The sequence below is a fragment of the Shewanella electrodiphila genome (genome assembly GCF_023283985.1).
GTDB classification, from domain to species: domain Bacteria; phylum Pseudomonadota; class Gammaproteobacteria; order Enterobacterales; family Shewanellaceae; genus Shewanella; species Shewanella electrodiphila.
The window spans coordinates 173,015-230,685 of record NZ_JAKIKU010000008.1; the positions used below are offsets into that span (position 1 = coordinate 173,015).

At 40.9% G+C, this 57,671-nt stretch carries 52 protein-coding genes (2 of these 52 running past the window's edge); 24 read left to right on the forward strand and 28 right to left on the reverse strand.

Going from position 1 to position 57,671, the window contains the following annotated elements:
• A protein-coding gene (locus L2737_RS15315; RefSeq protein WP_248956279.1) for a putative nucleotidyltransferase substrate binding domain-containing protein crosses the window boundary here: on the forward strand, positions 1-1,609 show its 3' portion. It extends 257 nt beyond the left edge of the window; 1,609 of the gene's 1,866 nt are visible here — the last part of the coding sequence; the start codon falls outside the window, past its left edge; it ends in the stop codon at positions 1,607-1,609.
• Positions 1,609-2,328, forward strand: a complete 720-nt coding sequence (locus L2737_RS15320) for a 3'-5' exonuclease (protein ID WP_248956280.1) — start codon at positions 1,609-1,611, stop codon at positions 2,326-2,328. Before L2737_RS15315 ends, L2737_RS15320 begins: the two co-directional genes overlap by 1 nt.
• Positions 2,329-2,556: 228 nt before the next feature.
• On the opposite strand, the gene L2737_RS15325 is transcribed toward L2737_RS15320, so the two are convergent.
• The 3 genes from L2737_RS15325 to L2737_RS15335 form a co-directional block, all read right to left on the reverse strand.
• Complete coding sequence (locus L2737_RS15325; RefSeq protein ID WP_248956281.1) at positions 2,557-3,183, reverse strand: DUF2971 domain-containing protein; 627 nt, start codon at positions 3,181-3,183, stop codon at positions 2,557-2,559.
• Positions 3,184-3,294: 111 nt separating this feature from the next.
• Complete coding sequence (locus L2737_RS15330) at positions 3,295-3,681, reverse strand: hypothetical protein (RefSeq protein WP_248956282.1); 387 nt, start codon at positions 3,679-3,681, stop codon at positions 3,295-3,297.
• Between the two features lie 2,229 nt (positions 3,682-5,910).
• Complete coding sequence (locus tag L2737_RS15335) at positions 5,911-7,164, reverse strand: alginate lyase family protein (RefSeq protein WP_248956283.1); 1,254 nt, start codon at positions 7,162-7,164, stop codon at positions 5,911-5,913.
• Positions 7,165-7,875: 711 nt separating this feature from the next.
• Here L2737_RS15335 and L2737_RS15340 point away from each other — a divergent pair.
• Positions 7,876-9,594: a sodium:solute symporter family transporter gene (locus L2737_RS15340; RefSeq protein ID WP_371996724.1), complete on the forward strand. Its 1,719-nt coding sequence runs from the start codon at positions 7,876-7,878 to the stop codon at positions 9,592-9,594.
• Between the two features lie 104 nt (positions 9,595-9,698).
• Here the strand turns inward: L2737_RS15340 and L2737_RS15345 are convergent, their stop codons facing one another.
• Positions 9,699-10,514 (reverse strand): FadR/GntR family transcriptional regulator, encoded by an 816-nt coding sequence (locus tag L2737_RS15345; RefSeq protein WP_229368476.1) that lies wholly within the window; start codon positions 10,512-10,514, stop codon positions 9,699-9,701.
• A gap of 767 nt (positions 10,515-11,281) precedes the next feature.
• Here L2737_RS15345 and L2737_RS15350 point away from each other — a divergent pair.
• Entirely contained in the window at positions 11,282-11,992 is a 711-nt protein-coding gene (locus L2737_RS15350; RefSeq protein WP_102526620.1) for a FadR/GntR family transcriptional regulator, read from the forward strand.
• A gap of 126 nt (positions 11,993-12,118) precedes the next feature.
• A complete protein-coding gene (locus L2737_RS15355) occupies positions 12,119-13,492 on the forward strand; it encodes an MATE family efflux transporter (RefSeq protein ID WP_248956284.1) in 1,374 nt (457 codons plus the stop codon).
• A gap of 94 nt (positions 13,493-13,586) precedes the next feature.
• On the opposite strand, the gene L2737_RS15360 is transcribed toward L2737_RS15355, so the two are convergent.
• The 3 genes from L2737_RS15360 to L2737_RS15370 form a co-directional block, all read right to left on the reverse strand.
• On the reverse strand, positions 13,587-14,072 hold the full coding sequence (locus L2737_RS15360; protein WP_248956285.1) for a VOC family protein: 486 nt from the start codon (positions 14,070-14,072) through the stop codon (positions 13,587-13,589).
• A gap of 352 nt (positions 14,073-14,424) precedes the next feature.
• Entirely contained in the window at positions 14,425-16,599 is a 2,175-nt protein-coding gene (locus L2737_RS15365) for a heparinase II/III domain-containing protein (protein ID WP_248956286.1), read from the reverse strand.
• Between the two features lies 1 nt (position 16,600).
• Positions 16,601-18,754: a heparinase II/III domain-containing protein gene (locus L2737_RS15370; protein WP_248956287.1), complete on the reverse strand. Its 2,154-nt coding sequence runs from the start codon at positions 18,752-18,754 to the stop codon at positions 16,601-16,603.
• 296 nt (positions 18,755-19,050) lie between these two features.
• Between L2737_RS15370 and L2737_RS15375 the strand changes: the two genes are divergently transcribed.
• Genes L2737_RS15375 through L2737_RS15385 form a run of 3 tightly spaced genes read left to right on the forward strand, consistent with a single transcriptional unit; the run spans position 19,051 to position 21,018 of the window.
• Positions 19,051-19,386: a cupin domain-containing protein gene (locus L2737_RS15375; protein ID WP_102526625.1), complete on the forward strand. Its 336-nt coding sequence runs from the start codon at positions 19,051-19,053 to the stop codon at positions 19,384-19,386.
• A gap of 26 nt (positions 19,387-19,412) precedes the next feature.
• On the forward strand, positions 19,413-20,342 hold the full coding sequence (gene kdgK / locus L2737_RS15380) for a 2-dehydro-3-deoxygluconokinase (RefSeq protein ID WP_102526626.1): 930 nt from the start codon (positions 19,413-19,415) through the stop codon (positions 20,340-20,342).
• 40 nt (positions 20,343-20,382) lie between these two features.
• On the forward strand, positions 20,383-21,018 hold the full coding sequence (locus L2737_RS15385) for a bifunctional 4-hydroxy-2-oxoglutarate aldolase/2-dehydro-3-deoxy-phosphogluconate aldolase (RefSeq protein ID WP_229368469.1): 636 nt from the start codon (positions 20,383-20,385) through the stop codon (positions 21,016-21,018).
• Positions 21,019-21,330: 312 nt separating this feature from the next.
• On the opposite strand, the gene L2737_RS15390 is transcribed toward L2737_RS15385, so the two are convergent.
• Positions 21,331-22,725, reverse strand: coding sequence for a PhoH family protein (locus L2737_RS15390; RefSeq protein WP_248956288.1), 1,395 nt, complete (start codon positions 22,723-22,725; stop codon positions 21,331-21,333).
• 345 nt (positions 22,726-23,070) lie between these two features.
• Here L2737_RS15390 and rapA point away from each other — a divergent pair, with 345 nt between their 5' ends.
• Entirely contained in the window at positions 23,071-25,977 is a 2,907-nt protein-coding gene (gene rapA / locus L2737_RS15395; RefSeq protein ID WP_248956289.1) for an RNA polymerase-associated protein RapA, read from the forward strand.
• A gap of 93 nt (positions 25,978-26,070) precedes the next feature.
• Positions 26,071-27,003, forward strand: coding sequence for a DUF3530 family protein (locus tag L2737_RS15400; protein ID WP_248956290.1), 933 nt, complete (start codon positions 26,071-26,073; stop codon positions 27,001-27,003).
• Between the two features lie 37 nt (positions 27,004-27,040).
• On the opposite strand, the gene L2737_RS15405 is transcribed toward L2737_RS15400, so the two are convergent.
• Positions 27,041-27,847: a crotonase/enoyl-CoA hydratase family protein gene (locus tag L2737_RS15405; protein WP_102526630.1), complete on the reverse strand. Its 807-nt coding sequence runs from the start codon at positions 27,845-27,847 to the stop codon at positions 27,041-27,043.
• A gap of 371 nt (positions 27,848-28,218) precedes the next feature.
• On the opposite strand from L2737_RS15405, the gene L2737_RS15410 reads away from it, so the two are divergent.
• Entirely contained in the window at positions 28,219-29,214 is a 996-nt protein-coding gene (locus L2737_RS15410; RefSeq protein WP_102526631.1) for a response regulator, read from the forward strand.
• Positions 29,215-29,281: 67 nt separating this feature from the next.
• Complete coding sequence (locus L2737_RS15415) at positions 29,282-30,244, forward strand: sensor domain-containing diguanylate cyclase (protein ID WP_102526632.1); 963 nt, start codon at positions 29,282-29,284, stop codon at positions 30,242-30,244.
• 79 nt (positions 30,245-30,323) lie between these two features.
• Here L2737_RS15415 and rraB read toward each other — a convergent pair whose 3' ends face one another.
• From rraB to L2737_RS15445, 6 genes are all read right to left on the reverse strand, one after another.
• Positions 30,324-30,722, reverse strand: a complete 399-nt coding sequence (gene rraB, locus L2737_RS15420; protein WP_102526633.1) for a ribonuclease E inhibitor RraB — start codon at positions 30,720-30,722, stop codon at positions 30,324-30,326.
• Positions 30,723-30,777: 55 nt separating this feature from the next.
• Positions 30,778-31,509 (reverse strand): 1-acylglycerol-3-phosphate O-acyltransferase, encoded by a 732-nt coding sequence (locus L2737_RS15425; protein ID WP_248956291.1) that lies wholly within the window; start codon positions 31,507-31,509, stop codon positions 30,778-30,780.
• 202 nt (positions 31,510-31,711) lie between these two features.
• Entirely contained in the window at positions 31,712-32,497 is a 786-nt protein-coding gene (locus L2737_RS15430; RefSeq protein WP_102526635.1) for a metal ABC transporter permease, read from the reverse strand.
• Positions 32,498-32,501: 4 nt separating this feature from the next.
• Entirely contained in the window at positions 32,502-33,410 is a 909-nt protein-coding gene (locus tag L2737_RS15435) for a metal ABC transporter solute-binding protein, Zn/Mn family (protein WP_371996699.1), read from the reverse strand.
• Positions 33,394-34,656 carry a hypothetical protein gene (locus tag L2737_RS15440; RefSeq protein WP_248956292.1) on the reverse strand — a complete coding sequence of 421 codons (1,263 nt, stop codon included), beginning with the start codon at positions 34,654-34,656 and terminating at the stop codon, positions 33,394-33,396. The genes L2737_RS15435 and L2737_RS15440 overlap by 17 nt, the downstream gene beginning before the upstream one ends.
• A 77-nt stretch (positions 34,657-34,733) precedes the next feature.
• Positions 34,734-35,024 (reverse strand): ABC-type zinc uptake system zinc chaperone, encoded by a 291-nt coding sequence (locus L2737_RS15445; protein WP_229371293.1) that lies wholly within the window; start codon positions 35,022-35,024, stop codon positions 34,734-34,736.
• A gap of 219 nt (positions 35,025-35,243) precedes the next feature.
• Between L2737_RS15445 and L2737_RS22370 the strand changes: the two genes are divergently transcribed.
• Complete coding sequence (locus tag L2737_RS22370; protein WP_259651232.1) at positions 35,244-35,369, forward strand: hypothetical protein; 126 nt, start codon at positions 35,244-35,246, stop codon at positions 35,367-35,369.
• Here L2737_RS22370 and L2737_RS15450 read toward each other — a convergent pair whose 3' ends face one another.
• Complete coding sequence (locus L2737_RS15450; protein ID WP_248956293.1) at positions 35,370-35,702, reverse strand: hypothetical protein; 333 nt, start codon at positions 35,700-35,702, stop codon at positions 35,370-35,372.
• A 105-nt stretch (positions 35,703-35,807) separates the two neighbouring features.
• Between L2737_RS15450 and L2737_RS15455 the strand changes: the two genes are divergently transcribed.
• Complete coding sequence (locus L2737_RS15455; RefSeq protein ID WP_248956294.1) at positions 35,808-37,433, forward strand: mechanosensitive ion channel family protein; 1,626 nt, start codon at positions 35,808-35,810, stop codon at positions 37,431-37,433.
• Between the two features lie 103 nt (positions 37,434-37,536).
• Here L2737_RS15455 and L2737_RS15460 read toward each other — a convergent pair whose 3' ends face one another.
• Complete coding sequence (locus L2737_RS15460) at positions 37,537-38,409, reverse strand: MaoC family dehydratase (protein WP_248956295.1); 873 nt, start codon at positions 38,407-38,409, stop codon at positions 37,537-37,539.
• 163 nt (positions 38,410-38,572) lie between these two features.
• On the reverse strand, positions 38,573-39,502 hold the full coding sequence (locus tag L2737_RS15465) for a TraB/GumN family protein (protein ID WP_248956296.1): 930 nt from the start codon (positions 39,500-39,502) through the stop codon (positions 38,573-38,575).
• A 50-nt stretch (positions 39,503-39,552) separates the two neighbouring features.
• Here L2737_RS15465 and L2737_RS15470 point away from each other — a divergent pair, with 50 nt between their 5' ends.
• Complete coding sequence (locus tag L2737_RS15470) at positions 39,553-39,864, forward strand: prephenate dehydrogenase (RefSeq protein ID WP_229371285.1); 312 nt, start codon at positions 39,553-39,555, stop codon at positions 39,862-39,864.
• A gap of 210 nt (positions 39,865-40,074) precedes the next feature.
• Entirely contained in the window at positions 40,075-41,817 is a 1,743-nt protein-coding gene (locus tag L2737_RS15475; RefSeq protein WP_248956297.1) for a GGDEF domain-containing protein, read from the forward strand.
• Between the two features lie 57 nt (positions 41,818-41,874).
• Here the strand turns inward: L2737_RS15475 and L2737_RS15480 are convergent, their stop codons facing one another.
• Complete coding sequence (locus L2737_RS15480) at positions 41,875-42,405, reverse strand: DUF3016 domain-containing protein (protein ID WP_229371281.1); 531 nt, start codon at positions 42,403-42,405, stop codon at positions 41,875-41,877.
• Between the two features lie 324 nt (positions 42,406-42,729).
• Between L2737_RS15480 and L2737_RS15485 the strand changes: the two genes are divergently transcribed.
• Entirely contained in the window at positions 42,730-43,056 is a 327-nt protein-coding gene (locus tag L2737_RS15485) for a hypothetical protein (RefSeq protein WP_102526644.1), read from the forward strand.
• A gap of 106 nt (positions 43,057-43,162) precedes the next feature.
• Here L2737_RS15485 and L2737_RS15490 read toward each other — a convergent pair whose 3' ends face one another.
• Positions 43,163-43,672, reverse strand: a complete 510-nt coding sequence (locus tag L2737_RS15490) for a DUF4240 domain-containing protein (RefSeq protein ID WP_102526645.1) — start codon at positions 43,670-43,672, stop codon at positions 43,163-43,165.
• Between the two features lie 159 nt (positions 43,673-43,831).
• Here L2737_RS15490 and L2737_RS15495 point away from each other — a divergent pair, with 159 nt between their 5' ends.
• The 5 genes from L2737_RS15495 to L2737_RS15515 all read left to right on the forward strand — a co-directional run bounded on the left by L2737_RS15495 (position 43,832) and on the right by L2737_RS15515 (position 47,056).
• Positions 43,832-44,185 (forward strand): hypothetical protein, encoded by a 354-nt coding sequence (locus L2737_RS15495; protein WP_248956298.1) that lies wholly within the window; start codon positions 43,832-43,834, stop codon positions 44,183-44,185.
• Between the two features lie 88 nt (positions 44,186-44,273).
• Entirely contained in the window at positions 44,274-45,071 is a 798-nt protein-coding gene (locus L2737_RS15500) for a response regulator transcription factor (protein ID WP_102526647.1), read from the forward strand.
• A 208-nt stretch (positions 45,072-45,279) separates the two neighbouring features.
• Positions 45,280-45,552 (forward strand): HU family DNA-binding protein, encoded by a 273-nt coding sequence (locus tag L2737_RS15505; RefSeq protein ID WP_102526648.1) that lies wholly within the window; start codon positions 45,280-45,282, stop codon positions 45,550-45,552.
• Between the two features lie 304 nt (positions 45,553-45,856).
• The gene (locus L2737_RS15510) at positions 45,857-46,549 is read left to right on the forward strand and encodes a TorF family putative porin (protein WP_102526649.1); all 693 of its coding nucleotides are present in this window, start codon (positions 45,857-45,859) and stop codon (positions 46,547-46,549) included.
• A gap of 333 nt (positions 46,550-46,882) precedes the next feature.
• Positions 46,883-47,056, forward strand: a complete 174-nt coding sequence (locus L2737_RS15515) for a hypothetical protein (RefSeq protein ID WP_198589520.1) — start codon at positions 46,883-46,885, stop codon at positions 47,054-47,056.
• Positions 47,057-47,119: 63 nt separating this feature from the next.
• Here the strand turns inward: L2737_RS15515 and L2737_RS15520 are convergent, their stop codons facing one another.
• From L2737_RS15520 to metB, 7 genes are all read right to left on the reverse strand, one after another.
• Positions 47,120-47,512: a hypothetical protein gene (locus tag L2737_RS15520; RefSeq protein ID WP_248956299.1), complete on the reverse strand. Its 393-nt coding sequence runs from the start codon at positions 47,510-47,512 to the stop codon at positions 47,120-47,122.
• A 70-nt stretch (positions 47,513-47,582) separates the two neighbouring features.
• On the reverse strand, positions 47,583-48,947 hold the full coding sequence (locus L2737_RS15525; RefSeq protein ID WP_102526651.1) for an alanine/glycine:cation symporter family protein: 1,365 nt from the start codon (positions 48,945-48,947) through the stop codon (positions 47,583-47,585).
• Positions 48,948-49,379: 432 nt separating this feature from the next.
• Positions 49,380-49,643 carry a cysteine-rich CWC family protein gene (locus L2737_RS15530; protein ID WP_248956300.1) on the reverse strand — a complete coding sequence of 88 codons (264 nt, stop codon included), beginning with the start codon at positions 49,641-49,643 and terminating at the stop codon, positions 49,380-49,382.
• A gap of 251 nt (positions 49,644-49,894) precedes the next feature.
• Entirely contained in the window at positions 49,895-50,962 is a 1,068-nt protein-coding gene (locus L2737_RS15535) for a c-type cytochrome (protein WP_248956301.1), read from the reverse strand.
• 9 nt (positions 50,963-50,971) lie between these two features.
• Positions 50,972-51,565 (reverse strand): c-type cytochrome, encoded by a 594-nt coding sequence (locus L2737_RS15540; protein WP_248956313.1) that lies wholly within the window; start codon positions 51,563-51,565, stop codon positions 50,972-50,974.
• 283 nt (positions 51,566-51,848) lie between these two features.
• Positions 51,849-54,242 (reverse strand): bifunctional aspartate kinase/homoserine dehydrogenase II, encoded by a 2,394-nt coding sequence (locus L2737_RS15545; RefSeq protein WP_102526655.1) that lies wholly within the window; start codon positions 54,240-54,242, stop codon positions 51,849-51,851.
• A gap of 98 nt (positions 54,243-54,340) precedes the next feature.
• A complete protein-coding gene (metB, locus tag L2737_RS15550; protein ID WP_248956302.1) occupies positions 54,341-55,501 on the reverse strand; it encodes a cystathionine gamma-synthase in 1,161 nt (386 codons plus the stop codon).
• 223 nt (positions 55,502-55,724) lie between these two features.
• Here metB and metJ point away from each other — a divergent pair, with 223 nt between their 5' ends.
• Both metJ and L2737_RS15560 read left to right on the forward strand, forming a co-directional pair.
• Positions 55,725-56,042 (forward strand): met regulon transcriptional regulator MetJ, encoded by a 318-nt coding sequence (gene metJ / locus L2737_RS15555; RefSeq protein ID WP_102526657.1) that lies wholly within the window; start codon positions 55,725-55,727, stop codon positions 56,040-56,042.
• 152 nt (positions 56,043-56,194) lie between these two features.
• Positions 56,195-56,935: a sulfite exporter TauE/SafE family protein gene (locus tag L2737_RS15560; protein WP_102526658.1), complete on the forward strand. Its 741-nt coding sequence runs from the start codon at positions 56,195-56,197 to the stop codon at positions 56,933-56,935.
• A 123-nt stretch (positions 56,936-57,058) separates the two neighbouring features.
• On the opposite strand, the gene L2737_RS15565 is transcribed toward L2737_RS15560, so the two are convergent.
• Positions 57,059-57,671, reverse strand: the 3' portion of a protein-coding gene (locus L2737_RS15565; protein ID WP_248956303.1) for a conjugal transfer protein TraF. 614 nt of this gene lie beyond the right edge of the window; 613 of the gene's 1,227 nt are visible here — the last part of the coding sequence; its start codon lies off the right edge, out of view; it ends in the stop codon at positions 57,059-57,061.

The following is a 57,671-nucleotide window of genomic DNA, read 5'->3' on the forward strand; positions in this document are numbered from 1 at the left end:
CTTTTTAGATTCTGATGTTGATGACGATCAAGGTTATCAAGCTATCGCCATTGAGCCCTGCTTACTGTACCTGATCCCTCATTCAGCACTGCAAAGCTTGTTTACTAAGACACCTGAATACGCAGAACATTTTGCATCACAAGCACAAGTACGTTTGAACTCAGCATTAGATGTTGTCTGGTCAAATAAAGAAAAAGGCTTGTTCATTCGCAAGGTAAAAGATGTCGCCAGTGGTCGTATTGCTGTGGTCACCGCCGATATGAGCATTCAAGCTGTCGCCCATGAAATGCGCATGATTAAACGTACATCCTGCGCTGTCATTTACGAAGATAACAAAATTGTCGGCTTGATTACCGACCGTGATATGACCAAACGCGTCATTGTGGAAGGCTACCCAATTGATAACCCAATTAAAGATGTGATGACATCGAATCCGCTCACTGTCGCGCCCGATGATCTTGTTCTGCAAGCTGCCTCACTGATGATGCAATACAACGTGCGTAATCTTCCTGTCGTCGAAGACAACAAAGTCGTCGGGTTATTAACTACGACACACTTAGTGCAAAACCACCGTATGCAGGCCATTTTTCTAATTGAGAAAATTAAGTATGCTGTCAGTGTCAAAGAACTTGCTGAATTAAACCCAGAGCGCCAAGCCATTTTCGAAGCTTTAGTAGAAGGCAAAGTGGTACCTGAAACCATCGGCAAAGTAATGGCGATGATTTTCGATGCTTACACTCGACGATTAATCAATATCATGATTGATCAACTAGGTCAGCCGCCCTGCGAATTTGCCTGGATTGTCGCAGGCTCCCATGCCCGCAATGAAGTTCATTGCTTAACGGATCAAGATAGTGCAATCGTGTTAGCCGATAACGCTACTGCCAATGATCGGATTTACTTCAAACATTTAGCCGAATTTGTCACTCAAGGGCTTAATCGTTGTGATTACCCACTTTGCACGGGCTTTTATATGCCGACCACTGAAAAGTGGTGCCAACCATTATCAATGTGGAAGCAATATTATAAAAAGTGGGTCGCTAACCCTGAATACGAACGCCTGCTCAATATCAGTGTATTTTTAGAGATTAGAACTGCATTTGGTAATCAGCAGTTTGAACATGAATTACATGAGTCTATGCATAACCATATTCGTGCAAATGCAGAATTCTTGGGGATCTTAGTCAAAGACGCGACAAATACCAGTCCACCCCTCGGTATCTTTAATTCATTAGTGCTAGAAAAAAGTGGTGAGAATAATAAGACACTGAATATCAAAAAATATGCGATTAACTTAATTATCGATCTAGCAAGGATCTATGCCTTAGCTGTTGGCAGTGATGCACTGCAAACAGAGGCTCGTTTCCAAGCGGCTAATGATGCGGGAGTATTAAGTGATGATGCCTTTAAAAATATTATGGGCGCTTACCGCTTTATTTTGTCGTTCAGATACAGCCATCAACTAACGGCATTAAAGGAAGGCAAAGTTCCTAATAACCATATTAATCCAGATACTTTTGGTAGCTTCGAGCGTAAACATTTAAAAGACGCCTTTCGGATCATTGCCGATCAACAAGATGCCGCTAAACTGCGCTTTGGAAATATCTAATGGCTCTTTTAGACTATTTCCATCCTCTGTCGGTTTTAAAAAGGCAACGTGAAAGCTTTCTTATTAAAGACAGCTCAATGCAAAGTCTGCTTAAGCCGACCAAAGCAGAGCTGCCAGAACTTAAGGCGTTATGCAAAGACTTAACCTACGTGGTACTCGACATCGAAACCACTGGCTTCGATCCTGTTGATGATGACATTCTCAGTATGGGTTGGGTAGTGATTAACAACCAACAGATTGACTTAGCCAATTGCCAACACCTTTATATTAAGAACTGTGACAAAGTAAAACCTGAATCTGCAGTCATCAATCACATCACTCCACAAATGTTAGATAACGGCATTTCTCTGCATGAGGCAATGAACTATTTTTTCACTCAATTGGGCGACAGGGTATTAGTAGCTCACGGTTCAGTGATTGAATCGGGGTTTATAAACTACTACGCCAAAAAGTATTGGCAACTGCCTACGCTGCCTTTACTTTGGCTCGACACCTTATGCTTGGAGAAGCATTTTGCTACCGCGATAGATCATTACTCTGATGTCGATCTCACCTTAGCAGGCACCCGCAAACGTTATGGCTTGCCTGAATATAATAGTCATAACGCATTAGTCGATGCGCTCGGGGCAGCAGAATTATTGTTGGCGCAACAAAAAAGGTTATCTCGAGGCAGTCGCGACAGCTTTGCCCGACTCTATCGATTAAGTCAGAAGAAATAGCTAAAAATACACTAGAGAAGTGTACGACCATATTAAAGTTTGATCATTTTCAAACATACTTTTGGATAAAAAAGCGTCAGACTTTTAACTCTATTCTGTGAGTTTCAGATTATAATTTATATGAGTTAACGCCCGCTTAAGTGGACAAAAATTGTTGGTTATAATGTGGAGCGAAGCGGAACCTAACCAACTGTTTTTTGTTCCGTTTAAAGCGCTTGTTAGGCGAATTTATTGCTTAGACCTATCGGTCACGATTTTAAAGTCTTTAAAAGCAGCTCTTGCATGTATTATTTCAACACCATTATCTAACTCTGTTAAATGTTTACGCACTTCTTCTCTTGTGAGCTTCGATTCACTACCAATAATAACTTTTGTTAACTTTAAGCTTTCATTGAAACCTTGAAAATATAATGAGCCTTCTTTAACAAACTTCGATAATTCTAATACAGTACGATGCTCTTTTTCATAACGCCAATGACTAAATTTTGTAGTTAATAAAGTTGTTGGAAATTCAGGGTTTTTAATAATATTAGAATTTAATCTTTTGCTTACATACTCAACAGCTTTTAGGTCTTCTTTCTTAATTTCAAATCCTAGGCAAAGGCCACGATGATTATCAGCATAGTGCCCCCACTGAACTGGATTACTCCAAGTTTTACTAAAGCACAAAATACCAAATTTTTTAGTCATCTCAGACTTCATGACTTTAATAGATTTACGTATTGCCTTATTCGACAATTCAATACCGAGCATTTCAAATGGGTCATTTAAGTTATCAAGGGTAGAGGCTTTAATTCTTCTATTAACTAAATTATTTATGCCATATTCAGTATTAGTGAAATGATAATATTCCAATGAAACTCCTATTCGCCTAACGCCCAATTAACAGGCAAAAAATTGTTGGCTAAAATAAGTGAACGTAGTGAACAAAAAGCCAACTGTTTTTTGTCCTTGTTTAATTTCTTGTTAGGTGCCTTTTAGTATCACAGGTTCTTTTTGACTGATCACGCTGATACAAGTATCCAGTCCAATGATAAGATATTCCTTGTAATATTCTAAGCTGCCAATCATAAAGTCTGTCCGTGAACTTTCTTGAGAAAGCCAACCTCCTGATTCAACTTTAAAGCACCATCCATCTTTCATCGTTATGACTTGCCACCAATTATGTAAATCTCTCTCATCTAGTACACGAAAGCCTTCAGTCATATCAAATCGTAACGTTAGAACTTCTTGTGTTGCCAAAATTGAGACTTGGACATCGAGAAACTCAAGATCATAATGAATGTCTACAATTTCAACATCACCATCATTTATCTTATCTGGAAACACCACCTTGGCGTTGAACTCTTCCATAGGCACCTAACGATCATAGTTCATGAGCCGTAGGTCTCATGTAACGGGTTGTTCTTTACTTCGGAGAGAGGAGGTTGTCGCTACTCAATCCGTGAGTTCATATTCCATGCCCTTGGGGCTTAATTGAAGCCCCCCTGCGGCGTGAGGGAAGCATCGCTTCTTTACTTGAAGTCAATTGCAGGTCTCTTTAAAAGCTACGCTTTACGAGCCTTAGCAAGTGCCTTCAAGCTACCATAAAATAGGCGTTTCTTCCATCGCGTTTGGTTCTATCTACTCCCTCGGCTAGACTAAAATATCACTTCTTTTTACTAAAAAATCGTCTACCGCAGGTCAAGAACAGCTTATTCAATAGCAGCACAATAATGTTCCAGGCTGCTCAATTCAAACTTCAAAGGTATCATCGCTAAGTCATTGTTGTAAATAGAGTATCTCCCTTAAACTCTTAAACAATGCTCATAATACTGCCGGAGAAAGAATGCATCTTTGTTTACGAGGTCTATACAACACTTTAAAAAATTCCGCAGTAGATTGATATTTATGGGTTTTATTGAATGTTATAAAATTATCGATGCGTAAAAAGCTCATTTTACGCATCCTTTGGCCCCAGAATTATCTCAATTTGAAGAAAATCAGTTATAACTGTATAGGCAATCAGTCATTTGGACGACAAGTAAGGCGGTGATAATCGATTAGAAATAGTAAGCTTATGCTGATTATCCCATTGCTAGCACCAACTCGTTTTGGGGCATAAACGAGTTACCCGTTTATGTTTTGTACTTCATCTATATTGGCTAAATTACTTAAGGCCATCACTTCAATCTAATCCATTGCCTGCCGCAGGCTATCGTGCAAGCACGACTGTGACACGCTGCAAGTTCATCCCTGAAAGCTCGGCCATGACGAATAACATCCTTGTTAAACGGCCAGTTCGGCATCTATGCCTCTCGCTCAGAGCGTTTCACACAGTGAAACTTCGCCATGTCATGGACGGTCACAGCCGCGCTTACACCGGAATTTTCATTTCTTCGATTTGACTATATTTGTGACAGTTTAAAAAGCTAAATTACTCAAGTTGCGTGGGTGCTTTTGATCTTCTTTGAATGTTCAATTTGAATTGAGGACGCAGAGAAAATAGCGTGAGCCTGACAGGACGTCAGGCTAGCTTTCGCGGTGCAGGGATGCACCATCGGAAGCGTTAGCATTTTCGAATAAGGCCGAAGCAGTAATCAAACGAAGTCTAAAGCTGGATCAATCCCCGTTGAAAATATGCGCTTTTCAGCATTTTTCGTTAGGGGCGGCAAGGTGATCCAAGAGGGTATTGCTGTTGATACCCTTTTGGTCTGGTGTGGGCGAAGCGCCACGACCTTGATTTAGATTTAGATTTAGATTTAGATTTAGATTCTATTCAAACCTAGAAATCATTAGCTGACTAAAGCTGCTAACAAATTTTGGGACAAAAACGTTTTAAGGCCACCAATTCTATATTTCATTTATATTGGCTCAGTTACTGCAGACCATTACCTCTATCTAACCCATTGCCTGCCGCAGGCTATCGTGCAGATACAACTGCGAAACGCTGCATTCTTTATTAAAATCAAAAGGTCCCTGAAAGCTCGGCCATGACGTCCATGTCATGGACGGTCACAGCCGCGCTTACACCGGAATTTTCATTTCTTCGATTTAACTTTATTCGCGTCAATTTAAAGAGCTAAAAAGATCTAGTTCTAATTAACTAGAAGATTCAATTTGAATTGAGGACGCAGAGAAAATAGCGTGAGCCTGACAGGACGTCAGGCTAGCTTTCGCGGTGCAGGGATGCACCATCGGAAGCGTTAGCATTTTCGAATAAGACCGAAGCAGTAATCAAACGAAGTCTAAAGCTGGATCAATCCCCGTTGAAAACATGCGTTTTTCAGCATTTTTCGTTAGGGGCGGCAGGGTGATCCAAGAGGGTATTGCTGTTGATACCCTCTTGGTCGGGTGTGGGTGGAAAACCCACGACCTTTATCCAAACGGAGTTTGGAAATACAGAAAGGAAGTTTACGGTCTAAATCAGGTGTGAACTAAGCACCACGACTTTGTTTTATGAGCCCACAATAAGTCATTACTGGATGTTCAATTCTTTATAATCAATTCTGTGCGATCAATTCTTGTAATAAAAAGCCCCTGAAACTAAAAAGCGAATACCTATATCAGTATTCGCTTTTCATTTTAAGCAGTCAGAATCAGTTAGTTTGAACGATACAGCAGTTCAATCTCACGCTGTGCCCATACCTCAGCTAAGTTTTTACTCACGCTGTAATTACTAAAGTCAGTGTCTTTCGCCAAGTTAATCCATTGCTCGTTATTCAACGCTTGACCTGCTTTTAGGTAAATCGGTGACATACGGGCAATTCTGCGGCTGTCTTTTTCAGGAAAAGGCCAACTGGCTTTAGGATCATTGTAATTCACCATAAACTCGATGCCTTTCGATAAAGACACGCCTTGATCATTTTCATAGTGCCACAAGTCAACATTAACCTTATCACCAAGTTGAGCAATGCCTACTAACGGATCTAAGCTGAAGTAATGGTAATGATAAGAACGAGTTCTTTGCGCTTCATGTGGCTGCGAGCCATCTTCAGCAAACTGAGTATCAACACGAACTTTACCTTTTTGAACCATTTGCTTAGTTAAATGTGTATTACCTAAGAAGTATGCAATGCCTGCCATTTGATAATCATACCAAGTGCCGTGGTTATTAGGTGCATAAGCCTCGCCTTTAGGGCCACCACTTAAATCGTCTTCTATTAACCAATCAAGATAATCGCTGTACCATTGCTCTATTCCCTGCTCGTCTTTATCTGTCCACGAGGGTGACTGAGATAAAATAGCTATCGCATCTAAATTACGTTCAACCAAGGTACGAGTATCGATCAAACCACTGCGACGTCCGTCTGCCACACCTGGTACGCCTTGACCAAAATTCACATTGGGATTCATGCGTGTGTCTTCATCTATATACCAAGCACGAACTAATTCAATCGCTTTATTGGCGTAGGCTTCATCTTCACTAAAGTAATAACCTAATGCTAATGCCCGCACTGTACGAGTAAAAGTGCCAATTCTTACTGAGTCCGTTTCATCAGATTTAGACGCTGGATTAGTTTTCCCATCAAAGCGTATCCAAGGTAGGCCGTCAGCTTTAGATTCATCTGGCCACCAATAAGGACTAATGCTCATATAATCATTTTTATCGCCACTAGGAGGTGTGAAGCCTTTATGGGCTACACTGAAAATACCTGCCTTTTTGCCGATATCTGCTTCTTCAAGTAGTTGCTGGTAACTGCGCTGCATTGATTTAGGTGCATTTTCTGAATGTAACAAAGCACGATTAGCTGCCAATGTGGCTTCATCTAAAAAAACAAAATTTGCCGCCAATACAGGACTCGTTACAAATACACTCATTAAAGCGGCTGCGCACAAAGATTTTGGGACTTTCATTTACTTCCTCCAGCTATTAAGTAATACAAATATAGCATAAGACAAAAATTATTCAGTGATACAGGTCATGTAAAATTACTATCTTTATGTAACCAAATAAATATAAAACTGCAAAAACAACAACTTAAAAATACAATTAATTATTGGTAATAATTTCTATAACGAAATTTGATGTGCGTCTCACAATTGATATTGTATTATGTTAGTATCATTTTATTGATTTATTGGGAAATGGTTTCACTGTATCGACTTTGTCTAAGAGGCAAAGGTTAATACACTCCCATTTATCGTTTTCATACAGCGAGTTCGAAAAGCCAGCACCTAAGAATATTTGGGGCGTGCAGTCTTCGACCCGCAATGAAGTTACCACCCTAAGAAGAATAACTGCGGTCAAGGTAACAACGAGGTTAGCGACCCAATTTAATAAGTCAGTGTGACAAATAGATTTTAGGTTATTGCAGCTACGATATGTGCTTTAGCAAATGCATCCACTACTCAGGATGCTAAATCGTTGATGAAATAAGAATGTTTGAAGTTTTAAAGTTTGCACTTTTAATAAGGTCAGTCTGATTACTGAGTAATTAAGGCTTTTTTTCAGCATTATTGCTGATGTTGGTTCCCATAGATTTACTCTTAGAAAAGGTTATAAAAATGGAGCTAAATACACTCATTGTAGGCATCTATTTTCTATTCTTAATTGCAATAGGCTGGATGTTCCGAACATTTACAAGTAATACAAGTGACTACTTCCGTGGGGGCGGAAGTATGTTGTGGTGGATGGTTGGGGCGACTGCCTTTATGACCCAATTCAGCGCATGGACCTTTACTGGCGCAGCTGGTAAGGCATACACAGACGGCTTTAGTGTCGCCATTCTTTTCTTAGCCAACGCCTTTGGTTATTTAATGAATTACGTCTACTTCGCGCCTAAATTCCGTCAACTACGTGTTGTCACGGTAATTGAAGCAATCCGTATGCGCTTTGGTAACGCCAATGAGCAAGTATTTACCTGGACTGGTATGCCAAACAGCGTAATCACTGCGGGTATCTGGTTAAATGGTCTCGCCATTATTGCATCAGGTATCTTCGGCTTTGACATGACCACAACCATTATTTTGACTGGTCTTGTTGTATTGGTTATGTCAGTTACCGGTGGTTCATGGGCGGTTATTGCATCTGACTTTATGCAAATGGTTATTATCATGGCTGTAACGATTACCTGTGCGGTAATGGCTTACGTACACGGCGGTGGTATCACTAACATTATTGAAAACTTCCCAACGGATTCATTTATTGCAGGTGGCGATCTTAACTACTTAAGTATCTTCGCAGTATGGGCAGTATTCATTTTCTTAAAGCAGTTCAGTATTACCAACAACATGTTGAACTCTTACCGTTACTTAGCAGCTAAAGATTCAAAGAATGCACGTAAAGCCGCATTACTGGCCTGTGTATTAATGAGTATTGGCCCTGTTATTTGGTTCCTACCTAGCTGGTACTTAGCGGGTTCTGGTGTTGATTTAGCAGCGATTTACCCTGAGGCGGGTAGTAAAGCGGCTGACTTTGCATACCTATACTTCGTACAAGAATATATGCCTGTTGGCATGGTTGGACTATTGATTGCTGCAATGTTTGCCGCAACCATGTCTTCTATGGATTCAGGTCTGAACCGTAACTCTGGTATTTTCGTTAAGAACTTCTACGAGCCAGTCGTTCGTCCACATGCTAGCGAAAAAGAATTGATGTTAGTGTCTAAACTGACTTCAACCTTCTTCGGTATTGCCATTATCTTAGTATCGTTATTTATTAACTCACTTAAAGGGTTAAGCTTATTCGATACCATGATGTACGTTGGTGCCTTAATTGGCTTCCCAATGACTATTCCAGCATTCTGTGGATTCTTCATTAAGAAGACGCCTGACTGGGCAGCATGGGGAACCTTAGTGGTCGGTGGCTTTGTTTCTTATATTGTTGGCTTTGTGATTACTGCTGAAATGGTTGAGAACGCTTTAGGTCTAGAACAAGCGTTAACTGGACGTGAATGGTCTGAAATTACGGTTGCGATTGGTCTGATGGCACACGTGGTCTTCACCGCTGGTTTCTTTGTCGCTTCAACTTTATTCTACAAACCTTTGACAGAAGAACGTCAAAAGAATGTTGATAAGTTCTTTGAAAACCTTGCTACACCACTGGTTTCTGAAGGCAACGCTCAAAAGCAACTGGATAACAAGCAACGTCGCATGTTAGGGACATTAATCGCTGTAGCAGGTATCTTTGTCATGGCAATGTTCCTTCTACCGAATCCTTTCTGGTCTCGCATGATATTTGTATTATGTGGTGTGATTGTCCTCTCGGTTGGTTTACTGCTAGTCAATGCAGTTGATAGCAGCATTGAAGATGCGGCGGCTGCAGAAGAAGCAGAAGCTAAGTAAAACCAATAATGGCATTAAGACAATAGACTAATAACCTGTTGTCTATCCCAACAAAAAACGCAGACCTAGGTCTGCGTTTTTTTATGTCCGATTAACGAGCTAACTTACTCTTTAATTCGGTGGTTGATTGACTGTAAATGCTCTCGAGATGTTTCGCGAGCTTTGGTTGAATCACCAATCATAATGGCTTCATAAATCAACCTATGTTCATTAAAACAGGTGCCACCTTCTTCAGATGAATAAGCAATAAAGTGCTCAAACATGGTGGTGAGAATATTGCCAAAAGGCAGGTAAAAGTCATTACCCGTAGAGAAGAAAATAATCCGATGGAATTGAATATCAATGTCAATCCATGCTTCGATGTCTAACTCAGGCGCTGAATTCAACTCGCTCATTTTCTGAAACACTGAAGACAACTCTTTACGCTGCTCGACAGTGGCATTTTGCGCCGCTAATGCACAAGCTTCTGGTTCAATTGCACGGCGAAAGCCTAAAAATTGGTTACAGAAGTCATTAATGTCAGTCAGCCCTTCCATCCACTCAATTAATTGTGGATCTAAAAAGTTCCAATTAATCTTCTCAACCACTCGTGTACCGATTTTGGGACGTGACTGTAGCAAGCCTTTTGAAGTCAGTAATTTCACTGCTTCTCTTAACGCTGTTCGACTAATACCAAATTGTTCGCACAATACCATTTCACTTGGAATGATACTGCCTTGAGCAAGTTCACCTGAAAGGATCGCACGAGCGATTTCGCGGGCAACGTGTAAATGTAAACTACGTTTAGCCCCTGAAATTGAATTGAAGCTATTCGCCATTTGCTTATACAACGCTGTTATTGGGATAATTGCGCCAATATAACATGATAAATATGAGACGAGAATGCTTGAAAACTGTACTTTAACACTGATTTTCAACAAGTTTCATGTTGCCTGCCTTTGATAAATCATACAAATAAAATCAAGTTCATTCGGTCTTCAAACCCATATGACAATTTAACATGTGAAAAACAATCTATAGAAAAGACAAAATATTTATCTTTTTTATAACTATCATATCGTTACTGAGTTTACTCGATTGTACATATTTTGACTCTTACCATGGCAAACTAAGTAAACTTGTTTGAACTGAATAACTTAGAGCTTATTCAGTCTTTAGAAGTACTTACTCTGAATATTTGTACGACAATATAAAGCCAAAACTATCCAACTTAGTCAGCTTTAAACAAGCTAAAGATAATAAATAAAAATTAATCTTTTATTCATATATGTGAGTCTAAACAGCTTTTAACACCCATTGGTAACATAAACAGGTTTTATAAAAACACGGTATATTGTAGTATAATACAACAGGAAATGGTGAGTGTAAGGAGTCTCAGAATGAGTGAAACGCTTACCTTTATTTGCTTACATGATAAGCAAATAATCTGCGATTCCGACTGTAAACACTCATTCAATTGTAAAGGTATATACATGATTTGATGCTGATCAAGTTCTGCGAATACCCCGTTCCATAACAGCCTTTTTAGCCATGAGCCAACAGGCAAATGTCGCTGATACGTAATACCATTTTATAACTATCTATGATGAGCATTAAACCCACTGCACTACAACTCATGTGGCTTAGAAGTGTTCTGATCTCATCGATATTTTGAGCCAATTTTCATTTTAAAAAGGATCGCAAGATCATGTTCATACAAGTAGAAGATTCAAGCAGACGAGTCCATGTGCAAGTTGCTAGACAAATTGCGCGTAAAATTTTGTCAGGCGAGATTGAGCCTTTGCAGAGACTTCCTTGTGAAATGGATTTATGTGAAATGTTCGGCGTTAGCCGCACAGCATTACGTGAATCAACTAAATTGCTATCGGCCAAAGGCTTGATTGAGTCACGTCCTAAAGTGGGTACGACGGTAAGGGCGCGCGCAAATTGGCATTTTCTTGACCCACAGTTATTAGACTGGATTCAAGGGCTTGAAAATACTGAAGTGTTCTTAAGTAAGTTTTTAGGATTACGTAAAGCCATTGAGCCCGAAGCCTGTGCACTGGCAGCCAGCTACGCCACAATTGAACAACGTAAGCAGATGTCGGTATTAATGCAAAATATGATTAAAGCTGCTGAAGAGTTTGATTATGAGCAATGGACCATTAACGATCACTTGTTCCACCAAACGATCTACTTATCGACAGATAATCAGTTTTATATTCCTTTCGGCAATATATTAACCACCATCTTTAAGTTGTTTATCGATCACTCAGCTGAAGGTGGCCGCTTTTGTATTAACGAACACAAAGGCATTTATGACTCGATTATGTCTGGTGATGCCGACCAAGCACGCAGCTATTGTCAGGAATTATTACGCGATGACAATCAAAGGTTCTCTGAGGTCCCTACTGCTTAATATTTACTAAGGCTTCTGCTTAAAAAATGAGGTTGCTATCAGTTAACTGCAAACTGAAGTACCAAGTACAGAAGCCCTAGTTCAAGGAAGAATGAATGACAAACTCGATAATAATGAAAGGTGAACATGCAGTTCATTAATCGCTATATTCATAACCAATATGTTCGCAATAACATTGCCTTAGCTTGGCCTTTAGCATTAAACGCCCTGTTGATGCAGTCAATGCTGATGATAGACACCCTATTAGTATCACCACTGGGTGAAATCCCGTTGGCAGCAATGGGAATAGCCACCACCATTGTGGCGTTTATCATGGGCATTCAAATGGCATTGGCCAATGGATCGCAACTGGTTATGAGCCGTGCAGTAGGTTCTAAAAACGCCCTTGCACTGACTAAATCATGCTGGTCTGGCATGAGTATCAATTTCTCTGTCGCATTAGTCTTTTGGTCTGTACTTCTGTTATTTGAAGAATCTATAGTCGCGCTAATTACCCAAGATGTCGCCTTACAGGCTGAAGTACTGCGCTACTTAAGTGTTGCCAAGTATGTGGTGCTCTTTAACGCTGTAACCCAAGTTTGTATTGCCCTCTTTAATAGCTTGGGCAAAACAAAAATCGCGTTTAAAGGCTATTTGATTGAGCTCCCTATTAATGCAGTTTTGTCATACGCTTTCATATACGGCACAGCATTCACCCCAGAGCTTGGCGTTGTCGGCGCTGCTGTGGGTAGTTTAGTGGCTATTTTCGTGCGCTTTATTTACCTCGCTCTGTGCGTTTCCACGTTAGATAATATCTCGTTAAAGCTTGCATTGAATATTCATGAAGCACTGATCAATGCGCGCAAACATTTTATGGAAATTTTTCCTGTTGCAGCCAATGTCACCATGCTGTCTATTGGTGTCAGTGTTTATCAGTTACTTTACTCGCAGCTATCAATTAACGCTTACGTAGCCATCACCTTAGTCTTGCCTTGGATGCGAGCAGGTGGGCAATTTATTACAGCCTGGGCCCACTCTTCTGCTATTTCAATCAGCCAAGCCATTGGTTCAAAGAAGCTGCATGATTTAGAAGATAATGTGAATATCAGCATTAATCTTGCTGTAGCAATTTCACTGATGACCATGGGCTTTTTCTTCATTTTAAGTTTTTGGATTGCCGATATATACCCTGATATGGCAGACGAAACCTATCAGGCGTTAGCCATTATTGCGCCAATTTATATTATTTTGCCTCTGGTTCGCGGATACAACACAGTACACGGGCATGTGCTCAGAGCAATGGGGCATACTACTGCGGTATTTAAGATTAACTTTACGGGTCAGTGGCTCATATCAATCCCTTTATGCGCCCTGCTTATCTTGTACTTTGATGCATCAATATTTTGGGCATTTGCAATTCAACCTTTTGAAGAAATCATTAAAGCGTTTCCATTTCGATTTTTAGCCAGAAAAGCGGTCAAAGAGTTTAGTCATCACGATGCTGAAAAGCTCAGTTATTAATCTGAATTCTAGGTTTAAGCTTACCTCTGTACGGGACAAACAGATAAAACAAAAGGGCTAACTTCTCAGTTAGCCCCTTTTTGCAGTATAAGTATTACTCGTAATCAGCTGCGTATGTTTCTTCATACGTGTGCGAGTATAATTCGAATAAGTTTCCAAATGGGTCTTCTAGATAAACCATTTGTGCAGTGTTGTTATCACTTTCTGGATGGTAACGCATGATGTCCATACGGACTTTACCGCCAAGCGCTTGAGTGCGTTTGATAACACCGTGAAAATCATCAGTTTGCAAACAAAAATGGAAAATACCAATGCGTGAGAAGTCTACTTCGTGACGCTCTTGACGCTCTTTCATTTCAAAAAGCTCAAAACCAATGCCATCTGATGTAAGTAAGTGAGCAATGTTAAAACCTTTAAAGCCTTCACCAAATACCGCGATACACATTCTACCGATAGCCGTTTCACGTTCTTCTTTCACTTTAGTGTTGCCCATGACAACCTTCATATCTAAAGCTTTAGTGTAAAACTCAACCGCTTGGTCCATGTCACCGACCATAATACCGACGTGATTCATTTTCATAACTTACCTCAAATTCTATTAGTGAAACCATGTTCTGTTCGATGAGGTAATATTAAGCTCAACCATTAATAAATAAAAATTATTAGATTTTATTAAAATGATTATTTTTATTTATCAAACTTTCATTTATCACAAGTTACATTTATCACATAGTTTATGGTTCAGTCTTACTAGAGTTATTCATTGCATCGCTTTAACTCAGCACCCTAATGATGATCTTAGATACCCTGAAATACGCCCAATAAAAATGGGAAGCAACTGCTTCCCATTTATGATTAAGATAAACTTGCTTAAATAAACTGTTTTTTAAGCTGTTACTTAAGCTGCTTTAAAGCTATCAAATAATAGCCGTTTACGCTGGCTCTACATCTGTAGGCTCGACTTGAGCAAATGCCCCAGTCCAAGTGTAGTAGTGAGAATCAAACTTCACGGTGCGGGTTTCAGCATGCTTGGCTTCTTCTTCGTTTGAAATTGCAAAGTAGTAGTCATTACCTTTAATCGTTTCAATACGAATGACGGTACCAATGTCGTCATGGCCCATCACGTTAACTGACTTTACTTCGCCACGCGCATTCAATGATGCTTCAGTTGACTCGTTAAAGTAACCGTGGGTTTCAAGTACCGAGGCAAACACATGGTTTTTGCCCGATTGACGCATAATTAACGCAGGCTCGCTACGCATATTAAAGTCAGGATCATTGGCACCTGTGCGCGCAAAAATCACTTCACTGTGCTCAACTGCGCTAGTAACTAAACTGTAGTAGCTGCTGTCATGTAACCAGGTCACTAATGCGCTTGCTTCAACTTTACCTGAACCGACATTCCACAAGTGCTCATAACCATTGTCTTTGCCTAATGGACGTAGTTTGCTTTCCACGTCGTAGTCAAAGTCAGTTCTAATGATTTGACCACTATAATGAACCGGCAAATCGTATTGGTGCTCAGCATCAGCTTCAATCAAGTAAACATCAATGACTAATGGTTTTTCAAACTCTTCGAGCTCAGCCAATATCACACTACGTTGCATGGTAATGCCGTCGTAATAATCGCTGATAACGCCACTCATGCCTTGCAATGCTGGGTTATCCGCAACAAAGAAGTGCTTTTGGCCAAACTTAGATTCAGCCGTGGCAGTATCAAAGTTGTTTTGGGTTTTCTGGTCAACTGTCACTGTGTTGTGCGCAACGGTCTGCTTACAATATGATTTGTTCTCTGGGATATAACGGCCGCCAAATTTTGGCTCAACGTTAACCCAACGGCCAAAGCCGTAGTCGTTTAACACTTCATGACCGCGATTAAATACACTTAAATGTAAACCGTCATAATGGCCATGATCCAGCGCCGAGTGATATTGATGATCACTGCCGTGCTGGCCAAACCAAATCAGTGCCATAGTGTCATCATCTTTCGCATCACGATGACGTAAAATACTCACGCCACCTTTTTCGCCTTCTGGGCCATCTGTAACGAATAAACTGCCCCAGTTAAACGGCTTGATATCGTCAGCGTTAGCCACTGCCGTAGACAAGGTTTGTCCTGAAGAGTGAACCCACACATCTTGCTGATGATTCGCCATACCGAGTAAGGTTTCAGTTTGCTCGTAACGATGGAAACATACAGATGTTGCCATGATCACGCCTTCATCGTTAATCGAAATCGTTTTCGATGAATCGTTTAATGCAGGTAAAGAACCGTCTGGGAATGCGGTTTTAAATACTGCATAAGACGTGGTTTTAATCACTGAGTCATTGAACTGGTAAATGCCAATATCAGGCTGACGACGTTCAATCGCTTCTGCAAACAAGTAAATTGGACGCAGTGAGAAACGGTGATAATAAGGCCCTTCCATGTAATAGCCATCAGGCGAGAACAATTGGTCTAATTGCGCTAAGAAACCACCGCTAACTTTATCAAGCTTTAAGCCATATAGTGCTTTATCCACTGATTCTTGGTCATTAATGGCATAACCACAAATACCTACAGCAGCCACAGCCCATAGGCCATGATTATGAACGATGTCGAAGTCATGAGCGTAAGTCACCACAAACATTTCGATCATTTGCTTCAAAAGATCATCTTCAATTAAGCGTTTTTGATCGTCAGTTAATGTGTGGTAAATACAGCTATACGCGCAAGATGCGTAAAGCATCCACATATTTTCGTTTAACGTCTGGTGGAACAGCTTACCCGGTGGGTTAGAGTCTTTACTGACGTTGCTTTCAAGTGTTGGGTACACGGTCGCGTATGCTGTGAGCATATCAACAATGTAATCACGGTATTTAGTGTCTTCAGTGATTAAGAACAAACGGCCAGCAAGATCCATATGGATATAGTTTTGCTTATGACGGTTATGCTCATAACCACCACCTTCACCATGGCCTGGCACTTCAATGCCCACTTCGGCCATATAGCTGCCTGTTTGTTTAATATCACGGCTCAATGCATTGCCAAGAAGCGTATCTTGACCCAGCTCTTTACGTAGCTCAATTGCTTCATCAAAGCTGATTAATAATGGTTGATAACTCATGTTACTTCTCCTGCACTGTCGCTTGGCTTGATACAGCGTAAAACCCTGTCCAAGTATAAGTTTGACCGTTGATATCTAGATGATGCTCAGTGGTTTTAGTCGCATCAGCTTGGTTGCTGATCATCACTGTAACGACACTGCTAGCGGTTTCAATCTCTACGACTGATCCCACTTCATTGTGGCCAACAACCTTAATATTTTTCACTTGGCCACGAGCACTAACTGATTGCTCAAACTCTTCGTTGAAATAACCGTGAGTTTCTAATACCGAAGCAAATAACGTGTTGCCACCTTTGCTGCGTAGCGTAAACGCTGGCTCGCTGCGTAAATTAAAGCTTGGGTCATTTGCCCCTGTGCGGGTAAAGATGACTTGATCATTGTCGTTAGAGCTTGTGCCTAACCAAGTGTAATAATTATGGTTTTGCAACCAGCTAACCAATGCAGTGTCATTTACTTTGCCATCTGCAACGTGCCATAAATGCTGGTAACCATCTTTATCACCAAGGGTGTCGAGTTCTTGATGAGTGGTGTATTCGAAGTTAGTACGGATAATCTGGCCATCATATTGATGTGAGTAATCATACTGATGCTCACCTTCACCCGTTAAGCGATAAAGATCTAATAAAAGCGGGGCTTCAAGTTCTTCAATGTTCAACATAAATACGCTGCGCTGCATGTCGAAACCATCGTAATGGTCATTGGCAAATGCGCTCATGCCTTTAATGTTGTCGCTGTCGATAGCGAAGAAGTGAGGGATACCATGAACCCCATCTGCGCGCTTAACGTCAAAGTAGTTTTGGCACGTTTCGTCAATCGTGACCAGGTTATGGGCAATCGTTTGGCGAGCATAAGATTTGTTTTCGTCTAAGTAACGGCCACCAAATTTAGGCTCAACGTTAACCCAGCGACCAAAACCGTATTCACGTAATACTTCTTGGCCACGGTTAAAGTAAGTAATACCTAAAGTATCGAAGTTGCCATGACCCATACCGTGTTGGCCGTAATTCATAACCAACTGGAATACATCTTGTTTTTTATCCTGCATACGGATAAAACCTTGTGCGCCACTTTGGCCTTCAGGGCCTTCGTTAAGCTCTACACTCGGCCAAAATGGCATGCCAATTTCACGTTCTTGGGTCGCTTGTTCAAATGCTTGCGATAATGCTAAGCCACATGGGTGCATCCACACAGCATCTTGAATTTTCGCCATGCCTAATAAGTTGTCATCAAGCCCGTAATGTTTGCTATAAACACTGACTGCCACTTGAACGCCCATATCGGTAATCCCCATGGTACGAGAAGCATCATTCAATGCTGGGAATTCACCATTAGGATAAGCCGTTGATAATAACGCCTGCACTGTGTTGCCAATCACGCCGTCTTTGTAGCTGTAAATATCCACTTCTGGCATATGACGATGTAATACTTCAGCAAACACACAAGTTGGGCGAATAGCGTAGCGATGGTAGTAAGGGCCTTCCATGTAGTAGCCCGATGGTGCAAACAATTGTGATATTTGCGCTAAGAATCCACCGGTGTCATCACGGTCTAAACCATATACAGCGTGCTCTAGGTATTCACGCTTACCAATGGCTAAGCCACATATCCCCACTGCGGCTACAGCCCATATGCCATGATTATGAATGCGGTCAAAATCATGGGCATATTTTACAGTGAACATATCTAGCATAGGTTCAAAAATGCGTTCTTTGATACGTTCTTGTTGAGCTTGTGTCATTTCAGAAACGACACAAGAATAAGCAATACTGGTGTAGAACAACCAGCAATGCTCGTTAAGAATTTGATGAAATAAACGACCTGTTGGATTGGTATTCTTTTGAACATGAAAATCAAAAGTAAGGTATTTATCTGCGTATTGCTCTAAAACTTCAATAACAAAATCAGCGTACTTTTGCTGTTTAGTGATCAAAAATAAACGACCGGCCAAATTCATGTAAGTGTAGTTCTGCTTATGACGGTTGTGCTCATAGCCACCTGCTTCACCATGCCCAGGAATATCTATAGGCAGTTGCATAAATGCATCGACGTCTTTCTGGTTAGCCGCGATGGTCTTTCCCATCAAGCTTGAACGACCTACTTCTTTACTTAACAGCGAAATCTCGGCTTCAGTAAGCAATATTGGTTGCGTTGCCATAGGTTTTGTCACCTTTTTACAGTCATGAAATTTAAGAGCTGCACATAAAGTAATACAATATGCGTCATAGATATATCTAATCCTATCAGAAAAATGAACTTGATCACATTCGCAATCAAATGGCCATATTCAAGCTATACAGCGTTTTACGGATAAATACCTTATAATTCGCCCAATAAAGAATAGTTGATTTAGCTCACACAAATAAAAACATATTGTATTACAAATCAAAAGTAAGCATTATGATAACTAAATATTGATGATTAGCAATATTTAAAACGCTTCGGAGAAACACAATGAATATATTTTTTAAAGCAGATGAGCATCCATGGGAAGAAGTCGGTGAAGGGATTAAGCGTAAAATTGTAGGCTTCACGGATGATTTAATGGTGGTTCACCTTTGCTTTGGAAAAGGTGCTATTGGTACCCCGCACACTCACGAAATTCATGATCAAATTGGTTATGTAGTGAAAGGTAGCTTTGAAGCTCAAATTAATGGTGAGAAAAAAATTCTTAATGCGGGTGATGCATTTATTGCGCGTAAACATTTTGAGCACGGCGTAGTAGCACTAGAAGAAGACAGTATTCTGGTCGATGTTTTCTCGCCTTCAAGAGAAGACTTCCTTAAGTAACTTAACCTCTAAATAGGCACTGGAATATGAAAAATCAAAAAATTGCGATTATTGGCGAATGCATGGTTGAGCTAAGGCCATCAGGCGAATTGCTGGCGCAAAACTTTGGTGGAGACACGTTAAATACCGCTTTGTATTTAGCGCGCCTTACCCAAGGTGCCAATTTAGCGACCCATTATGTTACTGCGTTAGGTCATGACCCTTTTAGTACTTCCATGAAAGACACTTGGCAGGCTGAAGGCATCAATACTGATTATGTATTGCATGTTGAAAACAAGCAGCCAGGTCTTTATTACATTGAAACTGATGATTGCGGCGAACGCTCTTTTTATTACTGGCGTAATGATGCCGCTGCGAAGTACTTATTTGAGCAAGCTGGCAGCAAAAAGCTGGCAGCGTCTTTGATCGATTTTGATTATCTGTATTTAAGTGGTATTTCACTGGCTATTTTAACCAGTGAAAGCCGTAAAACTTTATTCAGTGTGCTTGAGCAATTTAAAGAAGCAGGCGGCAAGGTTATTTTTGACAATAATTACCGTCCACAGCTTTGGCAAGATAAAGCTCAAGCTATAGCAAGTTACAAAACAATGTTGTCATTCACTGACATTGCTTGTTTAACCTTTGAAGATGAACAAGCTCTATATGGTGACACTGATGTTGAACAATGTATTGAGCGCACCTCAAACCTTGGTGTATCTGAAATCGTTGTCAAACTGGGCAGTGAGCCTTGCTTGGTGATCACCCCAGATTCAAGGATCAGTGTCGCGGCGACGTTTGTAGAAAACGTAGTTGATACTACTGCAGCTGGCGACTCTTTTAGCGCAGGATACCTTGCGAAAAGATTAACCGGTGGCACGACAGAACAAGCAGCCAAAGCAGGTCACTTACTTGCTGGCACTGTCATCCAACATGCAGGTGCGATTATACATCCAGATGCTATGCCTAGTTTGGGCTAAATTTGAGCCTGATTTAAGCCTATTAAATAATGAGTAAGAAGTGAGAAATACTGTGCCGACATTAAACGAACAACTATCACAATTAAAAGTTATCCCTGTTATCGCAATTGAAAATGCTGATGACGCTGTACCACTCGGAAAAGCGCTGGTCGAAAACGGCATGAACTGTGCCGAAGTGACTTACAGAACTGCTTGTGCATCACAAGCTATCCGTAATATGCGTGAAGCTTTTCCAGATATGTTGATTGGTGCTGGAACTATCTTAACCCCTGAGCAAGTTGATGATGCTATCGATTCAGGTGTGGACTTCATCGTTAGTCCTGGTTTTAATCCAAAAGTCGTGCAGTACTGCTTAGATAAAAACATTCCCATCATTCCTGGTGTAAATAGCCCAAGTTTGGTTGAACAAGCGATGGAAATGGGCCTTAAGACTGTTAAGTTCTTCCCAGCAGAACCATCTGGCGGGATCCCAATGCTTAAAGCATTAACGGCTGTTTACCCAGTGTCATTCATGCCTACTGGTGGCGTAAGTTTATCGAATGTCGATCAATATTTAGCGATTCCAGCGGTACTAGCTTGTGGTGGTACTTGGATGTTACCGCCGAAAATGATTGCTGCAGGTCAATGGGAAGAAATTGGTCGTTTAGTTAAAGAAGCAGTGGCTCACGTAGCCTAATATGAGTAAAAATTAACAATAAAAACAATGCTGTTCCCTCAGCGCTAGTCTGATTCATCAGCAGACAACTCAACACTGATTGTTCTATTTGCATGTTAGAACATCAGTGTTTTTTTATGCCTGTAAATTAGCTCACAAGTCAGTTGATACAAGTCAGTTGATACAAGTCAGTTGATACAAGTCAATTGGTGCTAATCGAATGTTCAAAAAAGCCATCGATGAAAACCGATGGCTTAATGATTTGTGAAGTGATGCCTTTATCATCAACTCACACTTACTACTTACTACTTGCTACTAGCTACTTACTACTTGCTATAAATGCTCCTCAGCAAATTCAGCCAAGCGTGAGCGCACCACGCCATTTAGGTAAATATTGGCACTACCATCAAAGTCTTTAAAGCGTTCCACAATGTAGGTTAGCCCTGAAGTCACCGCAGTCAAATAGGTTGAGTCAATTTGCGATAAATTACCACAGCACACCAACTTAGTGCCCTCGCCCATTCGGGTGATCATGGTTTTAATTTGTGATGCCGTCAGATTTTGACATTCATCTAAAATGACCACTGAGTCCTGAATCGAGCGGCCCCGCATAAAGTTAATCGACTTAAACTGCACGTTGGCCTTTTCCATAATGTAGTTCATGCTGCCAGTTGGGTTAACATCATTTTTGTGTAGTACTTCGAGGGTATCGGTAATCGCTGCCAGCCACGGCGCCATTTTCTCTTCTTCTGTGCCAGGTAAAAAACCAATAGACTCGGCAATTTCAGGCGTGTTACGAGTGACAATAACCTTCTCGTATTGTTTTTTCTCAACCACTAACTCAAGTGCTGCAGCCATGGCAATTAAGGTTTTACCGCAACCTGCGGGCCCTGTAAGAATAACTAAATCAATTTCAGGATCGAGTAAGGCATTAAGCGCCATACCTTGATAAATATTCTTTGGTTTAATCCCCCACGCCTGCAAATGCTCAAGTCGGTCACGACCATAATCAATAATATTAAGGTGGGTTTCGGTGCGACTTGCGACCTTGCCGCAAAATTCAGTGGCTTCATCAATTAAATATTGGTTTTTATAAAATGGCTCGTTACCCACTTCTGAAATATTCACTTGGTGAACAGTTTTTCCGGCGATGCGATCTGTAGAAACCTTGTCAACATTGCCCCAGAAATCATCTTCAAATTGATAAAACCCTTTGGCAAGAAAGCGAATGTCGTCAATTAATTGATCGGTTCGATAATCTTCAACCCTTTCAATGCCCGCACCCTTGGCTTTTAGGCGCATGTTGATGTCTTTGGTGACTAACACGACTTGACGGGGTGAGTGAGTTTTTTGCAGATGCAGAGCGGTATTAATGATGCGGTTATCGTTGTTATCACCGGGCAGATCGCCTGCTGTAAAATCGATTTGATGGTCTGGGAAAATGGATAAACTGCCTGAAACGTCTAAATGACCTTCGCGAGCTGGGAGTGATACACCGTTAAGGATTTGTTCTGGTGAGGTCTTTCCTCCGAGAATATCCTCTAATGCCCTAATGGCGACTCGCGCATCACGACTGATGTCGTGCTTTCTGTCCTTAATATTGTCTAACTCTTCTAACACTGTCATTGGGATGATTACATCATGTTCCTTAAACGAATATATCGCTAAAGGTTCATGCAGTAACACATTGGTATCCAGTACAAACAACTTTCTGTCGTTATGTTCCATGGCGCCTCCAGAGTGCTCAATGCAAAGGGGTAACTAAGGGATTAATCCAGTTTAAACTCCTGATATTAAAAATATAATAAACTTACAGCGATAGATAATCTCTATCAGTGCACAATTAAACTATGCCAGCAAATCTATTAACTCTCAATAGTTAATCGGATGTTTACTAGGTCAGTTTAGGGGAATAAAGATGTCATTTAGATGACAATAATGTGGCAAATTCAGACTTAGCTAAATAAAATTGTCGATCATGAATATTTAAATCGCTGCTAGAATTTAAATCTAGCAGCGTTTGTTATAACATACGCGCCCTTTGTTTTAATCAGCCCCGAATGAGAGTAAAAAATGCCGTTTGCTTTAGGTCAACGCTGGATTAGTGATACCGAGTCAGAACTTGGTTTAGGTACTGTTGTCGCCGTCGAAGGACGCATGGTCACTGTACTGTTTGCTGCCGCCGATGAAAACCGTCTGTTTTCACGCGATGAAGCCCCATTAACTCGTGTAATTTTTAATCCAGGTGACTCAATTGAAAGCCATGAAGGCTGGAAACTTACCGTCAATGAAGTCGAAGAAAAAGATGGTTTAGTGACCTACATCGGCATTCACAGTGAAACGAATGAAAGTGTTCGTTTACGTGAAACTCTGTTGAACCACAATATTCGTTTTAACAAACCTCAAGATCGTTTATTTGCAGGTCAAATTGACCGTTTAGAGCGTTTTGGTATTCGTTACCAAAGTCAGCTATTGCGGCATAAATTGGCTACCTCTGACTTACTTGGCCAGCAAGGTCCACGTGTAGGCTTAATTCCACACCAACAGTGGATTGCCCATGAAGTGGGTCGTCGTTATGCGCCGCGCGTATTACTGGCTGATGAAGTCGGTTTAGGTAAAACCATTGAAGCAGGTTTAATCATTCATCAACAGCTGCTCACTGGCCGTGCTGAACGTATCTTGGTTATCGTACCTGATACTTTACGTCATCAGTGGTTAGTCGAAATGCTGCGTCGCTTTAATTTGAAGTTCTCAATTTTCGACGAAGACCGTTGTGTAGAGGCTTATGCTGATAACGACAATCCATTTTATACTGAACAATTAGTCATTTGTTCGCTTGAGCTGTTGCGTAAAAAACGCCGCTTAGAACAAGCTATTGATGCTGATTGGGATTTAATGGTCGTTGATGAAGCGCATCACCTTGAGTGGAGCGAAACAGCGCCGAGCCGTGCATATCAAATTGTTGAAGCATTAAGTGAAGAAGTCCCAGGCGTGTTATTGCTTACCGCAACTCCTGATCAACTTGGTCATCAGAGCCATTTTGCGCGTCTACGTTTACTCGACCCTGATCGTTTCTACGATTATGAAGCCTTTCTTGAAGAAGAAAAAAGCTACCAAAGTGTGGCAGAAGCCGCCGAAGCTCTCACTGCCAACACCAAGCTTGCAGACAGCGCCATTAACAGCTTAACTGAGCTGCTGAGCGAAAAAGACATTATGCCTAGCATTAATGTTATTCAGGCTGAAGATGTGGCTGATGACGTTAAACAAGCTTCTCGTGATGAGTTATTGCAAGAGCTACTTGATCGCCATGGTACTGGCCGAATTCTTTATCGTAATAGCCGCGCATCAGTCAGTGGTTTCCCTAAACGATTCTTTAATCCACATCCGTTAGCCATGCCGCAAGAATATGTTACTGCTGAGCGTGTGAATGCGATGATGGGTTCTAAAAAATCACCGCAAGATCAAGCCAAGCAGTCCCTAAGCCCAGAAAAGCTTTACCAAGCTTTTGAAAGTGAAAGCGCCAGTTGGTGGAAATTTGATCCCCGCGTTGACTGGTTAATCGACTTTTTAAAAGAACACCGCAGTAAAAAAGTATTGATTATTGCTAGCCAAGCAGAAACCGCTTTAAGCCTTGAAGAAGCATTACGTACCCGCGAAGGTATTCAAGCAACGGTATTCCATGAAGGTATGTCGATCATCGAGCGCGATAAAGCTGGCGCCTACTTTGCTCAAGAAGAAGGCGGTGCGCAGGCCCTGATTTGTTCTGAAATTGGCTCAGAAGGACGTAACTTCCAGTTCGCAAGTCACCTTGTGTTGTTTGACTTGCCGCTAAACCCTGACTTACTTGAACAGCGTATTGGTCGATTAGATCGTATTGGTCAACAAAACGATATTCAAATTCACTTGCCGTACCTACAAGATACCGCGCAAGAGCGTTTAATGAATTGGTACCATCAAGGGCTTAACTCGTTCGAGTTAACCTGTCCTAGTGGCCACATTCTTTACTCTGAATTCGCTGACGAATTAACAGCGGTGCTGAACGATGCCGACCCAGAGTTAATGACCCAATTACTGAATCACACACAAACTCGTTACCAAGAGCTTAAGCAAGCGATGGAACAAGGCCGTGATAAGTTATTAGAAATTAACTCTCATGGTGGTGAGCAGTCGAAGAAACTCGTTGAACGTTTAGCAGAACGCGATTCTGATACTCATTTAATCGGCTCTGTGATCCGTTTATGGGACATTATCGGTGTCGATCAAGAAGATCGCGGCGAGAACTCTATCGTACTGCGCCCAAGTGAACACATGCTGTTCCCATCTTACCCAGGCTTACCTGAAGATGGTGTGTCTGTCACGTTTGACCGTGAAACTGCATTGTCTCGTGATGATATTGCGTTTATCTCGCAAGAGCATCCGCTAGTACAAACGGCATTAGATTTAATCACAGACTCTGAAACCGGTACCACCAGTGTGGCAGTGCTTAAAAACAAAGCCTTACCTGCTGGCACCTTGTTCTTAGAATTGATTTACATGGCTGATGTCAGTGCCCCTAAATCATCGCAGTTATACCGTTATATGCCGCCAACACCAATCCGCGTGTTGCTGGATAAAAATGGTCTTAACCTCTCTGATAAAGTGGATTATGCAAGCTTTGATAAGCAGCTTAGTGCGGTTAATCGTCATATTGCCAGTAAGCTTGTCAATGCATCTCAACCAATTTTGCATCCATTACTGGCCAAAGGTGAAGAGCAAGCTCAAGCGGCTTTAGCTGAATTAGTTGAACAAGCTCGTGACAAGATGACGCTGCAATTAAACGGTGAATTAACACGTTTAGAAGCACTTAAAGCGGTTAACCCTAACATTCGTGATTCTGAGTTAGACTATATCCGTAATCAAATGGCTGAGCTCAATAGCTACATTGATGACAGTCAATTCCAGCTAGATGCTATTAGAATGGTATTAGTTAGCCACGTATAATACACTGCTAACATAACGCTAAAAGCCCTGAACTTCTTATTAGTACGGGGCTTTTTTGTATATGCCTTTCAAAAAACTGTATAAGTAATCGTAATGAAATTAATCCGACGAGCTCACTACCTCACAATATTTTGCTCAAGTTTACTCGCGCTAACGAGCTTGTTTTCATTTAATGCGCTCAGTAACAACCTTTTTAATAGCACACTGTTAAGTGCGAGTTTGTTATCTGACAGCGTATTCATACCGATTAGTGACGCCGAAAAGCAACAGATTACCGTTCAAGATCAAACAATCGAAGTATTGGTTAAACCATGGCAAGGTAAGAAACAGCACGGTGCTGTTTTTCTTGTGGGGCCAACCGACACTCACGCCAGCGGACGTGGCATTATTCGTTATTTACGCCAACTAATTCCATCAAAAGGCTGGGCAAGTATCAGTATTAAACCCACTGAAGGCCTGTATCGCCCTAATTTTGCCACTTCAGCTGACCAAGTCACCAAAGCGGGTGAGAAACAGCTTGAACTTAATGCCTATCAAATAACACCAAAGTACAGCTCTAGCCAATTATTAGAACTTAGAAATTTCCAACAGAATGTTATCAATGAATGTTTGGCTCAACTTGAGGCAATTGGAGAACAATTTCCAGGAAAGCGAATTATTATTGCCGCTGATGACAGTGCTGGGATGGTGATTAATTTGCTCCATCAAGACAAACTGCAGCAACCAGACTTACTGGTTGTGATTAATCCTTACCGAGAATTTGAACAATTAATCGATGAGCAAAGCCGTGATTTATCTATACCGTTACAATTAGCTGAACTGGATTTCCCGATTCTTGATTTACAATCAGAGAATGGCAACATCGAGTCTATCGCTGAAACACCAGCACGCAAACAGTCCAATCAAATGAAAACGAGTCATCGATATCGTCAGTACTTATTGCAGCTTGATCTCAACAATCAAGGTGGGTGGGATGAAGCGTTAGAACATATTGAAGGGTTTGCTCGAAAAATGGTTGGTCGGTAAACCTACCAACCCATTTTACGATAATGAGTCAGCTCGATTACCAACCGGATTGACGGTCCTGATAAGGTTTTGCTGATTTTTTAATTTCTCGATGGCCTGCAATACTGCGGTTTTTGCCGACCAATAAACGGATTTGGCTTAAAGACTCTCGGCTTAGCAAACTACGTAATGTACCAGACCAGTTTTTGTTAATACTCAATTTGACTGCTGCATTCGTATCTGGCGAGCGTTGCATTAACTTGTCAGCGAACAATTGCGCTTGTTGATGTGGGTCGTCATACACTTCAGTGACTAATCCGTACTCGAGTGCTTTATCTGCAGTGATAATGTCAGCGGTATACGTCAGTTGTAGCGCTTTGTCTTTTGGCATAATTTGTCTTAAGCCCGCAAGACCTGCCATATCAGGTAATAATCCCCATTTAGATTCCATTATCGACAGTTGCGCATCTTTACTCGCAAACCTAAAATCAGCGCCTAACGCTATCTGCACGCCACCGCCATAACAAAAACCTTCAATAACTGCGATAACAGGAATGGGTAATTGCTGCCAGCCAAGGGAGACTCTCTGTGCCAAATTAGCATTACCAGGTAGCCACTTGAACAATAATTTCAGCGCAGGCATCACAGATTTCGACACACTTTTCACGTCCAAGCCAGAACTAAAGTTTCCTTCTGCACCCGATAAAATAACCACTCTAACCGCTTTATTTTTGTGTAATTTTTTTATGGTTTTATCAATAGCTTGAAATAGCTCGATGTTGAGTGCGTTGTATTTATCAGGCCTATTGAGTGTGACATGGGCAACGCCATTTTCTACCCTTAACTCAACGAGTTTATTATCCATGGTTCATCCTTTACTGGTCAGTCCAGATTGCAAGTTAACATAAATCCTCCACTTGTCGAGTAGTTAACCAAATAGACACACAGGCAATAACAGAAATACCCCACAAAAAACACCAAATGAATACGCAAGCATCAAATTCAACATAAAAAAGCGTCATATAAGATACAATTTTGCGATAAGTGCCAAAAAACTGTCGAATTTTAATGCTAATCATCAGCAATAAGTTGTAAAATAATGTTTAATAAATGTAGGGTGTAACGTTTTAGACTTTTCAGCAGCTAACTTACTGTTGCTTAATGCAATTAACCAAAACGTTAAATCATCAACTACACTCAATAATAATAAAACCCGTTAAAGGATCATCTGTCTCTATGACTATTCCTATTTTGATATGCGATGACTCAGGATTAGCCAGAAAGCAAATGGCGCGAACCTTGCCCAAGGAATGGGACGTTGATATCAGTTATGCCACTAATGGTGCTGAAGGACTCGAGGTTATCCGTGCAGGCAAAGGTGAGATCGTATTTCTCGATCTCAATATGCCTGTAATGGATGGATATGAAGTATTAGAAGCCATTCAAAAAGAAGATTTGCCTGCATTGGTCATCGTGGTGTCAGGTGATATCCAAATCAAAGCTCACGAAAGAGTCAAAGCGTTAGGCGCATTGGATTTTATTCAAAAGCCTGTCAGCGCCGAATCCATCAGTAATATCCTCGAAGAGTACGGCATTCTGACCTTAGCATTAAAAGATGCAGGTAATGACACGCCGATGTTTGAAGTGGATTTACGCGATGCTTGTCAAGAAATTGCCAACGTTGCTATGGGTCGTGCTGCAGACTTATTGGCCACACTGTTAGATGTGTTTGTCATGTTGCCTATCCCCAACGTAAATGTCCTTGAAGTCAGTGAACTGACCATGGCACTAAAAGCCACTGAAGAAAGTTCAAAAGTATCAGCATTGTGCCAAGGCTTTATTGGCGCAGGCGTGGCTGGTGAAGCCCTGCTGTTATTTCATGATTCAAGCTTTGAAGACATGGCCAAGTTAATGGGTCATAAAAACCCACAAGATACTGCAAATGAGATCGAAGTGTTAATCGACACTGGTAATGTGCTTATTGGTGCATTCCTTAATGGTATCTCTGAGCAATTAGATATGAAGTTTAGCCAAGGACATCCTGTTGTTTTAGGACGTCACTGCACGGTGAATGAGCTAATCCACGACAATTCAGAAAAGTGGCAACGCACCTTAGCAATGGAAATCAATTACCAAATTGAAGATCACAATGTCCAGTGCGATTTATTACTGCTATTTACCGAAGACTCCATCCCAACGCTTAACTTTAAGCTGGGTTATTTGCTCGATTAATCAACCTATTTAGCGAATAACACATTCGCAAATAATTAAAATAATAAAGAAAGTTGGATGTTAACTCATGTCTACTGATCAAAATGCAATGAACGAACTTCACTGGCTTATTGATATGGTGCAAACCATAGAGGTTGGCTTGGTCGTATTAGATCGTAATTACAACATCCAGTTGTGGAATGGGTTTATGGAAAACCATAGTGGCGTATCGCCTAATGCCATTAAAGGCAAAAACCTATTTGAAACTTTTCCAGATTTGCCTAATGAGTGGCTAACTCAAAAAATGGAATCGGTTTTTTTACTTAAAAACCGCTCGTTTATTAGCTGGGAACAACGCCCATACGTCTTTGAGTTTAAAAACTATCGCCCAATCACAGGTCGTGCTGATCACATGTATCAGAATATCACCCTGCTGCCCTTGGCTTCGCTCACCGGCAACATAACCCATATCAGTATCATTGTTTATGACGTGACTGATGTGGCGATTAATAAGCTACAACTCAAAGCGGCCAATGAGCAATTAGAAAAACTCAGCCAGACTGACAGCTTAACCCAACTATTTAACCGTCGTCACTGGCAAGAGTGTTTTGAAAAAGAATATGAACGCTTTGCGCGTTATGGTGAAAACGGCAGCATGATTATGATTGATATCGATAATTTCAAACAAATTAACGATAAGTATGGTCACCCTGCTGGCGATAAAGTGATTCAGAATATAGCCCATATCTTAAAACAATCTTTACGTGAAACAGACTTTGCAGGACGTTATGGTGGTGAAGAGTTTGCAGTGGTGCTAACGAATACCAGTGCTGACGAGTCGAAATACTTCACTGAACGCTTGCGTAAAAAAGTCGAATCATCACAAGTGGTTTATAAGAACCAAATCATCAAAGTCACCATCAGTATTGGGGTCAATTCCTTGTCAGAAGACACCAAAAATAGTGCTAGTTGGTTATCAGGAGCAGACAAGGCCTTATACCTTTCAAAGGAAAATGGCCGTAACCAAACTTCGGTTTATAAAACCAAGTAGAAGCTAATATCTCCATAGTTATCAATAAAAAGCCCACTCATTTGAGTGGGCTTTTTATGATTTTTCAGAAACAAGTTAATTAAAACTCATCTTCTTCATCTTGTTCTTCATCAAGCTCATCTTCGTCACCGACAAAGAAGGTTCCCCAACCGTCATAATCCACTTTTTGCTTTTGCGCTAAAAGCATCAGTTGCTCACAAGCTTTATCTAGCAAGTCAGCTTCAAGTGCGTGATTAGCAATTGCATCAAAACAGAAAATGATTGAGCCATCTTCTAGCTCCATCTCTTCAGCATCATTCACTTCAAAACCAAGTTTAAATGCATCAACCGCCGCTTTTTCTAAACGGTCAAAATTAGTCGATGAAAAGTGATGCTCAATCGTGTATTCGGCATCGGCTTGCGAACCATCAGCAAGCAAAGCTTGGATAATTTCACGGTTCTCAGCAAACTGCTCTTTTAAAAGACCTTCAATAGACATGGAGTAACTCCGTTAACAAAATAATGCGGCTAATCGCTAATTATACGTGATAAATCTACTGAGGTTTAGCCATTAATGCCGATGCTTCTTGATTTAATTCAGCTAAACGCTTTGACATTGCCTCATGCACCTTAGCACAAAGCTTTTTAACATCACTTTTATCCACATTTGCAGTCGACATCGGTGCCATCATTTCCACAATTACCACACCGTTATTCCAACGGTTCAATTTAATGTGGTTTTGACATGACGCCAGTACTGGGACTATTGATGCTTTAGCTGCGATAGCTGTGTGGAATGCACCTACTTTAAATGGCAATAAACCACGGCCACGAGAACGGGTTCCTTCTGGGAAAATCCAAACTGATAATAGTTTGTTTTTCATTTTCTCGACTGTTTTAGCCATGGTATCAAAGGCACTATGACGATTTTTACGGTCAATCAGAATATTACCTGACAACCAGTAAATTTGCCCAAATAGCGGCATCCACGCCAAACTTTTCTTACCTAAACTCACTGTCGCTTTTGGAACAGCTGAAGTATGAGTAAATAAATCAAAGTTATTCTGATGATTCGCTAAATAGATTTTAGGTTCTTTCGGGTGTTCTTCTGTTGCATGACGAGTAATGACTTTAATGCCAAGGATTGGGGCAACGGATGAAAAAATGCGAGCGATAACATGGACATTATCACGATGCATTGGTCTGACAATACAAAGGATGATTGCGAAAAAAAACGCCAGTGTTAATAACACTGCAAGAATAATTGAACGAGCAATTAACAGCACAAGCAGGCTCCTGCGAAGAAAGTGGCGACAGTATAGCCAGCACGGATGCTGGACTCAATGATTTGTTTGATTTCAGTTTACAATTGTAAGCTTAAATGATTATACACCAGCCAAGATGAATTAATGATGCGTTAAACATTAACGCATCATTAATTATACAGTTTGACTCGGATTTTATTGAGTGTGTTGCTGATTTGAGTATTTAATTGCTTAGGGATGAAGCCGTTTTTGACGCCTTCATCGACAGGAATACTCTCATTAGAATCGCACTCATAGCTAACGCTGCTACAATCGCGGCGCCACTCGGTAAATCATAAGTGGCCGAAAGTATAAGCCCTGCAATGTATCCAACAAATCCAACCACATAGGCAAGTGCCAATAATCCTTTTCCTTGGTACTTATTCAGTGCCAAGGCTGGAAGGATTAAGGTACTAAAGACCAAGTAGACGCCAATCAACTCAACCGAAAGTGTTATGACAATGGCAAACAGGAAGTAAAAACCTGCACCGTCTAACACTTGTGGTTTCATCACGATTAACGCCAATATAGCGGCAGAAACAATGGCTGGCAGGACGAGCTGAGACCAGTTAACCCATAATATTTGCCCCGACATTAGCTGTTTTAATAGCTCAGCACCATGAGGATCATTCGATAGCAGCAACATGGCTGCCACCGCACTCAGCACATAAAAACAACCAATAATCGCTTCAAGTTCATCAGCAAATCTTTTAGATAACCAAGCAATAAAACCTGCACCCACCAATGCAAATAACGCAGGCATCCACACATGAGAAAAAGGGAGTTCCTCAATACTGTGGTCCATATGCGATACGATTGCACCTAAAGCAGCCACTTGAGCAATGGCCAAATCAATAAAGATAATCCCACGTTTTAATACTTGGCGACCTAATACAACATGAGTAGACAGTACTAGTAAGCCAGCAACAAATGCAGGAATTAAAATAGGTAGCAAATCGAGATCTAGCATAAGTTTATTGAACCTCTGTAAGCATTGTTATAACGCTATCATAAAGGCTAAACAAATCTGTGCTATCACTGTTGCCACCCACTGACATAGGCAGAATTAGCACAGGTAAGTCCGTGCGTTCACCCAGCCAATTAGCACCGCGTTCATCCTGATAAGATGTCACTAATATCGCCATCACATCGCCTTCTTGGCTACGATTAACCAATTTTGCTAAATGGCTACTACTAGGTGGAATGCCAGGTTTAGGTTCTAAGTCAGCCACTTGTTCGATGCCTAGCCAGTTAAACAGGTAACGAAAGCTTGAATGGTACGCAATCACCTTTTTACCTTTCAAACCCGCCGCTTGCTCTTCCCATTTAGGGATAGCTTGCTGCCATCGGTCAGTGAAATCGGTAAGTTTTGCCTGATAACCTGCTGCACCTTCAGGGTCTAATGCCGCCATTTTTTCTGACAATGCATTAGCCACCTGTAACATTCTACGAGGATCAAAGTGCAGATGTGGATTGCCCTTTGCGTGGACATCTCCCATAGAACGATCAACATGTTCAAGTTTATCTAAGGTATCAATATGCTCAGCTGCGTAGAATAAACCGTTATCGGTTGAACGCACTTTATTATTCGATGCTTTCATTTGCAGCATAGGTAACCAACCAATTTCAAGGTCAGCTCCCGCACATACAACAAGATCAGCTTGACGCATCTTAGCGATCAAACTAGGTCTTGCCTGAACCAAATGCGGATCTTGCATTGCACTTGTCGCTGAATAAATTTTAGCTTCTGGCGCAATCTCTTGCGCTAAGGCTGCATATTCAGGCTCACAAGCAAACACATTTAACTGGGCATTCGCCGCGCTTGTCAAAAAGGCACTACAAAGCGCCCCCATCACAATGAGTTTTTTAGAATTGATGCGCACCGTGAGCTCCTAATGTCATAACATACTGAAGTGAGACAATGTTGTCGTCTTCAAAACCATCAAAGTTTGTACCTTTTTGATTAGTATATTGTAGACGGACAGTAGAGAAATGACTGTGATGCCAAGCTAAACTTAATTCAGTTTCTTTCAGTTTTTGCGGATCTAAATGGTCGCCATGAAGTTCATAGGTATCAACTTCACCGTAACGAACACCTGCAGACCAATGAGGAGAGAACTGATAAACACCACTTAAGTACCAACCTTCAAAATAATCATCGCCATGAGACTCTTCATGATCATGATCTTCCTCTTCATGGCCATGGTCGCCTTCTTCAAACGAAAAAGTATCCGTCACTCGGAAGTATTCACCACTCACTGTTAAATGTTGGTATTTGTAGTTACCGTTTGGCGCCCATTTATAAACAAAATCTGCGATGTAAGTATTTTCACCCGTGTAAGATGCGCTATGAGTGTGGCCTTCATGATCATGTTCTTCATCAGCATGACCTTCTTCCTCTTCACCCTCTACGACCATTACCTTACCATTGGCATTATATAAGTAGCTTAAGCCAACCTGCCAAGAGCTTGAATTACCAATGTCACCACCGAATTTAGTAAAAGCAGAATACACACCTACAGTGTCATACTCTCGTGGTCCATGCTCTTCATGTTCTTCCTCGTCATGCCCTTCTTCTTCATGCTCTTCATACATATCAGCAGCGCGCATTTTGTCGCCTTTAAAGACTTCAACACCCATAGTCCAATATAGATCAGTCGGGGCAACATAAGTTAGACGCACACCATCATCAAAATAATGATTACCCATGAACGCACGATAAGCACCTGGACGGTCAACAAATGAATCAGTATGTAAATGCTGATTATTTAAGTAACCAACATCAGATAGGAAGCGACCAGCACGAATACCTAAACCAGCAGGAAGCCCCATAGTTTGAATAAACGCTTCTTCTAATTCAATTTCAGTTTCACCGTCGTGCGACTCTAAAATCGCGGTCACTTTTCCGTAAAACATGTCATCAATGTTTGCACTAATCGCCAGCTCTGTTTCGCCCAAACCGAAGCCTTCTTCACGCCCACCTAAACCACGATCTCCAGTCTGATAAAAACCATCAAGAACCGCACTAATGTTAGGGTTTGTTAAGCTAGAATCTTCAGCAAAAGCATGAGTTGAAGCGAATGCGCAGGCAACTGCAACTAAAGAAAGGCGTTTGTTTAAATAAGACATTTTATCTCCAAAATACAACAAGTCTTCGTCCATCATCTGTGATAGTCGAATAAAAAATTAAGGTTAACGTTGTTAGATTAAGAGAAAAAAGGGGGCGCGCGGCTATGGTAAAGCGATTGGTGAACACTGCTATAAGTTCGACAGTTGTATGTGACAGTCTCGAAGTGCTGACGAACAATGGCGATGCTTAATTCAGTTGAGGGAAGTGCAGCATTAAACTGATGTTGATGGACACATAAAGTACAGCTAGTACTTAATGAATCATGGTCATGGATCACGTTATGTGCAGAAGCCGCAAACGACAGTAGTACTAGCATGGCTGAAAGCCATACCACAACACTGCGTTTTATTGGTCTAAATCTATGCACCAAACTCATCCTTGGATTAAAAAATCAGTGCTATCTTAAAAAGATTACAAAAAAAAGCAACCAATAGAGTGTTACAAATCACTTTTAATAAAAAAACGTGACGTACCATAGCAACTTATGCCATTCATCGTTATGCTATTTTAAGATTAGCTTAAGCTGAAAACGCTAAAATATTAGCCATATATAGCAGCTTAGCCAGCCAAGACAGAGGATTTAACTATGATGAATTTACTCAAAGACAACATCGGTATTATTTTAACAATGGTCATCATTGGCGTTGTTGTGCTTGGTGGTATTTATTATGTTGAAGCAGCACTAGAAAACCAAGTTCAAGTTGTAGACTAATTATTTGATTTCATCTGTTGGTTTACCGTCTTCTTCAGGCGCTTCAATAACCAGCAGATGGTCCATCAAATGCGTTACCCCCGTCAGTATTAGCGATAGCATAATAACGGGGGTGATAATATTGGCTAACCCTTCGACAAAATACCCCGTCACACCAGCGATTACTGCAGTATAAAAACCAATCACTTTTAGTATCGTTAGTATTGCATGACGTCCTAACCACGCCTGACAATGATAACATTGTATTTGCGCCGAAAACCCTTTGCCGCGTGTTCCAGTAACTTTACTGACCGAAATAGGTTTGTGGCAATGTGCACACTGTAAGGCAGCCATAGATAGCCTATCTAAAAATAAAAAGTGCGTAAGTTTAGCAAATTATCGTCAAACTTCATCCAATAACTTATCATTAGCGTTCTACCATTCTACAGGACGTTAATCATGCCAAGAATTCTGTTTGTTATTTGCTGTCTCATCAGCTTAATTAGCTTTTCTGGTAATAGCTTTGCTGCTGAAGTTGAACCAGCAACAAGCAAAAAAATTCAACAATTACAAAACACCATTGATACTGATGTCGCTTGGCTTAAAACAGCTAAAGGTGAGCTTAAAGATGTCAGTGAATATCGCATTCGTCATAAAACCAATTTATTACGCCAAGAGCTCGCTACGCTAGTTAATCAGCCAGAACCCGATTTAGCTTACTTAGTTCCGCAAGTGAATAAGCAATTAATCTTTCTTGATAAAGTCGGCCAATACATTGATGAAAGAACCACTGAACTCCAATTGGAGCTTGGTGGAGATAATGACGCAGTCATTATGCAACAAATTATCAAACGTGAAGAAGACCGAGATCATTATCTACAAGCTGAACTCGAAACTATCGCTTGGGGCAAACTACTGAATATCAGTGTTGATAATGCTGAAGCAGCTTTAACAGCAGAAGTGTTGCTGAGAGCTGATTACTTTGAAAGCTTAGTCACTTACACCCAAGCACAGCTAAAAAAAGCGGTAGCCGATGCATCTAATGCTGGTGCAGATGTCAGTGCTGAACAGAAGAGTAAGGTTTCATTACTCAAAGATCGCTTAGCTATGCACACCTCAAGCCTGAATGTTGCGGTCGAAATGCTCGAAGCTCTTGGTCAAGACACGACTCAAATCAAGCAAACATTATTCAGTGTATCTGGTGATATTACTCAAGACGTACTTAACTTTGATGTCGCCTCAAGTCTTATCGAAGAATGGATGACCATTGCTAAAAATCAAGCCTTGGAAAATGGCGCAGGGATGACGTTTAAAATCATCATCTTCTTGATCATTATTTTCCTTACCAGCTTGGTTGCCAAACTAGTGAGAAAGGTGGTTCGTAAAGCCGTCAACTCGTCTAAGCTGCAATTTAGCATTTTGCTGCAAGACTTCTTTACTTCGATTTCAGGCAATGTGATTTATGCTTTAGGTCTATTGATTGCCTTATCTCAGCTTGGGTTTGAATTAGCACCATTGCTCGCAGGTTTTGGTATCGCGGGTGTGATTATTGGTTTTGCATTGCAAGATACATTATCAAACTTTGCTTCAGGCATGATGATTCTAATTTATCGTCCCTATGATGTCGGTGACCTAATTAACGCGGCAGGTGTAACGGGTCGCGTCAGCCATATGAGCCTTGTATCGACCACGGTGAAAACCTTAGATAACCAAAGACTGATCATTCCAAATAATAAAATTTGGGGCGACACCATTAATAACATCACTGTAGAGCAAGAGCGCCGTGTTGATATGACATTTGGCATTGGTTATGGGGATGACATCCCTAAAGCAGAAAAGATATTAACAGATATCGTGATGGCGCATCCTAAGGTTAAACAGTTCCCTGAGCCTATGATTAAGCTACACACTCTTGGCGAGTCATCAGTGGATTTCATTGTTCGCCCATGGGCTGCCCCCCTCGATTACTGGGATGTATATTGGGACATTACTCGCGAAGTGAAAATGCAATTTGATGCACAAGGAGTCAGTATTCCTTTCCCGCAACGCGATGTGCATATTTACCACGAAAAATCTGCAGATTAAGCCTGCAGCTTATTTATCAATACAAAAAGCCCGAGCTATCTGCTCGGGCTTTTTAATGATTAACTGCAAGCGTAAACTTACTCATCTAAACAAGTTACTCAAACTATTTATCTAAGTAGGTCATCGTGCCTAATAAGTGTGGACGGCGACCTTTAATATCTCGCATTTCAAAACGCTTACCGTTTTCCATACTTTCAAATGCAAATGTCACTTCAGATGGCATAAACACAGGTAACTTAAATTCCACATCGACTTTAAATGGACGCTCGCCAATAAACTGCATTAACGCCGCTAAAGAACGCGCTTTAGACCACATTCCGTGTGCCAGCACTCTTTCAAAACCAAATCGTTTGGACACAATGGGGTGCAAATGAATCAGATTATAATCCCCTGATGCTTTGGCATACTGTCGGCCTAAGTCTTCAGGTAATTTCCAAGTGAGTGCATCTTCCCAAACCATATCTGAGCCACGTGGTGGTCTTGCTCTGCGCCCTTTTGACTCAATACGATAAAGATAAGTTGATAATGCTTCCCACACTAACTCTTCGCCCACATAAATTTTAGAGGCTAATTCAAACTCTAGCCCTGTGTCAGTGGTTTTGCTTGAGGTGAGCTCACACTGAACATCAAAGGTTTCATCTGCATTAATTGGACGATACAAGCTAATGCTATTTTTTAAGTGGATCATCCCTAAAAGCGGGAAGGTAATCGCTTTATGATTAAAAACAGTTGCATGCAATCTAAAGGCAAGTACGTACAAGAACGTTGGCGGTAATACCTTGCCATCAAAATCGAATTCACAGACATCTGCATATTGACGGACTTTTTTGTCAGCAACATTAATACCTTTAGCCTGAACATAAACATTCGGCAAAGGTTGCTGATCCCAACCCGGTTTACGCGTGAGTAATATTTTTCGATATAGTGACAACAACGATGGCATCGAAGCTAGTTCTATAGAGTAATCGTGACTCAAAGAGCACCCTTTCTGTATTAAGTGAAACGCAGTATTTAGACTGACTAAATACTGCGTCACAATTGTTTCAATATCGATATTATACATCGACTTGTAATACATCAGTAAAAAAAATACGTTTTAGGCTATTATTCCAACATATAAAATATTTTTTATTTACACTCTAGTCACACTGTTTATCCCAGCAATCGATAACGGTTGCACCCGCTTGTTGCAGTAATTGTGGAACGGTTTGCTGACCAACAACATGACCTGCGCCCACCACCACGAATAAGGTTTGGTAATCGGATTCAGCGAGAATGTCGAAAATACGTTTACTCATAGTGTGGTTTCTTTGCCACAGTAACTTATCGAGCAATTCATCCGAGTCTTCCGCTTGATCCTCCATTATGTCGGCTATCGCTTTATGATCGCCACTGCGCCATGCATTAATCAACGCCAACATATCCTCGTCAGTCGCATTAATCGCTTCATCGAGTAACTGTTGTTGGGTCTTATCAGAAAATGATGAAATCAAATCAAATTGAAACTGTACACTTTCAAGCTCAAGTAGCGGTTTACTCAGATCTCTCGCAACAAACGTGACATCAACACCAGCTTCCGGGCTAAAACCCAATGATGCAAACCGAGCGACTCCAATTTGGTTTGCTTGAAGCCAGGTAGCCAAAGGCTTAAGACCATCACACATGGTTTGGTTTTTGGCACAAAACATAGGATAACGTTGGTTTAAATCACTTTGTTTATTCGCAGTAGCAAAACCATATTGTTGTAATAATTGCTGCACATTGGCTTTAGTCACATCCGCTTCAATAACAAGCGCCTCTGAATCGACGAATGCTTGTTCAATTTGCAGCGGTAAAGGATAAAAGTCAGCCTTACCAATGTGGATAGAGCCTAATACGTATACTGTTTTTCCTTGATACGCAGCCTTAAAAAATGGCGGTTTATCTGACTCAGCTGCAAAAGCTGTTGCAGCGATAACCAAGCTTGATAGGCAAAGGAAAACCAGCATCAGAATGCCGCTAAGCCTTTTATTTTCTCCAAAGCGTTGCATCATTGGCACTTTTCCCTTCGTTTGACTTGTTAGTAACATGCCAGCCCCTTATAATTTAGCTTAATATTATGATGTTGAATGAGGCTATCATGCCGTATACCCAAGTTATCCAGCAATTAAAAGAAAGTCTGCAAACAGGATACCGTCAAGCCATTGATGCCGATAAAAGACTCGACGAATTACGTCAAGCTGGCCATGGTAAGTTTGTGGCAATCTTTACTGAAGAACAAGGTTTTACGCAAAAAAGTAATCGTTTTTTGCCGTATGTTCAGGAACTTGCAAATGAGTTAGAAGAGCTACAAGGCCTTAGTCATATTCCACCAGAAGCACTTGAAGCTCACGTACAAAAAATTGCAGCGTTATTGAAAACGCTGCATTTATTTAAACAAAACACTAAATAAGTGTTGTTTAAGCCCCAAATAAAAAAGCAGCCATTAGGCTGCTTTTTTATTTGTTCTACATGCCCCTTCCTCAACCTGCCAATGCAAAAGTAGCGATATATGACATAACTTTTAATACTTTGGTTTTAAACTCTATTTCACTGTTAACGACATATTTCTGTCATTTTCCTGCCATAGACTGATGAATTAATTTGCTATGGAATTGATTAGATGAGCGTTATAGATTTAGAAAAAGAACTGAATAAGATAATTGCTAAACAATCTATCAATGCCATTTTTCAGCCAATTTTTAATATCACTAACCAGAAAGTGCATGGCTTTGAAGCATTGAGCCGTGGCCCTGAACATAGTCCGCTTTTTTCTCCTGTGCCTTTATTCAAAACTGCTGAGCATATGGGTAAACTCAGCGAGTTAGAAACCTTATGTCGCAGCATCTCAATTAATGCATTTAAAACCTGCGAGTTGAAAGGCAAGTTATTCATCAATATCTCACCTAAAGCCCTTCTCGACCCTGATCATCCCAAAGGCTTAACCTTACAACTCATTAAACAAATGGGACTGCGCCCTGAAGATGTTGTTATTGAACTGTCAGAGCAGTATCCCGCAGATGATATCGATTTACTAAAAGACTGCTTGAACCATTATCGTAACCAAGGTTTCTTAACCGCAATTGATGATTTGGGCGCTGGATATTCTGGATTACGTTTATGGTCAGAATTAGCCCCTGACTACGTCAAAATTGACCGTCATTTTATTCATCAGATAGATAGCACACCAGTTAAGCAAGAATTCGTTCGCTCCATTGTGGAACTATGCCAAAACCTAACCTGTAAAGTGATTGCTGAAGGCATAGAAACACCTGCTGAGCTCACCATGCTGAAACAACTGGGAGTCACATATTGTCAGGGGTATTTGTTAGGGCGCCCTAATATCAAACCCAATACATTCATGAGTTCGGAATTAGTATCAGCACCATTAGCGCCGCAAAATCGCTATTGCGAAACAGCTGAAAGCCTATGTGCACCTGCTAATATCGCGACTCCAGAGACTAAACTCAAACAACTCAGCGAGCAATTCATCAACCAGCCTGCGCTTCAAGCAATTGTTATCGCAGATAATGGACAAGCCAAAGGTATTGTTAGCCGTAATCATATTTTAGAGTTGTTTAGCACACCCTATGGCAGAGCTTTACATGAAAATCACCCTGCAAGTGCGGTAATGGATAAGCAAGTCTTTCAAATCGATGCCAGCGAGCCACTGTCAACGGTCAGCCAATTACTCACTTCTGAGCACTCCACCACAGTAGCGCAGCAATTTATCATTCTTCGACAGGGTAAACTTATCGGTATTGGCCACACTAAAGATTTATTGCAACGCATAACAGAATACCGAATAAAAGTCGCAAGGCATGCTAATCCCTTGAGCAATTTGCCGGGAAATGTACCCATACAAGAAGAGTTGAAACGATTACGTTCCCAAAAGAAAGCCTTCTACTTGGCCTATTTCGACTTATGTCACTTTAAACCTTATAACGATATCTACGGGTTTTCACGTGGCGATGAAGTCATTATGGAAGTTGCTAATCTGCTCACTCATTACCAGAACGAACATAGCTTTGTCGGCCATATTGGCGGCGATGATTTTGTGATGATCAGCACTTGCTCTGAGGCTATTACTCACTTTCAAATGATCGTTGCGCAATTTGAAAAAAGTAAACGGACTTATTACTCTACTGAACACTGGCAAGCGCAAACCGTATACGCCAATGATCGTCAGGATAAAAAAGTACTTCATCCGTTGATCTCATTATGCGTAGGGGTGCTATCACCGAATTTGACGATACAAACCAGTGATCATGAATTATCTATGCTCAGTGCAGAAGCTAAAAAGCAGGCTAAATTTGCCAAGAATGGCTTTTATTTCTCAAATCATAACCAACAAAAAACAGCTTAATTCAATTAAGCTGTTTTTAGCGTGTTTGCATACTTGGCTATGGGTTACATGTTAGCCCTAAAGCTTTGGTGCAACCGTTTTATTAAGCCAGTCTTTTAACATGGTGGATTCATACTGAAACGGCTTTTGATTGCGTTTTGAATGAGTGCCATACATAAAGTTCATATCAATAAGTTTCTCGTCACCTGCCATAATCACTTTATCACCTTCAGTGATGCTGTAAGTAAAAGTCATTCTTGGCGGATATAAATCCTTCACGATACGAAGCTCATTGGCAGTTGTTGCGCCAAATGTAGGACGTAAATCCCCCGCTAAATCCACATCTGAAACTTGCATTTCAAGCTTTTGATTTGGTTTAAGCACTTTCTCAGCTTCTTTGTTCAAATTTTCGGTAATCGTATCGAAAAAGCGTTGTTGAAAACGGGATTTGACTTCAGTAGCCGTTTTTAAGTCGCGATATTTCTTAGGCTCTTGCCATTCGACTTTTACAACCCCTTCTTCTGTCATTGGGTTCGCAATCACTTCTTCATCTGCAATAGCAACATTACACATTAATGCGCCTGCAATAAGTAGATGTTTAACTTTCATTTGTCGTCTCCTGGCTATATCTATCTAAAACCTAATCTATGCCACTAGTATAAAAACTTAACCTGTATATCAGCTTAACGTAAAGCAGTTAACTTTGCTGTAGGAAATATGCCTATATAGACACAAGATAATTAATTAAACGCTCAAAAATACATCAAACACTGTTCAGTTTATATTCAGCAAGGCTTCGCTAATATACATCCCAAGCAAACGCACAGTACCAATACGAGGTAGCTGTTAAACAAAACTCTGTTAGCGTCACTGCAATTATCGCTCAAGGAATTAGCGCCAATACAAACCTACGTGTATGACTGGAGTAATAATATGAACAACATCTCAACTCAAACGACTTTCTCAACGACTGGTATGACTAAAAAACTATCTTTAGCCGCAACTTTCTTTATTGCTTTAGTCGTTTCATCTTCTAGTTTCGCTTATCAATTTGATGTTGATGCTCAAGGAGAGCAAGCGATTAAAGAACATCGTCAATTAATGGTTCAACATATGGCTTCTGCAGAGCAAGAGTACTCTGCCGAGCTAAATCAAGACTTCGACAAGCAAATGAAGACCGCTGAAAGTAAGTTTTTAGACCAAAAGTGCGAACAACGTGGTTTAGATTTCGATACACGCTCAGAAGTATGTGATGGATAATTAGCCATCTACCGTATACAACTAAAAATGCAGTCACTGATTAAGCAGTGACTGCATTTTTTCTTCAAGAATTTGAAAAGAGTCCAGCTTTTTAATACAGGTAAGTTTAAAACGGAAAACGAGCACTCAACTTAGGATAATTCTTTCTTAAGTCTTTCTTCTTGGTGCTGAACTTTTTACCTTGTGGTGTATGTTGACCTGAAGGAATAAAGGGTAACTCATCACCCGTTCTATCTTCATACAGTTGACCAGCAATTAAATCATAATCTTCAATAAACGGGTAAGCCGAATCGTCTTTTGTGGGCCAAAACTCAATATCACCTAGGCAGTCAGGGTCAGCAATCACCTTGTTATACCACTGCTCACCTAATGACAAAATAAAGCCTCTAAATTCAGCAAAGGCATAATCTGAATCACATCCAGTGATGATGTAAGCAGCGCCCCAAATATCCCAGTTATAACTGCGTCGCATTTGTTGACCGAATATTTTATCGAATGCAGCTAATGATCCATCATCTAGTGGCGTCAGTTTATCTTTTAATGCGTCATGGCATTGCTGCTCAGATTGCTGCGGCTCAGTTCGGGTTACCAGTGACCAAAAGTCAGCTTCTGTCATTTCACTTTTCCTAAATTCTTTTGCAAACAACTCACAAAATTGATTCTACTCGCGGTATTCTACACCACATAAAATCTAAAACCTTACAGCCTATATCTAATCGCTATGAATAAACTCAGTCCTATCAGCACCAAACCACCACGCAGACTCATTATTCTGATGACATTTTATGTTTTGTTATCCATTCTTGCATTATTGCGTTCATACTCCATCCAAGGGGTAGACTTGTTTACTATTGGCGTGATCCCGGTACTTTTCGGCCTTATAAAGCGAACCCATTGGGCTAGCATGGTATTTAAAATTTACTTAGGTATTCAAACATTAGCCGCGTTAGCACTGACCACGACCGCCATCATTGCCTATCAAATCACCCCTGAAGATGTAAAAGTAGAGTTTCAAGGTACTGAGCTTCCCATTCCAGCAATCGCCTTAACCGTACTGCTCATTCTCAGCTTTCAATATTGGGTCGCATTTAGTCAAAAAACCAAAGAGTACTTGCAGCGAACTTGTTAACCATTCGAGTGTTATAAGTATATTCAAAGCTAACCTTAGGTTAAAATGCACAGCATAAGACTCAATTACAAAAAAAAGAAGAAGTAGCATGAGCCATTTATCACCCAGTGAACTGTCGATTTTGCTGTTGGAGCCTTCAGAGGTTCAACGAAAAATCATCATTGCTAAATTACACCAAGAAGGTGTTGATAGCATTCAAACAGCATCTAATCTTACTGAAGCTAAAGACATCATTGCCCGCCATACACCTGATTTAATTGTTAGTGCATTACATTTTGAAGATGGTGAGGCCACAGAACTCTTAAGTTTTATTAAACAAAAATCAGCCTATCAAGATATTCAATTCATGCTGGTTTCTAGCGAATGTCGTCGTGAGCAATTAGAAATATTCAGACAATCTGGTGTCGTGGCAATTTTACCTAAACCCTTTGATGCAGACCACTTGGCTACAGCGCTAAATTCAACCATTGACCTCATTAGTAATGATGAATTAGATTTGAGTCATTTCGATGTCCAAGATATCCGAACTTTAGTTGTCGATGATAGCCGAATGGCACGTAACGTCATTAAACGCACTATAGGTAATTTAGGGATAAGAATTATCAGTGAAGCCGAAGATGGCGCTAAAGCCATTGAGCTTATGCAACAACAAATGTTTGATTTGGTCATCACTGATTACAATATGCCTAGTGTTGATGGATTAGCATTAACTCAATACATTCGTAATCAAAGCCAGCAATCACATATTCCGATTTTAATGGTCTCCTCTGAAGCAAACGACACTCATTTAAGTAACGTTTCCAGTGCCGGTGTTAACGCCTTATGTGACAAACCTTTCGAACCAAAACTCGTCAAACAACTGCTTTACCAACTATTAGAAGAATAGCCTGCTCAAAAAGTAAATGACTTTTGGCTCTTCGTCACTAGTCATTTTCACTGATGAAATAGCCCAATTGGCTATTTTACGCCTTAAATGTCGCCAAAATGCCTTATCGCTACACATTAATCAGATAAAAGGCTTTTAAACCCCCATGGCTTATGGCATGTTAATCTAGTTTTAAATAAACACATCTATGGAAAGCAGAGAATACAACATGAACAAAAGTGAATTAATTGCAAAAATTGCAGAAAATGCTGAGCTGACTAAAGCTGAAGCTGGTCGCGCACTAAAGTCTTTTGAAGAAGCTGTTACTGAAGCCATGAAAAGTGGTGACAAGATTTCTATCGTAGGTTTTGGTTCTTTTGAAACCTCAGTTCGTGCAGCACGTACTGGCCGTAACCCACAAACCGGCAAAGAAATCCAAATTGCTGAAGCGACTGTACCAAAATTCAAAGCTGGTAAAACGCTGAAAGATAGCGTTAATTAAATTAACAGCTTGAATTATAAAACCTCCCCATGGGAGGTTTTTTTATGCCTTTTTTCTACAGAACTAAGTTTAAAGTACAGGAATAGCGCACAAATCTTGCACACTAAAAGTGCAACCCTGCTTCATATCTATGCAACATTTTTGCTACAAGTCGGTGCAGAAACAGCTAAACATCTGAAAATGTAGCAATTTCAAACATGGCACACCATTAGCAATACCTCATACAGATAAAATCAACATTGAACATTGCTGCCCGATTACTAAGCAACAAGTTCAGTGATAAGAAAAACTTGAGGGAATGAAAATGAAAACATCGATATATAAAGCTATTGCGCTATCAACAGGTTTATTACTCAGTGGTTCTGCTTTAGCAGAAGTAACAGGTAACATCGGAGCGACATCAAATTACCTTTGGCGCGGTGTAAGCCAAACTGATAACGGCGCAGCTGTGCAAGGTGGCATTGATTACGCTGCTGATTCTGGTTTTTATGTTGGCGGTTGGGCTTCAAATGTCGATTTTGGTGATGGCACAAGTTACGAGCTAGATATCTATGCGGGTTACGGTGGTAACATTACTGAAGACTTAAGCTATGACATCAACTACCTTTACTACGCTTACCCAGATTCACCAGGAAGTGTTGATTTTGGTGAAGTGACTGTTGGTCTAGCATGGAAATGGTTAGATGTTTCATACTCTCACACTGTCAATGGTGGTGATGATATCGCTGCTGAGCCATTAGACTCTGCGGACATGATGTATGCACAAGCTAACTTAACGTTCCCATTGACTGAAAAATTGTCTCTGGGCGTTCATTACGGCTACTCTGATGGTGATGTCATCATGAGCTGGTTCGATACTGATAGCTACTCTGAATATAATGTGTCACTGAGCGCTGATACAGATTACGGTACAGTGTCATTCACTGCATCTGATACTGACTTAGATGAAGATGACGCTAAAATTGTTTTAGGTTACTCATATAGCTTCGGTTTATAAGGCTTAAACATTACTTTCTCAATTGAGGAAGTATGATTACAGCATGTTAAGCACTAAAAGCGCCACTCATTCAGAGTGGCGTTTTTAATGGCAATAATAAAATTTTCGATTCTACAATTAAGCAAAAATTTAAATACCTGCTACATTCAAAATATATGACTGATGAGGTGTTAGCGCAGACATTCTTCCGTCCTATTTTCAGTTCCATTCAACATTGACGTTACCGGCACAAACTAACCTGTGAACAATCAGGGCAGGTTTACCTTTACATTTAGCACTGGTGTTACGACTCACGCTAAACCGTTAGTCAAGAATGATATAGAGGGTAGAACGATGGCCAATATTACAGAAACCATTCCCAATGACACAGAAATTGAAGCAATGGTCACGCCTAGAAATAAGCGTTCAGCTGAGATTATTGAACGGAAAAGACAAGTGAAACGTCGTTTAGATGATTATTTAGAACAAGCAGAATTACGTAAAAATCTAGATGATGAATTATTCTAGCCTGAGTAAACTATTGCAGCGTTATCAGGCTAATTCTTTTCAGGCTTCGGCTCCAACCTAATATTAAGACTTTAAAAAGTATGCAAGACCACTGCACTCTAGATAAATAGAGCAAGCCGGATAAATCACTTTGCCACAGTCAGTAATGATGAGCGCATTTCCGCCTCTTTCTCTTGTTTGTACCTTCAGCTCTTTTTGTAGGGAGTTAATACTGGGAGCTGAAATTGCGATATCTTTACGAATATCCCCGCAGTAAGTCGTCATCACCTCACCTAGAGGTTCATTGTCATGATTATACAACTCACTAGGCTGATAGATATCAACCGTTGTCGCTGTTGCTTGATAAGTGACATATTCATCAGCATTGGTTCTAAAAGATAACCCATTGCAGCCTGCAATAACCAATGAAACTAAAGTAAATAGACTTAATAGCAGTATTCTGTTTAAAAGGTTCATGTGAATATTTCCCTTATAAAAAAGGCATACACTCCCAGTGTATGCCTTGTTGAATAATTCTAATCGCTAATTAGCTTTCTAAAGCCTTAGCCTTTTGTTTCGCGAAGTACTCTCGGGTTAATGCAAATACCACAGGACTTAATAGAGCCAGTGCAATCAAGTTTGGAATTGCCATCATTGCATTTAATGTATCAGCAAGTAGCCAGATAAACTCAAGCGAACTGACCGCGCCGATTGGTACAACCAAAGTCCAAACTAATCTAAATGGCTTAACCACTTTGTCACCAAATAAATACTGCATGCATTTTTCACTGTAAAAACTCCAACCTAAAATGGTGGTAAATGCGAATACCGCAAGTGCAACAGCGACAATATAGTTGCCCATTGGCAGCGCATGTGAAAAAGCAAATGATGTTAGTGCAGCGCCCGTTTCACCTGACGTCCAAGCGCCAGAGACAATAATTGCTAATCCAGTAATAGAACACACAATGATGGTATCAATGAATGTACCTAACATCGCCACTAAGCCTTGTTTTACAGGCTCATTAGTTTGCGCAGCCGCATGGGCTATCGGCGCACTACCTAAACCCGCTTCATTTGAAAACACACCACGCGCCACACCAAAACGAATGGCAGCCCATACAGCAGCACCTGCAAAGCCACCTTGCGCAGCAACAGGGTTAAATGCACTGTGGATAATTAATTGAAATGCTGCAGGAACTTGGTCAGCATAAACCACCAATACCGCTAAACCCGCAGTGATATAAAATAAGGTCATTAACGGCACCAGCTTGCCAGCAACATCAGCAATACGCTTAATACCGCCCATCAATACAGCACCTACTAATACCATTAATACTACACCAGTAACCCAATTAGGAACGCCAAAGTTACTGCTCATAGCATCAGCAACAGAGTTGGTCTGCACTGTATTACCAATACCAAAACCTGCTAGAGAACCTAATACTGCGAATGCTGTGCCTAACCAAGCCCACTTACTGCCTAGACCATTTTTAATGTAATACATCGGGCCACCGACATGATTACCATTACCGTCTTTTTCGCGAAACTTAACCGCTAATACAGCTTCAGCAAACTTAGTTGCCATCCCAACTAAAGCAGTACACCACATCCAAAACAGTGCCCCTGGGCCACCTAAGAAAATAGCGGTCGCAACACCCGCAATATTACCAGTACCAATTGTGGCAGAAAGAGAGGTCATTAACGCATTAAAAGGGCTGATCTCACCTTTATGTTTATCATCAGAAGAATCACGTCCTGACCATAATAATTTAAAGCCTGTGCCTAATTTTAGGATTGGCATTAATTTCAATCCAATGGATAAAAATAATCCCACTCCTAAAATCATCACCAGCATGGGAACGCCCCATACTATGCCGTTTATCGTATTTACAATCGCTGTCACTTGTTCCATCGAAAACCTCATAATGAGTTAAGTATTTATTGTTATTTTCATTATTTTTAGTTGTTGTCATCACATAAGCGTTTATCAGCAACTATTGCTTCTATTGGCATGACACAAATAGAAGAGGATTCAGATTACCTTCATTACACACAAATTGGAAACACCAACACGATAATCATCTAAATATTTACCAATATCCTCATAAAATCAGCATATTGATTGGGTTAATTTAATAAAAAAGGCACTGCTAATATTGCAGTGCCTTCACATTTTATTTCGCTTAGTCTGTTATTTTTCAAAAATTACCTTGAGGTTATCCAATCCTTGTTGCAATTCATTAGCAATGGCAGTTTCAAAATCCATCATTAGTCACATCAAATCCATTGGAACATCCATGTAATCACTGCCTAAACTGAATTAAACCAGCAACTAGATAGCTTGTTATTGAGTTAATTTGATATAACAGGCTTGGCATACACACGCCTTTCCTGACAATGTAGATAAAACCGTTGAATCGATTTTCTTCTCAGCTGATTGAACCAAGCACCAACATTGATCGATAGCTAAGCCTGCAGAGACTGCACAGTGGTTTTCTTTAAGGCATACAGGACAAACGAGTGGCTCTGAAACACTTTTCACGCCCTTTGCTACATGATCAGGTCTATATTGCTGAACCTGATTTACTTTTTTAGGTGGTTTATCCATTTTTAATTCTCAACACATGATTACTGCAAGCATGTTCAACTCACATTTAACGCTTTATTTATTAGTTATTAGTTATTAGTTATTAGTTATTAGTTATTGGTTATTGGTTATTGGTTATTGGTTATTGGTTATTTCCTACAATTTAAACAAACAAATACTCTGGCTAAGGTAATAAAAAAGTCGGCATTCTCATACCGACTCTATAGCTAAACTATTGCATAAACTATCGCATAAACTAGCTTAACAATAACTCATTGCTTAGATTGCTTAGAAACTGGAAATATAGGGTATGCGTTGGCACCCAGTAACTCAGGCCCATTGATTGAGCTTGGTTTACCATAAAACCCTTCATGCTGATGATATTTTGCCTGAGTCTCAGCGACATTACCTTTATATCTCGGATCTTGAGGACGCTCATGGGCATTAACAAATGCAGCTACATCCCACGCTTGTTGAACCGTTAGCTGAATACTTTTACCTAATGGCATATTTTCATAAATGAAATTAGCTGCGGTATTGACTCGATGCATGCCAGCCCCCCAATTATAGCTCTGAGGCCCCCATAACGGTGGCAACGCACTCACGTTTGCCATTTTGTAACCTTGACCATCATCAGCATGACAAGTCTGACAATGAGCTTGGTAAACCGCTTCGCCCCTTTCAACAGAATAAGCTAACTCTGGCTTAGCTAACTTAGGAAAGCCACGTCCTGGTAGCATAGTCAGCTCCTTTTGATCGAGCTTTGAAGTGACAGTTTCAGGTAAAGGGAAATCCTCTCTATTACCGCCCTTAAGCAACTCAACATCAGTCATTTCTGGCACAGGTCCAGTAATGCCAAATTGATTCATCAACCCACTCATCACTAACCAATATGAATAAGCTGAAATCGCCACCAAGGGCTCACTCCCAGATTCAGGCGCTTTACCGTTCATTGAATAGGTAAAACAGCCCTGAATTCGTTCTTCAAAGCTATTCACTTTATCGTTTTTCTTACGATAAGCTGGATACGCCATATAAGCGCCCCACAATGGTGATGCATTGGCTTTATTCCCCGCATTCATGTGGCAATTCACGCAGTTTAGTTCGTTACCAACGTAGGTATCTCGCATTTGCTGACTATTAACAAATAACTGATAGCCTTTTCTGACTTTATCGCCGAACTCGCCTTTAGGGATACTGGATAATGGACTTGGCATAAGGTATTGCGCATTTGCCTCTTTCGCCACTGAGGGAAGTTGTGCTTGTCTATCAGGTAACTCTGCTGCCGATATGCTCATGCTAAATAACACACCCGCCGCTGAAAAATAATATCGCTTCATCGTATGTCCTTATTTCTGAGCCGAAAAATATTGAGTTAACGCATCAATTTCTGCAGCGGTGAGCTTTTTAGCTATGCTGCCCATCATATTGTCAACATCACCTTTACGGGTTCCTGACTGCCATGCCAACAATTGATTCTTAAGGTAAGTAGGTTCTTGTCCGGCAAGACGAGGAAACTGACCCGCGCCAATACCAGACGGGCCATGACAACTGGTACAAGCTGGAATATCCCGTTGCCAATCCCCTTGATATGCTAGTTTCTCGCCAATGTCGTCGATGACCACTTTATCACCACGATACTGAAGCTTGATCTCAGCCACTGGTTTAGCAGCAAAAAAGTCCGATACCACTTTGATGTTATCGCCTTGGACTGTCATCGCCATAGCCATCATTGTTGGATTTTGACGAAAACCAGTCTGAAAATGACTCACTTGTGCGGCAATATACTCGCTGGATAACCCCGCTAAACGAGGCCCTACAACACCGAGTCCTTCACCATTTACGCCGTGACAGCTTAGACAAACTTGAGCTGCTGCTGGCACTGTTTGCAATAACTCCTTTGGTGATTCGTCAGGAATATTAGCCATCACACTAAAACTCATAACACTGCATAAAAAGATACTGCTCAAAACGGCAGAATTTACACTCGTCAAACAGTCATCTTTTAAACGATTTTTTGTATCCATTTATCAGCCTCTTATTGAAGTCCATCTCCGACTTAATACCACTATAAACAAAAATGGCACACTTAAATAGAATGTTTTTCGTACAAATTAATTGAATGCTAATTAATAGACTAACCCTAATATTTAGCTAGAAAAAAAGGCTTATCCCATTTAGGAATAAGCCTTTAATAAGTAATGTAAAACTAAACTACAGCACGATTTACTCTTGCAGTAGGTCCTTACAGATCTGAACTAAGTCAGACTGCACTGCTGCCGCAGTGACCTCTCTACCCGCGCCTGGACCTCGAATAATCAATGGGTTGCCTTGATAAAATGCACTGCGAATAACAAACACATTGTCGCCTGGGGTTAAGTTGGCATAAGGATGATTTGAATCAACCCATTGAATGCCCACTTCAGCGTGCATCTTGCCATCAACTTTATCGAGTGATGCCACATAGCGAAGTACTTTGTTTTGCTCTGATGCCGCTGTAAATTGTTGCAACATGCTTTGGTCTAACTCACCGATGCGTGCTAAGAAATCATCCAAAGATAAATCCGCTAGCGTTTCTGGCACTAAAGAGTTTAGAACAATATCTTCAAGTTCAATTTCAAAACCAATTTCACGTGCCAGAATTAACAACTTGCGCTGCATATCTCGACCTGAAAGATCATCGCGAGGATCGGGCTCTGTTATCCCTAATCCACGTGCTTCAATCACTAATTCAGAAAATGATTTTTGCCCATCATAGTGTTCAAACAGCCAACATAATGTACCCGAGAATATACCGCCAACCGCTTCAATCGCGTCACCACTATTACGCAAGTCATTTAATGCGTGCTGAATCGGTAGTCCTGCACCACAACTGGCGTTATAACGCCAAAATAAACGGCGATTACTGAGCTGTTGTTTCAGTTCACGGTAAAACGGCAATGGTCCAGAACCGGCGAGTTTGTTTGCACTCACCATATGAATGCCGCGTGCAAATAACTCTGGGTATTGCAGTGTTAAACTCGCGCTAGCACTAATATCTAATGCAACTAACTCATCGCAATCAAGCTGTTCTAACTGTTCGAATAAACTTGGGTAATCCCACTTTTTAGCTGTGGTATCAAAGTCATCTTGCCAGTTATTGATATCAATACCTTGAGGACAAATTAATGCCTCTTTCGAGCTCAACAAACCAACTAGTTGCACTGTCGCTTCTAGTTCACGGTTTAATGATGCTGATGAGCGTTGAAATAGATCGATCCATGCTTCACCAATATTACCGACACCTAACAGTAAAACACCAATTCGCATGCGCGGGCCTGCGCAGCGACGGTGGACCTTTTGGGTCAATAAATTCACTTGTGGTTTAGGCACTAAAGTGACAAGACTTAATCCATCTTGATATAAAGGTTTAGCATCACGACTTAATAAACGCGCAAAACTACGACGGTAATGTTCGGCATCGGCGCTTACTAGAGCAACTAGGCCTAAATCGTTATTCACACAGATATCAGTGATCGCCAGCGTTTCGGCATGTAACTCAATTAAACTATGTACTTGCTTTTGATTCTCAAGCGTAAAAGCTAACTCGACCTTATGATGCGCCGATGTCCAGTAGGCTAGAGGAGCAATCCCCTCCTGGGCGAGTAAATCAATTAGGTCTTGTGTTGGTGACTGCTGCTTAATCCGAAACAGCACCACTTCGTTTAGATTAGTCACCACTGGCGCACTTGCCGATGAGCTTTGTGGCGCGATTAAGGTAAAGTCGGTATGTGATGCATAGCTTGAGCGCACTGCTAAGCTGACATTTGTATCAAACAGAGGCTGTAGTGTGCGACTGTGAAGCACAGGGGAGCCTAAATGCGCAAGGCGGTCAGCTTCAGCAAGCGACATGCTATTAAGTAACTTTGCATCACTGATTTTATTAGGGTCGGCATTAAACACCCCTTCTACATCAGTCCAAATTGTCACGCGTTCAATGTCCGCTAAGCTGGCAATTAACGTCGCGCTGTAGTCAGAGCCATTACGGCCCAGTAATAAGGTTTCGTTATGTTGATTCGCGCAAATAAACCCTGTGATCACTAGACGCTCATCAGGGTGTGCTTCAAGAAGTTTTTGCACTCTTTGACGTGACTCTTCAATGCGAATATTTGGCACTACGCCTTCATCTGCCACAAGAATAGAACACGCATCAACATTAATTGCCGCCACGCCAGATTCACGTAACAAAGCAGCCATGAGTCTAGCTGACCAACGTTCACCAAAACTCAGGACATGATTAAGTTGGAACTCATTTCGCTGCTCAAGAGATAGTAAGCTGATAAGTTGAGACTTATCAGTAGATAATCGTTCACGTAAATCACGAGCTTGTTCATTTGAAAGAAGTTGTTCAATGAGGTTTTGTTGATAACTCACAAGTACTTGCAGCTCTTCTTGCCACAATTCACCTGTTTCACGAAGCGATAATAACTTATACAAAAAGTTAGTACTTTTACCCGCAGCAGACACAACGACTAAATCATCACAGTTTCCATGAGTAAGCAATATATGGGCGACGCGGCGATAGCAATCAGCATCCGCCAAACTTGAACCACCAAACTTATGTAAATGACTGCGGGTCATTTGTAACTCCTTAAACCACTTTTTGCGCTGCCATATGTACTGAATATGGCAACAATAAAATCTTACTGACTTAACTTATGACAATCTAATTTATTAGCTTAAAGCTCAGCAACTGCAGCTAAACCAGCTTGGATATCAGTAATCAAATCTTCAGCATCTTCAATACCGACTGATAATCTCAGCAATGTATCTTTAATACCAGCCTCATAACGGGCTTCAGGCACCATTGCTCTGTGTGTCATTGTCGCAGGTACGGCAACTAAGCTTTCCACTCCGCCTAAGCTTTCAGCAACACTGAATATTGATAAGGCTTCTAAGAAAGCGACGACTTCAGCTTCGCCACCTTTAAGTTCAAAACTTAACATAGCGCCAAAGCCTTTTTGCTGTTTAGCGGCAATATCGTGACCTGGGTGGTCTTTTAACCCTGGGTAATATACTTTTTCGACAACATCACTGGCTTGAAGGACTTCAATCACTCGCTGTGCATTGGTTTGATGCTCACGAATACGTACAGCCAATGTACGAATGCCGCGCAAAGTTAGGTAGCTATCAAAGGCTGAACCTGTCAGACCTAAAGTGTTTGACCACCAATGTAATAGCTCACCAAGCTCAGCATCTTTAGCCACGACAGCGCCGCCAACCACATCACTATGACCATTGATGTATTTAGTGGTGGAGTGCATCACAATATCAGCGCCCAGCTCTAGCGGTTGTTGCAAGATAGGCGAAAGAAAGGTGTTATCAACAACAACTAAAGCATCCACTTTATGGCTCGCAGCCACAATCGCTTTGATATCAACAACACGTAATAACGGATTAGACGGAGTTTCTAACCAAACCATTTTAGGCTGTTGCGCAATCGCATCTGCCAGTGCTTTATCATCAGTTTGATCAACTACGATTAATTTAAATTGACCTTTGTTGGCAAGATTAGTGAACAGTCGATAACTGCCACCATAACAATCATGTGGTACAACTAATAAATCTTCAGGACCAAGCAAGCTAGTCACTAAAGTAATCGCTGCCATACCGGTACATGTCACAACACCTGTAGCACCATTTTCAAGTTTGGCTATTGCCTCACCTAAAACGCAACGGGTTGGGTTACCAGAGCGGCTGTAGTCGAATTCTCTTGGGTTTGTGTGTCCATCAAACGAGTAGTTAGTCGAAAGATAAATCGGCGGGACTACTGCGCCATATTGAGTATCGGATTCGATACCTTGGCGAACGGCAAGTGTAGCAGCGCGATGTTTGGTCATAATAATCTCCTGAAGATTGACACACTCATGGATAATACACGATAGAGATGTCTAGATGGCTAAATGTACCTAAGCTAAATCAGATCGTCAACACAAATTAGACGTTTAGACGTCTAAACATAAAGAAATCTATTTGCATTCGTTATAGAATAACAGCAATAATTTGACTGTAATAAATAAGCAGTTAAAATCTGCCACGAATCTATCGTATAAAGGTGAGTTAATGACTGAATGGAATGGCGACTATATCAGCCCATATGCCGAACATGGCAAAAAAAATGAACAAGTTAAAAAAATCACGGTATCGATTCCTTTAAAAGTACTAAAAGTGCTAACCGATGAACGTACTCGCCGTCAGGTAAATAACTTGCGTCATGCAACCAACAGTGAACTTTTGTGTGAAGCCTTTTTACATGCGTACACTGGCCAGCCTCTACCAAATGATGATGACTTATCTAAAGAAGGCCCTGATAGCATTCCAAGTGAAGCAAAAGCACTAATGGATCAAATGGGTATTGAGTGGGAAGACTTAGACGACTAAGTCTATTGTCAGTATGCTTTCAAGCTGACTGGCAAGTGTGATAATAAATCAATTTTGTGCTTACATTACGGTGTAAGCCTTCATTGATAAGCTCCCCTTCCTCTTCGCAGTATGACAATACTTGAGTCAAATTTGCACTCAAAGAGAACACTATGGCATTTATCGATCCGCAAACCTTGATGCTGGCATCGGCTATTATATTTCTCGGTGCACTCACTCAAGGGCTTATTGGTTTTGGCTTAGCTGTTGTTGCTAGCCCATTGCTGTATATTATTGATCCCCAACTTGTACCCGCCCCTGTTATTGCTTGCGGTTTTTCAATCGCTTTACTTACTTTATTACGTGAGCGCACATCCCTGCAATTCAACGGACTTCAATATGCACTCATTGGCCGTGTACCTGGCGGCTTTCTTGGCGCAGCATTACTGGTCTTTGCGCCGCAATCCATATTAGGTCTGGCTATTGCCTTTATTGTTGCCAGTGCTGTCATTCTAAGTTTTTATAAAATCACCGCACCAGTCAATCGCTTCACGCTATTTATCGCTGGGATTCTTTCAGGGGTTTTCGGTAATATTGCCGCTATTGGTGGCCCGCCGTTGGCTATTTTATTAGCCGGAAAAGATGCACCGCAATTTCGCGCGGCATTATCGATTTTCTTTGTATTCAGCTCTATGATCGCAATGATCATTTTATTCATCGTTGGCTTAGTTGAAATGAAGCATGTTTGGTTGTCTTTAATGCTCTTACCATCAGTATTTTTAGGCAGTTTTGTCGCGGGCAAACTCAGCAACAAAGTAGATAAACAAAAAACGCGCACAGCCACATTGGTATTGTGCGGCTTAAGTGCCTTAGTGTTGACGATAAAGTCATTAATTGAATTGTCGGCAGGATAAAAGTGGCTGAGAGGTAACTCATTAGGCATGCACTAGGCATGCACTAGGCATGCACTAGATATGCACTAGGTATGCACTAGAAATAGGATAGATTGCTTCGAAGCGAGTCTACACTAAGCCAGCCTAAAAGTGATATGAGGTTTGCAGTACTGCCCCAATGGCGTCATCTTCACCATAGCTACCACTCATATCAAGCTTGAATGCTTGACCAATGGCAAAGCCAGTACCAAATGAGTAGATATCGACACTGTTATCTTTCAAATCATGACGGTAGCCCATACGAAGCGACAACCAGTCTGTTGCTTTAAACTCCCCTCCCATGCGCCAATACTGAACGGCATCAAACTCTTTAAATCGGCTCTGTTCAACGAGGTCAATATCTGTGGTTAAGGTTATCGATGTCCAATCATATGCAGCGCCAGCAGTAATTAATGGCTCCACTTGATAATGAAATTCACGGCCTTGCGCTTCCACCGTTTTGATAGTTTTACTGAATAAATTACGTGCTGATAAACCGATAGTAAGAGCATCTAATGGCTCAAAAGCGACCCCAATATCAAGGTTAAATACGTTCTCATTATTGCGGTACTTATCATCATCAAAATCATCGGCATCGAAATTATTGGCGTTCACTGAATAATGATAAGTGTCGATACGTTGAAACTTAGGTGAAACCCCCACTCTTACTGGCATGTTCACAATCGATAACGGAAAACTTAACGCCACACCAAAATCT

Excerpts from the sequence above, each read along its gene's own strand:
- L2737_RS15520 (WP_248956299.1), bottom strand. The coding sequence starts at position 47,512 with ATGAACCTTTTAAACAGAATACTGCTATTAAGTCTATTTACTTTAGTT.
- L2737_RS15430 (WP_102526635.1), bottom strand. The coding sequence starts at position 32,497 with ATGCTAGATCTCGATTTGCTACCTATTTTAATTCCTGCATTTGTTGCT.
- L2737_RS15560 (WP_102526658.1), top strand. The coding sequence starts at position 56,195 with ATGGCATTTATCGATCCGCAAACCTTGATGCTGGCATCGGCTATTATA.
- kdgK (WP_102526626.1), top strand. The coding sequence starts at position 19,413 with ATGAAAAATCAAAAAATTGCGATTATTGGCGAATGCATGGTTGAGCTA.
- L2737_RS15495 (WP_248956298.1), top strand. The coding sequence starts at position 43,832 with ATGACATTTTATGTTTTGTTATCCATTCTTGCATTATTGCGTTCATAC.
- L2737_RS15320 (WP_248956280.1), top strand. The coding sequence starts at position 1,609 with ATGGCTCTTTTAGACTATTTCCATCCTCTGTCGGTTTTAAAAAGGCAA.
- rapA (WP_248956289.1), top strand. The coding sequence starts at position 23,071 with ATGCCGTTTGCTTTAGGTCAACGCTGGATTAGTGATACCGAGTCAGAA.
- L2737_RS15365 (WP_248956286.1), bottom strand. The coding sequence starts at position 16,599 with ATGAGTTATCAACCATTATTAATCAGCTTTGATGAAGCAATTGAGCTA.
- L2737_RS15450 (WP_248956293.1), bottom strand. The coding sequence starts at position 35,702 with ATGGCTGCCTTACAGTGTGCACATTGCCACAAACCTATTTCGGTCAGT.
- metJ (WP_102526657.1), top strand. The coding sequence starts at position 55,725 with ATGACTGAATGGAATGGCGACTATATCAGCCCATATGCCGAACATGGC.
- L2737_RS15505 (WP_102526648.1), top strand. The coding sequence starts at position 45,280 with ATGAACAAAAGTGAATTAATTGCAAAAATTGCAGAAAATGCTGAGCTG.
- L2737_RS15340 (WP_371996724.1), top strand. The coding sequence starts at position 7,876 with ATGTTCCGAACATTTACAAGTAATACAAGTGACTACTTCCGTGGGGGC.
- L2737_RS15370 (WP_248956287.1), bottom strand. The coding sequence starts at position 18,754 with ATGGCAACGCAACCAATATTGCTTACTGAAGCCGAGATTTCGCTGTTA.
- L2737_RS15350 (WP_102526620.1), top strand. The coding sequence starts at position 11,282 with ATGTTCATACAAGTAGAAGATTCAAGCAGACGAGTCCATGTGCAAGTT.
- L2737_RS15545 (WP_102526655.1), bottom strand. The coding sequence starts at position 54,242 with ATGACCCGCAGTCATTTACATAAGTTTGGTGGTTCAAGTTTGGCGGAT.
- L2737_RS15390 (WP_248956288.1), bottom strand. The coding sequence starts at position 22,725 with ATGGAACATAACGACAGAAAGTTGTTTGTACTGGATACCAATGTGTTA.
- L2737_RS15355 (WP_248956284.1), top strand. The coding sequence starts at position 12,119 with ATGCAGTTCATTAATCGCTATATTCATAACCAATATGTTCGCAATAAC.
- L2737_RS15360 (WP_248956285.1), bottom strand. The coding sequence starts at position 14,072 with ATGAAAATGAATCACGTCGGTATTATGGTCGGTGACATGGACCAAGCG.
- L2737_RS15510 (WP_102526649.1), top strand. The coding sequence starts at position 45,857 with ATGAAAACATCGATATATAAAGCTATTGCGCTATCAACAGGTTTATTA.
- L2737_RS15405 (WP_102526630.1), bottom strand. The coding sequence starts at position 27,847 with ATGGATAATAAACTCGTTGAGTTAAGGGTAGAAAATGGCGTTGCCCAT.
- L2737_RS15440 (WP_248956292.1), bottom strand. The coding sequence starts at position 34,656 with ATGTCTTATTTAAACAAACGCCTTTCTTTAGTTGCAGTTGCCTGCGCA.
- L2737_RS15335 (WP_248956283.1), bottom strand. The coding sequence starts at position 7,164 with ATGAAAGTCCCAAAATCTTTGTGCGCAGCCGCTTTAATGAGTGTATTT.
- L2737_RS15525 (WP_102526651.1), bottom strand. The coding sequence starts at position 48,947 with ATGGAACAAGTGACAGCGATTGTAAATACGATAAACGGCATAGTATGG.
- L2737_RS15455 (WP_248956294.1), top strand. The coding sequence starts at position 35,808 with ATGCCAAGAATTCTGTTTGTTATTTGCTGTCTCATCAGCTTAATTAGC.
- metB (WP_248956302.1), bottom strand. The coding sequence starts at position 55,501 with ATGACCAAACATCGCGCTGCTACACTTGCCGTTCGCCAAGGTATCGAA.
- L2737_RS15535 (WP_248956301.1), bottom strand. The coding sequence starts at position 50,962 with ATGAAGCGATATTATTTTTCAGCGGCGGGTGTGTTATTTAGCATGAGC.
- rraB (WP_102526633.1), bottom strand. The coding sequence starts at position 30,722 with ATGTCTATTGAAGGTCTTTTAAAAGAGCAGTTTGCTGAGAACCGTGAA.
- L2737_RS15480 (WP_229371281.1), bottom strand. The coding sequence starts at position 42,405 with ATGAAAGTTAAACATCTACTTATTGCAGGCGCATTAATGTGTAATGTT.
- L2737_RS15465 (WP_248956296.1), bottom strand. The coding sequence starts at position 39,502 with ATGTTACTAACAAGTCAAACGAAGGGAAAAGTGCCAATGATGCAACGC.
- L2737_RS15330 (WP_248956282.1), bottom strand. The coding sequence starts at position 3,681 with ATGGAAGAGTTCAACGCCAAGGTGGTGTTTCCAGATAAGATAAATGAT.
- L2737_RS15490 (WP_102526645.1), bottom strand. The coding sequence starts at position 43,672 with ATGACAGAAGCTGACTTTTGGTCACTGGTAACCCGAACTGAGCCGCAG.
- L2737_RS15515 (WP_198589520.1), top strand. The coding sequence starts at position 46,883 with ATGGCCAATATTACAGAAACCATTCCCAATGACACAGAAATTGAAGCA.
- L2737_RS15375 (WP_102526625.1), top strand. The coding sequence starts at position 19,051 with ATGAATATATTTTTTAAAGCAGATGAGCATCCATGGGAAGAAGTCGGT.
- L2737_RS15485 (WP_102526644.1), top strand. The coding sequence starts at position 42,730 with ATGAACAACATCTCAACTCAAACGACTTTCTCAACGACTGGTATGACT.
- L2737_RS15415 (WP_102526632.1), top strand. The coding sequence starts at position 29,282 with ATGTCTACTGATCAAAATGCAATGAACGAACTTCACTGGCTTATTGAT.
- L2737_RS15500 (WP_102526647.1), top strand. The coding sequence starts at position 44,274 with ATGAGCCATTTATCACCCAGTGAACTGTCGATTTTGCTGTTGGAGCCT.
- L2737_RS22370 (WP_259651232.1), top strand. The coding sequence starts at position 35,244 with ATGATGAATTTACTCAAAGACAACATCGGTATTATTTTAACAATGGTC.
- L2737_RS15540 (WP_248956313.1), bottom strand. The coding sequence starts at position 51,565 with ATGAGTTTTAGTGTGATGGCTAATATTCCTGACGAATCACCAAAGGAG.
- L2737_RS15410 (WP_102526631.1), top strand. The coding sequence starts at position 28,219 with ATGACTATTCCTATTTTGATATGCGATGACTCAGGATTAGCCAGAAAG.
- L2737_RS15475 (WP_248956297.1), top strand. The coding sequence starts at position 40,075 with ATGAGCGTTATAGATTTAGAAAAAGAACTGAATAAGATAATTGCTAAA.
- L2737_RS15530 (WP_248956300.1), bottom strand. The coding sequence starts at position 49,643 with ATGGATAAACCACCTAAAAAAGTAAATCAGGTTCAGCAATATAGACCT.
- L2737_RS15470 (WP_229371285.1), top strand. The coding sequence starts at position 39,553 with ATGCCGTATACCCAAGTTATCCAGCAATTAAAAGAAAGTCTGCAAACA.
- L2737_RS15400 (WP_248956290.1), top strand. The coding sequence starts at position 26,071 with ATGAAATTAATCCGACGAGCTCACTACCTCACAATATTTTGCTCAAGT.